This is a genomic window from Paenibacillus sp. FSL R7-0128, assembly GCF_038002245.1.
GTDB lineage: Bacteria > Bacillota > Bacilli > Paenibacillales > Paenibacillaceae > Paenibacillus_AQ > Paenibacillus_AQ silagei.
Map to the genome: position 1 here is coordinate 2,306,861 of NZ_JBBOCD010000001.1, position 57,671 is coordinate 2,364,531.

The 57,671-nt window shown below is 51.6% G+C and carries 54 protein-coding genes (2 of these 54 running past the window's edge); 35 read left to right on the forward strand and 19 right to left on the reverse strand.

The window, feature by feature from the left end; genetic code table 11:
- Together NST26_RS09375 and NST26_RS09380 are read left to right on the forward strand one after the other, a co-directional pair.
- A protein-coding gene (locus NST26_RS09375) for an ATP-binding protein (RefSeq protein WP_340979062.1) crosses the window boundary here: on the forward strand, positions 1–1,981 show its 3' portion. It extends 1,127 nt beyond the left edge of the window; 1,981 of the gene's 3,108 nt are visible here — the last part of the coding sequence; its start codon lies off the left edge, out of view; it ends in the stop codon at positions 1,979–1,981.
- Positions 1,982–2,017: 36 nt separating this feature from the next.
- Positions 2,018–3,127: a response regulator gene (locus NST26_RS09380; RefSeq protein WP_340979063.1), complete on the forward strand. Its 1,110-nt coding sequence runs from the start codon at positions 2,018–2,020 to the stop codon at positions 3,125–3,127.
- Between the two features lie 84 nt (positions 3,128–3,211).
- Here NST26_RS09380 and NST26_RS09385 read toward each other — a convergent pair whose 3' ends face one another.
- Together NST26_RS09385 and NST26_RS09390 are read right to left on the reverse strand one after the other, a co-directional pair.
- Positions 3,212–4,048: a carbohydrate ABC transporter permease gene (locus NST26_RS09385; protein WP_036721510.1), complete on the reverse strand. Its 837-nt coding sequence runs from the start codon at positions 4,046–4,048 to the stop codon at positions 3,212–3,214.
- Positions 4,048–4,938: a carbohydrate ABC transporter permease gene (locus tag NST26_RS09390; protein WP_036721513.1), complete on the reverse strand. Its 891-nt coding sequence runs from the start codon at positions 4,936–4,938 to the stop codon at positions 4,048–4,050. The genes NST26_RS09385 and NST26_RS09390 overlap by 1 nt, the downstream gene beginning before the upstream one ends.
- Positions 4,939–5,145: 207 nt before the next feature.
- On the opposite strand from NST26_RS09390, the gene NST26_RS09395 reads away from it, so the two are divergent.
- The 4 genes from NST26_RS09395 to NST26_RS09410 all read left to right on the forward strand — a co-directional run bounded on the left by NST26_RS09395 (position 5,146) and on the right by NST26_RS09410 (position 12,637).
- On the forward strand, positions 5,146–7,008 hold the full coding sequence (locus tag NST26_RS09395) for a cache domain-containing sensor histidine kinase (protein ID WP_340979064.1): 1,863 nt from the start codon (positions 5,146–5,148) through the stop codon (positions 7,006–7,008).
- Complete coding sequence (locus NST26_RS09400) at positions 7,001–8,647, forward strand: response regulator transcription factor (protein WP_340979065.1); 1,647 nt, start codon at positions 7,001–7,003, stop codon at positions 8,645–8,647. The genes NST26_RS09395 and NST26_RS09400 overlap by 8 nt, the downstream gene beginning before the upstream one ends.
- 122 nt (positions 8,648–8,769) lie before the next feature.
- The gene (locus tag NST26_RS09405; protein WP_036721520.1) at positions 8,770–10,095 is read left to right on the forward strand and encodes an ABC transporter substrate-binding protein; all 1,326 of its coding nucleotides are present in this window, start codon (positions 8,770–8,772) and stop codon (positions 10,093–10,095) included.
- A gap of 445 nt (positions 10,096–10,540) precedes the next feature.
- Complete coding sequence (locus NST26_RS09410) at positions 10,541–12,637, forward strand: glycoside hydrolase family 36 protein (RefSeq protein ID WP_340979066.1); 2,097 nt, start codon at positions 10,541–10,543, stop codon at positions 12,635–12,637.
- A 110-nt stretch (positions 12,638–12,747) separates the two neighbouring features.
- Here NST26_RS09410 and NST26_RS09415 read toward each other — a convergent pair whose 3' ends face one another.
- The 3 genes from NST26_RS09415 to NST26_RS09425 all read right to left on the reverse strand — a co-directional run bounded on the left by NST26_RS09415 (position 12,748) and on the right by NST26_RS09425 (position 14,272).
- Positions 12,748–13,056, reverse strand: coding sequence for a hypothetical protein (locus tag NST26_RS09415; RefSeq protein WP_339255093.1), 309 nt, complete (start codon positions 13,054–13,056; stop codon positions 12,748–12,750).
- Positions 13,057–13,073: 17 nt separating this feature from the next.
- Positions 13,074–13,709 (reverse strand): hypothetical protein, encoded by a 636-nt coding sequence (locus NST26_RS09420; RefSeq protein WP_339255094.1) that lies wholly within the window; start codon positions 13,707–13,709, stop codon positions 13,074–13,076.
- Between the two features lie 143 nt (positions 13,710–13,852).
- A complete protein-coding gene (locus tag NST26_RS09425; RefSeq protein ID WP_209872629.1) occupies positions 13,853–14,272 on the reverse strand; it encodes a MarR family winged helix-turn-helix transcriptional regulator in 420 nt (139 codons plus the stop codon).
- 385 nt (positions 14,273–14,657) lie between these two features.
- Here NST26_RS09425 and NST26_RS09430 point away from each other — a divergent pair, with 385 nt between their 5' ends.
- From NST26_RS09430 to NST26_RS09470, 9 genes are all read left to right on the forward strand, one after another.
- A complete protein-coding gene (locus tag NST26_RS09430; RefSeq protein WP_036721536.1) occupies positions 14,658–14,915 on the forward strand; it encodes an AbrB/MazE/SpoVT family DNA-binding domain-containing protein in 258 nt (85 codons plus the stop codon).
- 172 nt (positions 14,916–15,087) lie between these two features.
- A complete protein-coding gene (locus NST26_RS09435) occupies positions 15,088–15,816 on the forward strand; it encodes an HAD family hydrolase (protein ID WP_051477738.1) in 729 nt (242 codons plus the stop codon).
- Positions 15,817–16,086: 270 nt separating this feature from the next.
- Entirely contained in the window at positions 16,087–16,827 is a 741-nt protein-coding gene (locus NST26_RS09440) for a response regulator transcription factor (protein ID WP_209872623.1), read from the forward strand.
- A gap of 34 nt (positions 16,828–16,861) precedes the next feature.
- Positions 16,862–18,211 (forward strand): FAD-dependent oxidoreductase, encoded by a 1,350-nt coding sequence (locus tag NST26_RS09445; RefSeq protein ID WP_340954602.1) that lies wholly within the window; start codon positions 16,862–16,864, stop codon positions 18,209–18,211.
- A 188-nt stretch (positions 18,212–18,399) separates the two neighbouring features.
- Positions 18,400–19,683: a citrate transporter gene (locus NST26_RS09450; RefSeq protein ID WP_235191726.1), complete on the forward strand. Its 1,284-nt coding sequence runs from the start codon at positions 18,400–18,402 to the stop codon at positions 19,681–19,683.
- A 42-nt stretch (positions 19,684–19,725) separates the two neighbouring features.
- Entirely contained in the window at positions 19,726–21,870 is a 2,145-nt protein-coding gene (locus NST26_RS09455; RefSeq protein WP_340954600.1) for a hydantoinase/oxoprolinase family protein, read from the forward strand.
- A 12-nt stretch (positions 21,871–21,882) separates the two neighbouring features.
- Complete coding sequence (locus NST26_RS09460; protein WP_209872614.1) at positions 21,883–22,554, forward strand: hypothetical protein; 672 nt, start codon at positions 21,883–21,885, stop codon at positions 22,552–22,554.
- Between the two features lie 102 nt (positions 22,555–22,656).
- On the forward strand, positions 22,657–24,468 hold the full coding sequence (locus NST26_RS09465; RefSeq protein WP_340954596.1) for a sensor histidine kinase: 1,812 nt from the start codon (positions 22,657–22,659) through the stop codon (positions 24,466–24,468).
- Positions 24,468–25,781: an ABC transporter substrate-binding protein gene (locus NST26_RS09470; protein ID WP_340954593.1), complete on the forward strand. Its 1,314-nt coding sequence runs from the start codon at positions 24,468–24,470 to the stop codon at positions 25,779–25,781. Before NST26_RS09465 ends, NST26_RS09470 begins: the two co-directional genes overlap by 1 nt.
- A 469-nt stretch (positions 25,782–26,250) precedes the next feature.
- Here NST26_RS09470 and NST26_RS09475 read toward each other — a convergent pair whose 3' ends face one another.
- Positions 26,251–26,916, reverse strand: coding sequence for a hypothetical protein (locus NST26_RS09475; RefSeq protein ID WP_340954590.1), 666 nt, complete (start codon positions 26,914–26,916; stop codon positions 26,251–26,253).
- 233 nt (positions 26,917–27,149) lie between these two features.
- On the opposite strand from NST26_RS09475, the gene NST26_RS09480 reads away from it, so the two are divergent.
- The 7 genes from NST26_RS09480 to NST26_RS09510 all read left to right on the forward strand — a co-directional run bounded on the left by NST26_RS09480 (position 27,150) and on the right by NST26_RS09510 (position 34,938).
- Complete coding sequence (locus tag NST26_RS09480) at positions 27,150–29,138, forward strand: Na+/H+ antiporter (protein WP_340954588.1); 1,989 nt, start codon at positions 27,150–27,152, stop codon at positions 29,136–29,138.
- Positions 29,139–29,167: 29 nt separating this feature from the next.
- Positions 29,168–29,728, forward strand: coding sequence for a CueP family metal-binding protein (locus NST26_RS09485; RefSeq protein ID WP_340954587.1), 561 nt, complete (start codon positions 29,168–29,170; stop codon positions 29,726–29,728).
- A 174-nt stretch (positions 29,729–29,902) separates the two neighbouring features.
- Positions 29,903–30,328 (forward strand): hypothetical protein, encoded by a 426-nt coding sequence (locus NST26_RS09490; protein ID WP_340954585.1) that lies wholly within the window; start codon positions 29,903–29,905, stop codon positions 30,326–30,328.
- A gap of 39 nt (positions 30,329–30,367) precedes the next feature.
- Positions 30,368–30,802 (forward strand): hypothetical protein, encoded by a 435-nt coding sequence (locus tag NST26_RS09495; protein WP_209872593.1) that lies wholly within the window; start codon positions 30,368–30,370, stop codon positions 30,800–30,802.
- Between the two features lie 119 nt (positions 30,803–30,921).
- Entirely contained in the window at positions 30,922–32,883 is a 1,962-nt protein-coding gene (locus tag NST26_RS09500; protein ID WP_340954583.1) for a serine hydrolase domain-containing protein, read from the forward strand.
- Between the two features lie 22 nt (positions 32,884–32,905).
- Positions 32,906–33,583, forward strand: coding sequence for a response regulator transcription factor (locus NST26_RS09505; RefSeq protein WP_036721658.1), 678 nt, complete (start codon positions 32,906–32,908; stop codon positions 33,581–33,583).
- Positions 33,580–34,938, forward strand: a complete 1,359-nt coding sequence (locus NST26_RS09510; protein ID WP_340954580.1) for a sensor histidine kinase — start codon at positions 33,580–33,582, stop codon at positions 34,936–34,938. Before NST26_RS09505 ends, NST26_RS09510 begins: the two co-directional genes overlap by 4 nt.
- Here NST26_RS09510 and NST26_RS09515 read toward each other — a convergent pair.
- The gene (locus NST26_RS09515; RefSeq protein ID WP_340954577.1) at positions 34,913–35,530 is read right to left on the reverse strand and encodes a TetR/AcrR family transcriptional regulator; all 618 of its coding nucleotides are present in this window, start codon (positions 35,528–35,530) and stop codon (positions 34,913–34,915) included. The genes NST26_RS09510 and NST26_RS09515 overlap by 26 nt on opposite strands.
- A 46-nt stretch (positions 35,531–35,576) precedes the next feature.
- Complete coding sequence (locus tag NST26_RS09520) at positions 35,577–36,767, reverse strand: pectin acetylesterase-family hydrolase (protein ID WP_340954572.1); 1,191 nt, start codon at positions 36,765–36,767, stop codon at positions 35,577–35,579.
- A gap of 233 nt (positions 36,768–37,000) precedes the next feature.
- On the opposite strand from NST26_RS09520, the gene NST26_RS09525 reads away from it, so the two are divergent.
- The 5 genes from NST26_RS09525 to yidC all read left to right on the forward strand — a co-directional run bounded on the left by NST26_RS09525 (position 37,001) and on the right by yidC (position 40,684).
- Positions 37,001–37,552, forward strand: coding sequence for a papain-like cysteine protease family protein (locus NST26_RS09525; protein WP_235191728.1), 552 nt, complete (start codon positions 37,001–37,003; stop codon positions 37,550–37,552).
- A 40-nt stretch (positions 37,553–37,592) separates the two neighbouring features.
- Positions 37,593–38,357: a hypothetical protein gene (locus NST26_RS09530; RefSeq protein WP_340979067.1), complete on the forward strand. Its 765-nt coding sequence runs from the start codon at positions 37,593–37,595 to the stop codon at positions 38,355–38,357.
- Positions 38,358–38,400: 43 nt separating this feature from the next.
- Positions 38,401–38,901, forward strand: a complete 501-nt coding sequence (locus NST26_RS09535; protein WP_340954568.1) for a hypothetical protein — start codon at positions 38,401–38,403, stop codon at positions 38,899–38,901.
- 236 nt (positions 38,902–39,137) lie between these two features.
- Entirely contained in the window at positions 39,138–39,485 is a 348-nt protein-coding gene (locus NST26_RS09540; protein WP_340954566.1) for a hypothetical protein, read from the forward strand.
- Positions 39,486–39,841: 356 nt separating this feature from the next.
- Positions 39,842–40,684 (forward strand): membrane protein insertase YidC, encoded by an 843-nt coding sequence (yidC, locus tag NST26_RS09545; protein WP_340954563.1) that lies wholly within the window; start codon positions 39,842–39,844, stop codon positions 40,682–40,684.
- 90 nt (positions 40,685–40,774) lie between these two features.
- Here the strand turns inward: yidC and NST26_RS09550 are convergent, their stop codons facing one another.
- Positions 40,775–41,086: a hypothetical protein gene (locus NST26_RS09550; protein WP_340954561.1), complete on the reverse strand. Its 312-nt coding sequence runs from the start codon at positions 41,084–41,086 to the stop codon at positions 40,775–40,777.
- Between the two features lie 318 nt (positions 41,087–41,404).
- Between NST26_RS09550 and NST26_RS09555 the strand changes: the two genes are divergently transcribed.
- From NST26_RS09555 to NST26_RS09565, 3 genes are all read left to right on the forward strand, one after another.
- Entirely contained in the window at positions 41,405–42,133 is a 729-nt protein-coding gene (locus NST26_RS09555; protein ID WP_340954559.1) for a MerR family transcriptional regulator, read from the forward strand.
- 16 nt (positions 42,134–42,149) lie between these two features.
- Complete coding sequence (locus NST26_RS09560; protein WP_340954557.1) at positions 42,150–42,755, forward strand: CPBP family intramembrane glutamic endopeptidase; 606 nt, start codon at positions 42,150–42,152, stop codon at positions 42,753–42,755.
- A 168-nt stretch (positions 42,756–42,923) separates the two neighbouring features.
- The gene (locus NST26_RS09565; RefSeq protein ID WP_340954556.1) at positions 42,924–43,880 is read left to right on the forward strand and encodes a phosphotransferase; all 957 of its coding nucleotides are present in this window, start codon (positions 42,924–42,926) and stop codon (positions 43,878–43,880) included.
- Between the two features lie 5 nt (positions 43,881–43,885).
- Here the strand turns inward: NST26_RS09565 and NST26_RS09570 are convergent, their stop codons facing one another.
- A complete protein-coding gene (locus NST26_RS09570) occupies positions 43,886–44,332 on the reverse strand; it encodes a DUF6843 domain-containing protein (protein WP_340954554.1) in 447 nt (148 codons plus the stop codon).
- A 100-nt stretch (positions 44,333–44,432) separates the two neighbouring features.
- On the opposite strand from NST26_RS09570, the gene NST26_RS09575 reads away from it, so the two are divergent.
- Positions 44,433–45,080 carry a hypothetical protein gene (locus tag NST26_RS09575; RefSeq protein ID WP_036721588.1) on the forward strand — a complete coding sequence of 216 codons (648 nt, stop codon included), beginning with the start codon at positions 44,433–44,435 and terminating at the stop codon, positions 45,078–45,080.
- 141 nt (positions 45,081–45,221) lie between these two features.
- Positions 45,222–46,046, forward strand: coding sequence for a class I SAM-dependent methyltransferase (locus tag NST26_RS09580; RefSeq protein WP_340954552.1), 825 nt, complete (start codon positions 45,222–45,224; stop codon positions 46,044–46,046).
- Positions 46,047–46,500: 454 nt separating this feature from the next.
- Here the strand turns inward: NST26_RS09580 and NST26_RS09585 are convergent, their stop codons facing one another.
- From NST26_RS09585 to NST26_RS09610, 6 genes are read right to left on the reverse strand one after another with little or no spacing between them, the layout of a single operon-like run.
- A complete protein-coding gene (locus tag NST26_RS09585) occupies positions 46,501–47,631 on the reverse strand; it encodes a YheC/YheD family endospore coat-associated protein (protein ID WP_339255115.1) in 1,131 nt (376 codons plus the stop codon).
- Positions 47,613–48,131 carry an N-acetyltransferase gene (locus tag NST26_RS09590; RefSeq protein ID WP_036721594.1) on the reverse strand — a complete coding sequence of 173 codons (519 nt, stop codon included), beginning with the start codon at positions 48,129–48,131 and terminating at the stop codon, positions 47,613–47,615. The genes NST26_RS09585 and NST26_RS09590 overlap by 19 nt, the downstream gene beginning before the upstream one ends.
- A gap of 28 nt (positions 48,132–48,159) precedes the next feature.
- Positions 48,160–49,272, reverse strand: a complete 1,113-nt coding sequence (locus NST26_RS09595) for a YheC/YheD family endospore coat-associated protein (protein ID WP_076082954.1) — start codon at positions 49,270–49,272, stop codon at positions 48,160–48,162.
- On the reverse strand, positions 49,269–50,642 hold the full coding sequence (locus tag NST26_RS09600) for a YheC/YheD family endospore coat-associated protein (RefSeq protein WP_036721599.1): 1,374 nt from the start codon (positions 50,640–50,642) through the stop codon (positions 49,269–49,271). The genes NST26_RS09595 and NST26_RS09600 overlap by 4 nt, the downstream gene beginning before the upstream one ends.
- Positions 50,643–51,821 (reverse strand): YheC/YheD family endospore coat-associated protein, encoded by a 1,179-nt coding sequence (locus tag NST26_RS09605; protein WP_340954550.1) that lies wholly within the window; start codon positions 51,819–51,821, stop codon positions 50,643–50,645.
- Between the two features lie 10 nt (positions 51,822–51,831).
- Positions 51,832–53,199 (reverse strand): YheC/YheD family endospore coat-associated protein, encoded by a 1,368-nt coding sequence (locus NST26_RS09610; RefSeq protein ID WP_036721601.1) that lies wholly within the window; start codon positions 53,197–53,199, stop codon positions 51,832–51,834.
- A 353-nt stretch (positions 53,200–53,552) separates the two neighbouring features.
- Here NST26_RS09610 and NST26_RS09615 point away from each other — a divergent pair, with 353 nt between their 5' ends.
- Positions 53,553–53,894: a YlbF family regulator gene (locus tag NST26_RS09615; RefSeq protein ID WP_036691219.1), complete on the forward strand. Its 342-nt coding sequence runs from the start codon at positions 53,553–53,555 to the stop codon at positions 53,892–53,894.
- Positions 53,895–54,746: 852 nt separating this feature from the next.
- Here NST26_RS09615 and NST26_RS09620 read toward each other — a convergent pair.
- The gene (locus tag NST26_RS09620; protein ID WP_340954548.1) at positions 54,747–54,905 is read right to left on the reverse strand and encodes a hypothetical protein; all 159 of its coding nucleotides are present in this window, start codon (positions 54,903–54,905) and stop codon (positions 54,747–54,749) included.
- A gap of 121 nt (positions 54,906–55,026) precedes the next feature.
- On the opposite strand from NST26_RS09620, the gene NST26_RS09625 reads away from it, so the two are divergent.
- Positions 55,027–55,311 carry a hypothetical protein gene (locus tag NST26_RS09625; RefSeq protein ID WP_340954546.1) on the forward strand — a complete coding sequence of 95 codons (285 nt, stop codon included), beginning with the start codon at positions 55,027–55,029 and terminating at the stop codon, positions 55,309–55,311.
- 307 nt (positions 55,312–55,618) lie between these two features.
- Complete coding sequence (locus NST26_RS09630; RefSeq protein ID WP_340979068.1) at positions 55,619–56,953, forward strand: DRTGG domain-containing protein; 1,335 nt, start codon at positions 55,619–55,621, stop codon at positions 56,951–56,953.
- Between the two features lie 122 nt (positions 56,954–57,075).
- Here the strand turns inward: NST26_RS09630 and NST26_RS09635 are convergent, their stop codons facing one another.
- Both NST26_RS09635 and NST26_RS09640 read right to left on the reverse strand, forming a co-directional pair.
- A complete protein-coding gene (locus tag NST26_RS09635; protein ID WP_076082940.1) occupies positions 57,076–57,378 on the reverse strand; it encodes a YtpI family protein in 303 nt (100 codons plus the stop codon).
- A gap of 106 nt (positions 57,379–57,484) precedes the next feature.
- Positions 57,485–57,671, reverse strand: partial view of a hypothetical protein gene (locus NST26_RS09640; protein WP_036721608.1) — the 3' end only. 317 nt of this gene lie beyond the right edge of the window; 187 of the gene's 504 nt are visible here — the last part of the coding sequence; the start codon falls outside the window, past its right edge; the stop codon is at positions 57,485–57,487.

Below are 57,671 nucleotides of genomic sequence, written 5' to 3' on the forward strand. Positions count from 1 at the left end.
TGCGCTGATGATCTATCTGATGAATGACGGCCTTTATTCCGAGAATATTGTGCAGAGCAATTTTACAGGAAGATGCGGAGTTATTGCATTTATTGTGCTCATTAATATCCTGCTGGCCGTAAGGTTCTCGAATGCGTATGCCAAAACAGAGATTCTATCCCGTAAGCTATGGACAGCGAACCAGCTGAAGGATGAATTCCTGATGAACACCTCTCATGAGATCAAGACACCGCTCCATGGAATAATGAATATGACCTCTTTTTTACTGGAGAATCAGGAAGAGAATTTGCATGCAGGCCAGAAGCAGAATCTGTGGCTGATTAAGGATACATCCACGAAGCTGTCGATGCTGATCCAGGATCTGATCGATGTCAGCCGGTTGAGGCACGGAGAGCTGCGATTGCACCAGACCGCTGTTGATCTAAGAGTGGCTGTCCAAATTGTATATGATATTCTCCGGTTCGAGCTGGCGGGCAAAGAGGTGCAGCTGCTCAACCAGGTGGATGCCGATACATGGGTACTCGCGGATGAGAGCAGACTGCGGCAGGTGATGTATAACCTGGTTCATAACGCGATTAAGCATACCCTTCAGGGATCGATTCAGATTACAGCAAGAGTAGCCGGGAGTGAGGTCTTCATTGAAGTGGAGGACACCGGAACAGGGATATCCGAAGAGAACCATGCGGCGATCTTTGAATATTTTGAGCAGGTGGACAGGCTGCTGCCGCAGGACGGATATACCGGAATGGGGGTAGGGCTGTATATCAGCAGGAAGCTGGTGGAGCGTATGGGCGGTGTGATTCGGGTGGATTGGTCCGAGAAGGGCAAGGGAACCCGCATGGTATTTACGCTGCCCCTAGTAGACCCTATTCCCGAATATCAGCAGGCTGCCGTATCCGAACCTTACGCGCTGCATGCCGATGTTGATTATACGGTGCTTGATGTACTGGACCGGGAAGGGCAGACCATTCTGATTGTAGACGATGAGGCCTCCAACATCCATACCCTGCTGAATATTCTCCGTCGTCATGATTATAATGTGCTGGTAGCCTTCTCCGCCAAGGAAGCATTGACCAAACTTCAGGAATATCAGCAAGTGGATCTTGTCATTCTGGATATCATGATGCCGGGTACATCGGGGATAGAATTATGCCAATCACTGCGCAGCCGTCATTCTATACTTGATCTGCCGATTCTGTTCGCCACAGTCAAGGATGCACCTTCCGATATTGCGCTGGGCTTCCGGGCCGGGGCGAATGATTTTGTGACCAAGCCCTTTGAGAGCGAGACGCTGATGGCCCGGATTCATAACCTGCTGGCCATGAAATTGTCGATCCAGGAAGCGATCCGGCATGAGCATGCGTTCCATCAAGCCCAGATCAAACCGCATTTCCTGTATAATGCGATGAGCAGTATCATCTCATTCTGTTATACCGATGGCGTCAAGGCAGCTTATCTGTTAACCATGCTCAGCCAATATATGCGCTTTATTCTGGATATGGACCGCTCCACACTTGTCATTCCGTTGTACCGGGAGCTGGAGCTGATTCAAGCCTATGTTGAAATTGAACAAGCCCGCTTCGGGGAGAGGTTCGACTATAGCAGCCAGGTGGATGATTCCCTGAAGGCAGTGAATATCCCGTCCCTCTGCATCCAGCCATTTATTGAGAATGCCATCCGTCATGGACTGTTCGAGAAGGAGGGGCAAGGCAAGGTTGCCTTAAGAATTCAGGCTGGTGACGGCTACATGAGGATTATAGTCGAAGATGACGGTGTAGGCATTCCCGCTGATCTGTTATATACATTGAACAGTCAGGGAGAGCTGCAAGGAAGCATTGGTATTCAGAATATCCGCAAGCGTCTGGATATGATTCCGGGAGCCAGCTTAAGCATTCATTCTGAAGCAGACAGCGGTACGAAGGTAACGATCTATCTGCCGCTCAGCGGCGGCGGCTCCGGGCAAGGGGCTTCTGAGGAGTAGGAGTAAATATGATTCTGCGTGAAGGAGGGGTCTTCCATGTTTCGGGCGATGATTGTTGAGGATGAACGGCCAATCCTGGATTTAATGAAGGTGCTGGTTGGCCAAAATAGCAATTACAGCATTGTAGGAGCTTTTACGAATCCGGTAGAGGCCTTGGCGAATCTGCAGGAGCTGCAGCCGGATATCGTGTTCATTGATGTGGAGATGCCGAGGATGAACGGGCTGCAGCTTGCAGTGCACATCCATGAACAGCTGGGTCAGGCAGAGATAGTGTTCACTACGGCTTATAAGGATTATGCGCTTGAAGCATTCGAAGTAAGTGCACTTGATTATATTCTCAAGCCTGTCACGCCGCAAGCGATTCAGCGGGTCACCGGGCGGCTGTTCAAGCACCGGACAACCCACATTCCCGCAGAGACCGTCAAGTCTAGCTTCTCCATCCGCTGCTTCGGTGAATTTGAAGTCCTTAATCCGGAGGGACTCCCGGTCCACTTCCGAACCCGCCGGACCGAGGAATTGTTCGCTTATCTTCTCTGCCACCCTGGACGGTATATCAGCAAGTGGAAGCTCATTGATTTGTTGTGGCAGGATGCGAAGGGAGAGCGGGGATTATCCAATCTGCATAATACCCTGTACCTGTTAAAAAAGGTCCTGAAAGAGAACAAAATTCCGATGAGCATACAGAAGCTTAATGACGGTTACAGGCTGGATACGGCAAATAAACAATATGATCTCCTGCAGTATCATCAACTGCAGCAGGTTCACAGTGAGGGCAGACTGACCACAGAGCAAGCCGAAGAGCTCTGTTCGCTGTATCAGGGGCCGCTGCTGGAGGGCAAGAATTACTTATGGAAGATCCCGTTAGAGGAAGCCTTCTTCAAGCAATATACAGCAATGGTCCGGGAATTGGCGGCGGCTGAGCTTACGGCTGGAAATGGAGCAGCAGCGGAATTACGTCTTGAGCAATACTTGTCGCTGTATCCTTTGGAGGAGGAAATGAACCGCCTCCTGATTAGCATGTATAGAGGACGCGGCGCATTAGAGAATATCAATAGACGGTATGAGCAGTTTGAAGCGGCTTGTAAAAATGAGCTGGGGCTTGAGCTGCCGCCGGAAATCAAGAATGAATGGCTGCAGGCTCATTAGTATATCCCGTGACAAAAAGAAAAGGCGTCCCATGAAGCCGTTACACGGCTTATGGGGACGCCTCTTTGCATAGTGAGAACAGGATCAGCCCTTAACCGCCCCCGCGACAACGCCCTTCACAATGTATTTCTGCAGGAAGATGAAGACCACGATTGATGGAAGCACCGCCATTACCATAGCGGTCATGGCATACTGCCAGTCCGAGGTATACTGGCCCACGAAGGTGTAAGCGGCCAGCGTTAACGTCTTCGTCTCCGGTGAACCGTTGACCATCAGCAGCGGGAGCAGGAAGTCATTCCAGATCCACATGACATCGATGATGACGATGGTCGTGGTGACCGATTTCAGCAGCGGGAAGATCACGCTGAAGAACAGGCGGAAGCCGGAAGCGCCGTCAATCGTCGCACTCTCGTCAATCTCTGTCGGGATACCCTTCACGAAGCCGTGATAGATGAACACCGCCAGCGGAGCGCCGAAGCCCCAATATAGGAGACCCAGTCCCCAGGTGCTCTCCGACAGATTGAGGTTCTTGGCGGTCTGGAGGACCGTCAGCATGATCGACTGGAACGGGATCAGCATCGGCATAATGCACAGGAAATACAGGACACCGCTCCATCTGGTCTTGGTCCGGGCCAGCTTATAGGCGGCGATGGAGGAGATGAATACGATACCGAGCAGGCCGACACCCGTAATGATGAAGTTGTTCAGGAACAGCCGCGGATAGTTGATGAACTCCCAGACATAGGCATAGTTGCTGAAGGTCAGCTTCTGCGGGAGGGCGATGACATCGGTCATGACCTCGCCGAAGCTTTTTAACGAGTTAATGATTGTCAGGAACAGTGGATACAGGAACAGCAGAGACAAGAGGACCAGGACAATTTCCAGTATGATCTTGCCCGCCTTGTTGTGGTTTGTTTTCATTAGGCCTCTACCTCTCTCCGTTTGAAGACTGTCAGCTGGATGATCGTCACGACAAGCACAGCCAGGAACAGGATAAGCGCTTTCGCCGTGCCGTAGCCGTACAGATTGTTCTGGAACGTATCCCTGTAGATATCATAAGCAATACTGTAGGTAGTTCCGCCGGGACCGCCGCCGGTCAGCGACAGGATGACATCGAATACCTTGATTGAATTGGTGAGCGCCATGAACACAGAGATCGTGATCGATGGGGCAAGCAGCGGCAGCGTAATGCTGAAGAATCGTCTCAGCGGTCCGGCACCGTCTACTGTAGCGGCTTCCTTGAGATCCTCAGGCACAGATTGCAGACCGGCAATGTAGATAACCAGATAGAACCCGATGGACTGCCAGATGGATACGCCCAGGATGGAGATGAAGGCCAGTCCCGGTGTCCCGAGCCAGCTTAGATCGAAGATTGCCCAGCCGGTGCTCTCACCCAGCGAGTTGAAGCCCTGCATGAAGATGAATTTCCAGATGAAGCCGACAATCACAAGGCTGAGGATATAAGGGATGAAGAAGGCCGCTCTCAGCCAGGAGGTGCTTCTCAGCTTCATGTCCAGCAGCACGGCCAGCAGAATCGCCAGCACGTTGACTATGATAATGTAGAGCACCGCGTATTTAATCGTGAACCAGGCAGCATCCGAGAAGTTGGTATCGCCGGAGAAGATCTGCTTGAAATTATCCAGCCCGACGAACTTGGGGTGCTTGGAGATCCCGTTCCACTTGGTCATCGAATAGCGGATGGTCATGGCGAACGGAATATAGAAGGCTACAGCGATACAGATCAGAACCGGGAGAGTGAAGATTCCGAATTCGAATTTCTCGCGCCATCTTTTGCCGAGTGTTTTTAACATGGATGCACCTCTTCTTGAGTTATAGGGTGGGAGTAGTAGGCCTGGCTTGCCACACTTAACCATTCCGGTTAGTCTATATTGTGTATTATAGAGTAGACCCGTATCGTCAAAAATGGATTTAAGAGTACAGTTAAGGGTAAAAAGGTGAACGGACTGCGGAGGCCGGAAAAGCCCCCAAAACCGGCAGCGGGGAGAGCGGAGAGCATCATGAGAAAAGTGTGGGTTAAGCTGATCGAGCCTTTACTGGCGCGGGTGTCCCGCCGCCTGGCTAACAAGCTGATTCTGTTGTTTACGATTATCATCATCCTGGTGGTCAGTTCACTCACCTACATATCCTATAGCATGCTGCAGCGGGAATCGGTCGATAACAGCATTGCCAGTACTAGCAACAACCTGCTCCTGGTCGGACGGAATCTGGAGAGTTATCTGAGCGGGATTGAGCAATTGTCTCTGCCGCAAATCTCCTACGATGAGTTCAATTATGCGCTTTTGCATGAATCGGAAGACTACAGCTCCCGGATGTACGTGGAGGATTATCTGCGGAATCTGTATTTTTCGCGCAATGATCTGGAGGCTGCCTATCTCTATGTAATCAAGGAGCAGAAGTATTATTATGTCACTAAGGAGAACTATAACATCACCGTCCGGGTATCTGAGCACCCGCCTATTGATGACCTGCCGTGGTATAAGCGGGCGCTTAAGAGTCCGTATAACCGTTCCTATCAGTCGTTCGTGGAGGAGCAGCCGGCCAGCGTGAACAGCGCCGATTACCCCGTCAACCATAATAAGGTGTTCATGGGCTACCACCGGCTGATCCGCTCCATTGTCTCACGCGAGCCGCAGGCGGTATTATCGCTATATTTGAACTCCTCCGTGACCGATGAGATTATGCGGGATATCCCGTTCAGCACCGGAGAGCATCTGATGTATATCAGCCCGGACGGCGAGCCCTTCAAGGTGGATGATAAGGAATTCTACCGGGAGAGCAGGGAGGCGGGACTGGCGAAGCTGCTGACACCGGAGCAGAAGGGGCGCGTAACCTGGTCTGCTAAGGGGCAGAAGTACCTGGTAATCTACGATATCAGCCAAAAGGAAGGCTGGAAGCTCGTCAAGCCGATTCCCTACACCCAAATCTATGAAGCAGCTACAACGACGCGTACGTTAAGTGTGGCGATTGGCCTGCTGTTCCTGATCGTCTCTGTGGTGCTGGTCAGCTTCACCTCGAACCGGATTACCCATCCGCTGAAGAATTTGTCGCTCCAAATGCAGCGGTTCAGTACCGGGAGCTTCGATGCGCAGGCTGCGGTTGCAGGCAAGGATGAGATCGCCTACCTGTCGCGCCATTTCAACAAGATGGTCGAGAAGACGAATGAGCTGATCAATGAACGCTATAAAATGAAAATTGTTGAAAAGAACGCCGTCCTTAAAGCCCTGGAGGCTGAAATTAATCCCCATTTCCTGTACAATGCGCTCCAGGCGATCTCTACCAAGGCACTCAAGAACAACAACGACGATATTGTCGAGATGGTGGACAACCTGGCCCTGACCCTGCGATACTGCATTAGCGGCAAGGATGTCGTGCAGGCAAGGGAGGAGCTGCGGCATATTGAACGGTATCTGGCGCTGCAGAAGGCGCGGTTCGGGAACCGGATGCAGGTGGTATACGCCTGGGATGAGAGCCTGATGGAGCTGCGAATTCCCAAGCTGTCGATCCAGACCCTGGTGGAGAACTGCATCAAGCATGCGCTGGAAAAGGTATCGAGTACGGTTACCATCACCATTGAGGCGCGTATCACCGGCACACACAGCGTCATCTCTGTGCTGGACGACGGGCCGGGCATCAGCGGAGAACGGCTGGAGCAGGTGCTCAGCTCCCTTCAGATGCAGTGGGAGGACCGCGTAGCGGACACGGCCGAAGAGGACGGTATGGAGAGTATCGGGCTGAAGAATCTGAATACCCGGCTGAAGCTTTTGTATGGAGAGGAGTCGGGTCTGGTCATTCATAGCACGGAGCAGGGAACACGAATGGATATGCGGCTGCCGCGGGGAGGAGTAGGACAACATGTATAGAGTGCTGATTATTGATGATGAGGAGCCGCTGCGCGAAGCGATTCATATCCTGGGGGATTGGGAGTGTCTCGGTGTCAGCGAGGTGCGGGAGGCGACAGACGGTAAGGCGGGGCTTGAGCTGCTGCGCCGTGAGCGGTTCGATCTGGTGCTGGTCGATATGAAAATGCCGGAGCTGAGCGGAGCCGAGCTGCTGCAGATTGCCGAGCAGGAATTCCCGGACCTGCTGCTGATTGTGATCAGCGGCTATAATGATTTCGAGTATACGCGCCAGGCCATCCGCTCGAAGGTGGTGGATTACCTGCTGAAGCCGGTGAACCGCACAGATCTTAACCATGCACTGCGCAAGGCGGTGGGGGTGCTGGAGGCCAAGCAGAAGCGGGAGAGCGAGTTCATAAGCCGCAATATTACACTCAATATGTCGCTGCCGAAGCTGAAGGAGAAGATGTATCTGTCCATCATTGACCGGAGCTTCAAGACCCAGTCCAATGAGGCTTTTCTCCCGCTGATCGGGGCGGACGGGGCGGCCAGCCACTTCGCTGTCGGCCTTCTGCGGATGCTGAATCTGGAGAAGGTGCGTAAGGAAAGATTCCATGGGGACCGGGATCTGCTGCATTTCGCCGTAACGAATGTAATGAACGAGAACACGGACGGGCAGTTCGAGTCATTCAGCTTCGCCAGCCCCAAGGGGGAACGCGAATTCATTGCCATCTTCACCATGAAGGGCGGTTATGAAGCGGATGCGGCCTTCCTGTCGTTGCACCATATGAAGAAAGCAGCCTCTACCCTGAAGGAGCTGTTCGGGATCATCTGTGCAGGCGGAATCGGGGAGCCTTGCAGTGATTCGCTCAGCATTGCCGCTTCTTATGAGCAGGCCAAAGCATCACTAGATACGATTGACCTGCTCAGCCTGAGGGGCAGCCTGATTGTGCAGGGCATCGTGATGAATCCCGTAGCGAAGGATATTCCCTCCCTGACCGGGCGGATGCCGCAGATTCGCAGCGCGCTGGAGGGCGGGAATGTGAACCATGCCCGCAGCATCCTCAGCGAATTCATCCGCAAATGCCAGGAGACGGAAGGTTTTACTCTTGGTGAAGCGGACCGGACCCTGCAGGGCTTTCTCTTGCTGCTGGGCGAGATTGCTGCCCAGCTGGGTGCCATGCCGCCGCAGATCCGCAGCGGGAAGGACAGCAGCCTGGCACCTCTGGGCATCCTCAGCGACTTCTCCTCCTTTGAGCAGTTTGCGGGCGTGCTTAATGATATCTTCGACCGTTATGCGGGCGAGATCAGCCGGACAGTGGCCGGAGACCGCAGCAGCGTGCTGGAGAACATCAAGGCGTATATTGATAACCATTATTTCGAGGATATTAAAATATCGATGTTCACGGAACAATATTTCCTGAGCAGAGAGTATCTGATGAAGCTGTTCAAGGGACAATACGGCTACGGCATTCACGAGTATGTGCAAAAGGTAAGGATGGACAAGGCTAAAGCATTGCTACGCGACCCTGCCCTCAAAATTCAGGATATCTCTGAAATGCTGGGATACAAGGACAAGAACTATTTCAGCAAGGCTTTCCGCAATTACTATGATTGCTCCCCTTCAGAGTTCCGGCTGCAGCTGCCAGGGGTAGAAAAGTGAAACGGTTACATGGACACTTTTTTACCCTCATCAGTTCACTTATGTACATTCTTATCCTTTTTCTTTTTATTTAGAATGATGAGCAAGACCACAAGATGCATAAGGAAAAAGGGGGCAACATCATGTTAAAACGATTCATGGCATTATCTGCGAGTCTGCTGCTGGTGGGCGGACTGCTGGCCGGCTGCGGCGGAAATAGCACCAATAATACCGCTAACAACACAGGTGGAACGGCCGGGGCAGGCAATACACCTACGGATTCCGCCAAGCCCGTCACGATTAATATGTTCACCGCCTCTCCCGAATACACGGATGCCTTCAATGCTTATATTGCGGAATACAAGAAGGTTAAGCCGAATGTTACGATCAATCTGGAAATCATGCAGGCAGACTACAATACGGTGCTGAAATCCAAAATTGCCGCCGGCAGCACACCGGATGTGTTCCAGACCACGGCGGGCGGGGATATCGATACTTTTGCCGAATACAGTGCCGATCTTACCAATGAACCGCTGGCCGCAGCGATGACGGATGCAGTCCGCTCCAACATGAGCTCTACAGATGGCAAAGTCCTCGGACTGCCGGTGAAGGGTAACCTGTTCGTCCTGATGTACAACAAAAAGCTGCTGGCCGATGCCGGCATCACTGAAGTGCCTAAGACAACTGCTGAAATGGACGATGCAATCACCAAGCTTGAAGCCAAGGGCATCACCCCCTTCGCCAACGCCTACAAAGAGTGGTGGGTATGGAAGCATATCTTCCAGCACTTCGTAGATGCCGCAGCGACCGATGCCGGAACCGACGCCAAGACGCTCGTAGCGGACTTCATCGCCGGGAAGACGACCTTCAAGGATCATCCGGTGCTGAGCGACAACTTCTTCAGCTTCATTGACACAACCGTTAAGCATGGCACAGACAAGCCGCTTGAACGCGACAGCAATGCTGAGGTCAGTGATTTCGCGTTGGGCAAAACAGCCTTCATGACCGGTAAAGGCGCGTGGGATGAAGAAGCGATTAAGAAAATCACCCCTGACTTTGACCTCGGCATCGCCGGGTATCCTGTCAGTGACAAACCGGAGCAGTCCCAGATTATCACCGGTGCCGATCAGGCACTGCGGATCAACAAGGATTCTGCAGTAGCGGCAGAGACGATTGAATTCTTCAACTGGCTGTATACTTCCGACTACGGGAAGAGCTGGTTCTCTAACGTAGCCAAGGTTATTCCTCCAATCAAGGATGCTCCGATGCCTGACCTGCAGATGCCTAAGGAAATGGAAGAAATTCTGAAGACGGAGAAATCCGGCGATCTGTCGGTGAACTACTCTCTGGATACGTTCCACCAGAAATTCGGTGAGCTGATGCAGGCTTATATCGGCGGCAGCAAGACGAAGGATCAGGCGATGGATGAAATTCAGAAGGCCTGGATTCAATTCGGGTCTGCGGAATAAAATTTTGATTTGACCTTAACGGCCTCCGAAGTAAGCTTTATTACAGAGGGGGCCTTCTTTCTGTGTAACGCGGATTTCAGGGTGGGGGGTGTAAGTGGCTGGACGTAACTGCGTGAGCTTTGGATTTCCGGCCGCTGTTATGTTTGGATTTCCCGATTTAAACTGCTGGCCGCAGTAGAAATCCAAACATAAAGGCGGTCGCTGCCGCTCCTCCAATTCCAAACCTCCCTCCGTTACTTCACCACTTACACGAGCACCGCAGGGAAATTAGGAGTTACGAATAGAAGAGAAGGCCTCATAATCAGGAGGGGCAGGAAGACCAAAGAGATCAAAGAGACAGAGAGAGCAAAGAGACCAAAGGCAACAGAGATACCAAAGATACCAAAGGCAACAGAGATACCAAAGATACCAAAGGCAAGAATCTTTGTCAGGAGGCTAAATAGACATGGACAGCAGGCTCATAGACATAGCCGAGAACGGGCTGTATCTTACGATTGAGATTACTGGGGAGCAGGATGTGCGGCAGCTGCATTTTGGCGCAGCGCCGCTGGAAGCAGGGAGCATAGAAGAGAAGCATAAGGCAAGCTTCCGGCTGCTGGAGCTGCAGCTGTCGGGTGAAGACCGGGCGGAATATCACGGGCGGACGCACCGTGCATCTTATCCGGGATTGCGCATGGTGTATGACGGGCATAGGGACACGGTGAATCCGCTGGGACGGAAGCTGGAGCTTACACTGGCTGACCCGCTGACGGGTGTAAAGGCAGTACAGCATTATCAGTTCTATACCGGTGTGCGGATTGTCCGTTCCTGGACAGTGGTTCGAAATGAAGGCAGTGCGGAAGCGGCTGTGGAGTATATCTCTTCATTCGCACTCACTGGAGTGGACAAAGAGGGCAGCAGAGACCGCAATGACAAAATAGAAGTGAGTATTGCTCACAGCGGGTGGCAGAGTGAGCTGCAGTGGAAAAGCTACAGCCTGCCCGAGCTGGGCATGTCCCATCTCGCCGATCGTGGATCGAAGCGGGTTGCCGCCAGCAATACCGGCTCCTGGTCGGCGGCTGAGCTGTTGCCAATGGCCGTGCTGCGCAACAAGGAGAGCAGAAGCAGCCTGTTCTGGCAGATTGAACATAACGGCTCCTGGCACTGGGAGCTGACAGATCAGGCAGATCAGCTTACGCTGCTGGTCAGCGGGCCTACGGAGCATGACAATCACTGGTGGCGGAGGCTCGCCCCCGGCGAAGCGTTCACCTCTGTGCCAGTGGCCGCAGGTGCAGTAGAGGGCGGGTTCGGAGAGGCGGCAGAGCAGCTTACCGCATACCGGCGGCTGATCCGCAGACCGAATGAGGATAATGAGCTGCTGCGGGTGATTTTCAACGACTACATGAACTGTCTGTGGGGAAGCCCGACAACGGTGAAGCTGCTGCCGCTGATTGATGCCGCTGCCGAGGTCGGCTGTGAATACTTCTGTATCGACGCGGGCTGGTATGCTCCCGGCGAGTGGTGGGACGGGGTCGGCGAGTGGGAGCCTTCGGCTGAGCGCTTCCCGGAAGGCATCAAGTATGTGCTGGATGTGATCCGCAGCAAGGGGATGATTCCCGGCCTCTGGCTGGAGCTGGAGGTGATGGGCATCAACAGTCCGAAGCTTGCGGAGACCGACGACAGCTGGTTCTTCATGCGCCATGGCAAGCGGGTCAAGGACCGCAGCCGCTATCAGCTCGATTACCGTAATCCGGCGGTCATTAAGCATGCCGACAGCGTGATTGCCCGGCTGGTTGAGGAATACGGCGTCGGATATATCAAGATGGACTATAATATCAATGCAGGCATTGGTACGGAGACGGGGGCGGACAGCTTCGGGGACGGTCTATTGCAGCATAACCGCGCTTATCTGGCCTGGCTGGACAGCATCTTCGCCCGTTATCCGCAGCTCGTCATCGAGAACTGCTCCAGCGGCGGGATGCGGATGGATTACGCCATGCTCAGCCGCCACAGCATCCAGTCCACCAGTGATCAGGAGGATTATGTGAAGTATGCTGCCATTGCCGCAGGCTCTCCGGCTGCACTGACTCCCGAGCAATCGGCGGTCTGGTCGTATCCGCTGCGCGAAGGCGACGATGAAGAGGTCATTTTCAATATGGTTAACTCGCTGCTGCTTCGCGTTCATCAGAGCGGCCATCTGGCCGAGCTAACGCCAAGACGCCGGGCGCTGGTGAAGGAGGCGCTGGATTATTACAAGTCTATCCGCGCCTGCATTCCGCAAGCCTTCGCCTTCTGGCCGCTCGGTATGCCTGACGGTGGAGGGGAATGGGTCAGCTTCGGACTCCGTCATGGAGACATCCGCTATATTGCTGTATGGCGGATTGCCGGAGAAGCGGCTGCGGTCACGCTGCCCATACCTGAGCTAAGGGGCCGCGGGGCGGAGGCCCGGTGTGCGTATCCTGAGGCGCACGGGGCGCAGTGGAGCTGGGACGCCCCGGAAGGCAGCTTGAGCGTTACGCTGCCCGCCGGCAAGACTGCGAGGCTCTTCGAGCTTCGTTCGTAGGGCCAGCTTCATACACCTAGAAGAGGCTGAACAGCTGATACGGGGTGATTTGCATACAAAAAGGGGTATTTCTGCACCGGTGAATGGCTGCTGAAATACCCCTTTTTCTGCTACCTGATGAAGCTTAGGCTTAACAGCAGCAAACGGCGGGTGTAATAAAAGGACAAGAGCAGGAGGAACGCGAGAACTAGGCTGAAGGGCAAGCTGAGAAAGACCGGGACGGAATAGGATGGGGTCAGCCCCATCCCTATGGCACTGACTCCGAAGGTCCGCAGCAAGCCGGCTATCGGAGCGATGATGGCACAGATGAGGCTCCCTGCCACCCAGACGCCCAGTACGGGCAATGCAAATAGGATGACGAATCCTTTTGCCAGATAGTTCAGCAGTATAGGCATTGCACCAGAAGAAGAAGATTTCATGTCGTGTACCTCCATCGTTATGTATTCATCTGAATAATCTTGCCTATCCGGGAATGTGGATGAATCGTCAGCGTCTCCCGGTAACGGATCTCCCGGATGGAGCAACCCGGCCCGAGCGTAACATTCTGTCCGCACACAAGGTCTGCCTGCGTCCGGTATAGGGTGAGGTCAGCCCCTTCAATGATCCCGCAGCGCAGCTTGCGGAAAGGACTCAGCGGAATTGGGAGCAGCCTGGAGGAGGGCGACACGATAATATCACCTGCCGAGGTCATGTGCCTGATCTTGCACAAGGCCCCCAGCTTGATGCGGATGGTGCCGATGCAGGACAAGCGGTCTATACGTACGCAGCCCTCGGCTTTGAATTCTTCTGCGGCAACCTCACCGGTAACAGACAGGTATCCATTGGCCGTGATGCTCACGCCCCTGAGTTCAGGAACGCGCAGACTGCCGAAGCTGCTCAGCTCCTGCGTATTGCAAGATAACCCTATGGAGCATTCTCCTCTAAGCCTCAGGCATGCTGTGGTCAAGCTCCCGCTGACATGCAGGTGGCCCAGCACCTCCACATGGGAGGCATCCATATCCCCCCGGCAGATCCGTGAGCCGTTGATTTTAAGAGGTTTATTGGCCGCAGGTGTCGGGTTCAGTGCAGGCATAGGTTCAATCACCACCGTTTTATACTATTTTAGTAACTATAATATATATTAAATGAAATATTTAATCAATATATGTTCTTTAACAAAAAAACTGCACTCCCCGATGGGAAATGCAGTCTGTGCTTAAAGGATAGCCGTTGATGCTACTGTAACATTCCGCCCATCAGCTCATCAATTCTCTGCAGGGCTGCCGATATTTTGTCAAGGTCAGTCAATGCAAAGGTGTCGAAGAGAGAAAGGATGTGCTGCTTCCCTGATCCGGTGAGAACAATATTGACGACTCTGCGGTCTTCCTTCGTGCGAATTCTCTCGATGTATCCCAGATCCTCCAGCTTATCGCACATGAACGAAGCGGCTCCAGGCGTAATGACCAGCCGCTCTGAGATATCCGTAATATTAAGAGAGCCGGTGAGCTGCAGCAGGAACATCAGCATGATCTGGTTCTGCGAGAGTGACCCTTTTTTCGTAATCCGGTCTATGAACGCCTGTGACTTTTGCTGCACGCTGGCCATATGCTCCATGACGGTATAGACGGCTTGCTCTTTCTCAGCTTCTTTGCTCATGGAAACACTCCAATATAGTATATTACGTAAAATATATAGATTGTATATCTTTCTTGTCAAGTAAAGGAAGAGCATAGTTCCTAAGGAGCAGCCGTAAGCTAAGGGGAAAACCGCTTCAGCCATACCCCTACAGAATTACGGGTAAAAATTGAATGAAAAGAATAAAATGGATATAAAACGGTTTCGATTATAAATTTGTCGAAAAAACTCTAAACTTTGTCGAATTTTTTGTCGATAAATATCAAAAGATGTAGAAATAAAATTGACAGGAAAGAAATAGCACTTTACAATGCAATTATAGAGTAATCATTTCTACTTATTAGAAGCTTTGATAGCTTTTAACACCGAATGATGATCCAAGTGTTATTTCAAGGGAGGATGCATAATGATGAAAGCAACTGGCATAGTAAGAAAAGTAGATGAACTGGGACGTATTGTGATTCCGATTGAGCTGCGCAGAACAATGGGAATTGACATAAAGGATCCGCTCGAAATTTTTGTGGACGGCGAAAAGATCATTCTCAGAAAATATGAACCTACTTGCATCTTCTCCGGAAGTTCCGAGAACCTGATCAACTTCAAGGGTAAAATGGTCAGCAAAGATGTTCTCGATGAACTGATCTCAAGCTTCGACAACGTATAAGTTAAGGTTCTGAGGCAGTATGCAGTATGAACAGAAGGGATCGCAGTGTAAGCACTCCATGTGTTTGCACTGCGGTCCCTTTCTGTAATTAGGGGTTCGTAGACAACATCTGCTGCTTCCTATATCATTAGGGCGTGTGACCGAAGAACAATTGGAAGGGATGATTCACCTCATGAGCAACGAAGAACAGACACAGGCGGGGAACAGACCGCTGCCGAAATTAAACCAGCCGGAAGCCATCGTATTTGATATGGATGGTACGCTGTTTCAGACAGAAAGCCTGTTATTGCCCGCCTATCATAAAATGTTCGATATTCTGCGGGAAGAAGGCCTGCATTCCGGCCCGACTCCGCCGGAGGAGCGCATCCTGGGCAGTCTAGGCATGCTGCTTGCGGATATCTGGAAGAACGTAATGCCGGAAGCGGATGAGGCGGTACACCGCCGGGCGGATGAACTGCTCCTGCAGCTGGAGATTGAGGGGCTGGAGGCCGGAGGGACGGTACTGTACCCTAAGGTAGTCGAGACGCTGCGTGCGCTGCACGCACGCGGAGTGAAGCTGTTCGTCGCCAGCAACGGGCTGGAGGATTATATCCATAGCATCGTAGTCGTACACGAGCTGAAGGACCTGTTCGAGGGGCTGTACAGCGCAGGCGGCTCGGGCACGGCAACGAAGACCGAGCTGCTCGGCCTTCTGCTGGACAATCACAAGATCGGCAGTGCCTGGATGGTCGGGGACCGTTCCTCCGATGTACAGGCGGGAAAGGGCAACGGACAGACCGTGATCGGCTGCGCCTATGCCGGCTTCGGGCGGCAGGATGAGCTGAAGGGCTCGGATGTCATTATCTCATCATTCGATGAATTGATTGCGCTGTATGATAACAGCACAGCGCAAAGCCTGTAATCAGCCAGGCCAGAAGAGGGCTGTGTATATACAAGCAAGCAGAACCGGATGTCATTTCCGCCTTACTATAGGCGTGAAGGGCATCCGGTTTCATATCTGGCGGAGCGAACGCGGATTCATCTCGAAATTTCATACCTTTTCTCGAATGAGGGCCGTTTCATTGCAGGTGCTCAAATTTTATACTGGTACTGTAAGCGTTTCACCAGGAATGAGCCTCAGAAGCTTGGCGAAGCGCAGCGGCGGCCAGATACTGTGTTTGGAGGGATAGGGTTGCACAAGCTGTTTCTGGTTGAGGATGAAGCCCTGATCCGTACGGGCCTCAAGCATTTGATTGAGGAGGTCATCGGCGGCTTTCAGGTGGTGGGTGAGGCAGAGAACGGAAGACTTGCACTGGAGGCACTCAAGAGTGTGAAGCCTGATGTCCTGATCTCGGATATACGGATGAATGAAATGAACGGGCTGGAGATGATCCGGCGGGTCCGTGACCAGTACCCTGAATTGTATATCCTGATTCTGAGCGGGTATGCCGATTTCGAATATGCAAAGCAGGCCATCAAATACGGCATCAGCGATTATCTCCTGAAGCCGGTTGACCGCACGGAGCTGGCCCAGGCCTTAGGGGAGTTCAAGCGCAAGCATGGAGCCCGGAATGCTCTGCCGGGCCAGCCGGAAGAGGGGGAGACCGACCAGAAGGGCAGGCAACTGATCCGCAAAGTGAAAGAACTGGTTGCCCAGCGGCTGGATCAGGAAATTTCGCTGCAATATATGGCGGAGCAGGTGCATCTGAATCATCAGTACCTGTCGGTGCTGTTCAAGACGGAGACCGGACAGAACTTCACGGATTATGTCTCCCGGTGCCGGATGAACCGGGCCAAGCAGCTGCTGAAGGAGACGAATCTCAGAATCTATGAGGTTGCCAAATTATCCGGCTACCTAAGCTCGAAGCATTTCATGGCGGTATTCAAGGACTATACCGGCTGCACCCCAACCCAATACAGGGAGCAGCAGTAATGTAACCGTTCACTTAGAAGAAGGAGGAACAAGGATGCGGAAATATGAAGTGGTTGTGGCGGGAGGCGGGGTTTCCGGCTCCATCGCGGCTATCGCGGCAGCAAGAGCAGGCGCCCGGACGCTGATCATCGAGGCGGGGGGGTTCCTGGGCGGGACCCTGACTGCTGCAGGCGTAGGACCGATGATGACTTTTCACGCGGGGGATAAGCAGGCTATCCAGGGAATCACCGATGAGCTGATTCAGCGGCTCCGGGCGCTCGGCAAATCGCCGGGGCATATCCCGGACGCGACGAACTACACCTATTCAGTGACACCGTTCGATGCGGAAGCGATGAAATACGAGCTGGATCTGATGCTGCAGGAGAGCGGAGGCGAGGTGCTGTATCATACGATGCTGGCTGGTGCTGAAGTATCCGGCAGACGCATTACATCGCTTACCTTGTGCAACAAAGGCGGGCTTAGCAGGATCTCGGCGGATGTGTTCATCGATGCTACGGGGGATGGCGATCTGGCGGCCTGGTCCGGCGTCCCGTTCACCAAAGGGCGCGAATCCGACGAGCAGTCGCAGCCGATGACACTGAAGATGAAGATGAGGGGAGTGGACACGGAGAAAATCAAGGCGTACATCCGCGGGCACCGTGAGGACTTTCCGCGCATGAATCTGGATATTACGGTGATGGACTCGGCGGCCAGACTCTCTGTCGTCGGCTTCGACAAGCAATTCCGTGAAGCGAAGGCGCGCGGTGAGATCAGTATTCCGAGAGAGGATGTGCTATTCTTCGAGACGAGCAATCCCGGTGAGATTATTATGAACACGACGCGGATTCTCGGCAAGGACAGCACAGACCCGTGGAGCCTCAGCGAGGCCGAGATTGAGGGCCGCAAGCAGTGCCGGGAGCTGGAGGTTTTTCTGAAAAAATATATTCCCGGGTTCGAAGATTCAGTGGTTGTCTCTACAGGCCCGTCCATCGGCGTACGCGGCTCCCGCCAGATCAAGGGCGTGTACACACTGACCGCACAGGATATCCTGTCGGTGAAGCCCTTCGAGGATGTGATCGCCCATTCCGGCTACCCGATTGATATCCACAGCCCGGACGGCGAGGGAACCGCAACAGATCATCTGGAGTGGGGCGCGATGTACAGCATCCCTTACCGCTGCCTGATCACCAGCGAGATCGACAATCTGATTGTTGTGGGGAGATGCCTCTCGGCTACCTTTGAAGCCCAGGCGGCTGTGCGGACTACACCGACGGTAGGCGCAATCGGGCAGGCGGGCGGTACGGCGGCGGCGCTGGCGGTCCGGGAAGGAGTTCCAGTGCAGCAGGTGGACTATAAGAGACTACAGGAGATGCTTGTCGCGCACGGCGCTTATCTGGAAGTGTAACGCGCGGCGCCATAACTGTAATATGTGCAACTAAAGTGGCCAGTTATTAAGCTGTGTGTAGTTTAATTGTAGAAATACATCTAACTGTTGTTGGCTGTTGTTAGCATCTACCCTTGGCTGCAATTAAATAATAATTCTTATAACAACGTATATTCAACAAAAATTTAGGAGGAATTGGTTTGGAAACCGTGCAAATTATCGGGATTTTACTTGTATTCATTGTGTTTGTGGGTCTGATGATGACCCGCAAGCTGACCACACTGCTCGCGCTGCCGATGATGGCGATTCTGCTGGCGGCGATTGCCGGCATCCCGCTCCTGTCTGATAACCCGGACACCTTCACCATCACGAAGGGTGTGCTTGCAGGCGGAGCCATGAAGCTGTCTACCGCCATCGCCGGACTGATCTTCGGCGCCTGGTTCGGCCAGATTCTCAGCAAGGTCGGTATCACGAAGACCATTATCCGCAAGGCAGCGGAGCTGGCGGGAGATAAGCCGCTGGCGATTGCCATTATCTTTTTCCTCGCCGCCTCTGTGATCTTCTCGGCCGCGAACGGATTGGGTATGGTTATTCTGGTCGGGACCATCGCTATCCCTATTATGCTGACAGCCGGACTTAAGCCCTTTGTAAGCGGTCTGGTAGTACTACTGGCCAATGCGGTCGGTGTGGTGTTCAACGTCTCTACCTGGGCGATCTATACCGATGTGCTTAAGGTACCGACGAACACGATTGCTTCTTATTCGCTCGTCTGTGCCGTCCCGCTGATTGTGATTGCCCTGATTATGATCGTCTATTACACCCGCAAAGACGGTAAGGTCCGCCGCGCCTGGGCCATGCCGCTTAAGCCGGAATTCCAGGCTCAGGATAACAAGAACGTAAGAGCGATTGCGCTCATCAGTCCGCTTGTTCCGGTGCTGCTCGTGTTTTTCCTGAAGGTGGATATTGTCTCGGCGGTCTTCATGGGGGCTCTGGTCACCCTGCTGCTGGCCACCCCTAAGCGTCCGTTCCATGTGTTGTCGAGTGCGCTGGTTGAAGGCATTCAGGATGTGGCCGGTGCGCTGGGTCTGATGATCGGAATCGGGATGCTGCTTAGTGCGGTAACTGCGCCACAGGTGGCCTCGTTAATCCAGCCGCTGATCGAAGTCATTATTCCGACGAGTCCGCTAATGTACATTCTCGTCTTCACGCTGCTCTCTCCGCTGGCAATCTACCGTGGTCCGCTCAATGTATGGGGACTCGGCAGCGGAATTGCGGCACTGATCGTGGCTGGTGGTATGGCCCCTGTGGCAGCGATGCTCGCCCTGCGTATTGTGAGCAATCTGCAGGCTGTCAGTGATCCGACCAACTCGCACAATGTCTGGATCGCCGATTACACGAAGACAGATATTATTGAAACGCTGCGCAAGACGCTGCCATGGATGTTCGTTGCGGTGATGATCTCGATGATTATCGCGGGGATGATTGCCTTTTAGAGACTCTTAGAGACCTAAGCTTCATGGAGAGGAGAACCTGCTATGAGCAATAAACAAATCAGAATCGGCATCGATGTCGGAGGAACCTTCACAGATGCCGTTGCGATAGATAATGAAACCTTTGAGGTGCTGTCCAAGGTCAAAATGCCCACCACGCACCACGATAAACGCGGAGTCGCCAGCGGGATTGTCCAGATCATCCAGCGGATCATGAGCGAGAACGGGATTCTTCCCAACGATATCAAGTTCATCGCCCACGGGACGACGCAGGCTACCAATGCGCTGCTGGAAGGCGATGTTGCCCGTGTAGGCATCGTGGGGATGGGTACGGGGCTGGATGCCCGCAGTGCCCGCTCAGAGACCAATGTGGCGGATATTGAATTGGCTGCGGGCAAGTATCTTACTACGTATCACAAGTTCATTGACTCCCGGGAACTTACAGCGGAAGCCATTGAAGATGCGATTGACCAGCTGCTGGCTCAGGGTGCAGAGGTCATTGTAGCCTCGGAAGCTTACAGTGTCGATGATCCGGCCAATGAGCTGAGAGTGATGGAAGCGGCACGCAGCCGGGGAGTGTACGCCACCGGCGGACATGAGATCTCCCAGCTCTACGGGCTGAAGACGCGGACCCGCACAGCAGTGGTCAATGCGAGCCTGATCCCGAAGATGATGGAGACGGCCAATATGACCGAGCAGGCGGTCCAAGAAGCGGGAATTACCTCACAGCTCATGATCATGCGCTGTGACGGCGGGGTCATGAGCATCGACGAGGTGCGCAAGCGCCCGATCCTGACGATGCTGTCGGGGCTGGCGGCTGGCGTGGCCGGTGCCCTGATGTATGAGAAGATATCGGACGGCATTTTCTTCGAGGTCGGCGGCACCAGCGTAGATATTTCCGTGATCAAGAACGGTAAGGTCATGATTGAGAACGCCCAGGTCGGCGGACACAAGACCTATCTGCGCTCGCTGGATGTGCGGACGCTGGCCGTTGCCGGAGGCAGCATGATCCAGATCGGCGGGGGCAAGATCACGGATGTCGGCCCGCGCAGTGCGCATATTGCGGGACTGGAATACGAGTGCTTCACCGGCAAGGAGAACCTGGAGCAGCCTGCGATCGGTCTCGTCAGACCGCGCGAAGGAGACCCGGATTATGTTACGGTTCGTAGTAGGGGGGGGCATGAATATGCGCTGACCCTGGCGGGAGCGGCGAATCTGCTGAACCATGTGCCGGAGACGGATTATGCGCGCGGGAATATGGAGAGCACGCGGATCGCCTGGCAGGCGCTGGGTTCTCATCTCGGGATGTCTGCGGAGGAGGCGGCCCGGGCCGCCATGGACATTGCCATCCGCAAGGTGATGGCGGTGGTGAACCAGATGATCAGCGATTATGAGCTGGACACCGGATTCATTACGCTGGTAGGCGGCGGAGGCAGCGGTGCAGTTCTGGTCCCGGCCATGGCTGCGAAGGAAGGCTTCAAGCACCAGATTGCGAACAATGCGCCGTATATCTCCACGATTGGCGTCGGGATGGCGATGGTCCGCGAGCAGATCGAGAAGACGGTCGTGGGTGCCACCGAGCATGACATCAAGCTGATCCGGGCAGAGATTATGGAGAGAATCGTCCAGTCCGGGGCGAACGAATCCACGGTCGATGTCACAATCGAGATCGACTCCCAGCGCAATATTCTGCGGGCAATCGCCACCGGCTCCACGGAGCTGCGCTCGAAGGATCTGGCCAGCCGCGCGGTGCCGGTGAATGAGCTGATGCAGACGGCGGCGGATGCGCTGGGCCAGCCTGCGGAGCAGACGGAGCTGAAGGCAGCCTCCGGCAGATGGTATCTGTTCGAAGCCAGCGAGATCAAGAAGTCGATGTTCGGCCTGGTGAAGAAGAAGCTCAGCCATGTGAGCGTGCTCGACCGTGAGGGGGTGGTGCGCTTCAAGAAGACGAATGCGTATCACCTGGCTTTTCTGAAGAAGAATATGGCTGACCGGTTCGCCTCGTTCCTGGAGGAGAATACGATCTATTCGGATGCAAATGCCACGATCCCGAAGACCTTTGTTTTCTATAAGGAAAAAATGCTCGATTTGACCGGGATGCAGACCAAGGAGCAGCTGTTCTCCATTCTTGAGGTGGAGACAGGGTTGCTCGAGGACAACAGCGAGCTGCTCGCGGTCGTCTACCAGTAGGAGGTGCAGGGGATGATGAAGACAGATGCACGTACACTGCCGGATGATCATGTACTGGGGTATGCCGAACTGAAGAACGACCTGCTGTTCCACCGGATTCCGAGCGGTAAACGGCGTTATTATGTAGAGCGTCCGCTGGCCATCGGGAAGGAGCAGGCTCTGGCGTTCAAAGCCCGCTATGGCACGGATGTCGGAGCCATCTGCAGGGACAGGGGCATCCAGGTGAACCTCAATGAACGGAAAGGCACCATCGGGCAGATCCGCTTCCGCGCCCAGATTGAGCTGTCGGCCAAGGAACGTGTCATTACACTGTACCGGTCCTCCATGGAGGAGCTGCGGCAATGTGCCGGTGTGCTGCTTCCCGGCCGTTCCTTCAGCCTCAGGGAGGTTACCGACATTCATCTTGCCCATGAGCTGTTCCATGATCTGGAGTTCACGGAGCTGGGATACACCAATAAGCGGCTGGATGACATCAGCAGCCTCTCCCTGGGGCCGCTGCGCATCCGGGCGGGCGTAACGAAGACCTCGGAGATCGCTGCGCATGCGTTCAGCCGTTATCTGCTGGACCTGCCCTGCTTGCCGAATCTGCTGGATTACGCGTATATGATTCACAGCGGGACACTGACAGCCGCCGAATTCTGGAGGCAGACGGAGGTCTGGTCAAGCGAGCTTGAGAATAGCTGAGCCGGAATCTCTGAGCCTGGGCAGGGCATGGCGGATAGCTCTGACTTCCATCCCGGATTATGCTATGTTGATGTAGAACCAGAGTTCGGGGAGGCTGTCCGCATGTTACGCATGTTATCCGGTAAAAGATTCAACCGATCCGCTTATGTGCCGCTGCGCACGAAGTTTATCATTTTATTCTGCTTGCTGATCACCATTCCGTTCCTGGTCATCGGCACCATCAGCTATAAGAAATATATTGCCGGAGTAGAACGCAGCACGGTAGAACTGTCCAATCAGGTCGTCAGCCAGATTAATATTAATCTGGAGCATTATATTAAGGAGCTGGACCGTCTGACGCTTGCGCCGCTGTATGATGAGGATATGATGCAGATTCTCCGCAAGCACAGGGGGCCGGGTTCGGGCGGCACCTATCTGAGCACGGATGAGACGCTGAAGATGAACCTGTTTATCTCTTCGCTGGCTTTTGACCGGGGTGAAATTGAGAGCATCCTGGTGTTCACCAATGACGGCGGAATCTTCAGTAATCTGGACCAGAGTGTGAGGAAGCGGTGGGACCGCAGCATGGCAGAGTGGATGGAGACCGTAGAGCAGGCGGACGGTGGCCTTGCCATTCTTCCGCCGCACAGCGCAGCTTACTACACAAAGGCGAAGCAGGGGATCATCTCCGTGGCCAGAGTCATCCGTGAACCTTACACCCATGCCATGCTGGGGATTGTCAAGGTAGATCTGATGCCCCGGGGCTTCGGATCAATTGTCTCGACGGTGCGCTCAAGCGGGAGCGGCCTGCTGCAGATTACAGGCAAGGATCAGGTGGTTCTGTACTCCGGGGCCGGCAAGCTTCCCGATTCACGCGAATCTTATATTATTGCCTCTGCGGAATCACCGTACACAGGACTTAAGGTCACCTCGCTGATGCCCCGGGCGCAGCTTCGGGAGGATGCCCGTGAGCTGACAAACTCTACACTGATTGTCTCCATAGTGGCCCTTATGGCGGCTTACGTAGCAGCCATACTGCTGTCGAGCCGCCTGATTAAGCCCATTGCTCATCTTCAGTCGAAGATGAGGCAGGTGAAGCGGGGGCTGTTCCTCGAACGCGCGACGGTCACCACCAGCGATGAAATCGGGCAGCTGACCGAAGGATTCAACACGATGATCGGCGAGATTGACCGTCTGGTCAAGGAGGTCTATGAGACCCGGCTGAAGGAGCGGGAGGCAGAGCTGCTGGCGCTGCAGAGCCAGATTCATCCGCATTTTCTGTACAACACGCTGGAGATGGTGAACATGCTGGCACTTCAGGGCAATACCCGGGAGCTCTCCGGTGTGGTAACCAGTCTCGGCAAGCTGCTGCGTTATACCGTAGGCCACCGGGAACAGATGGTGTATGTGCTGGATGAGGTGAAATTCGTGGAAGCCTATCTGCGTATTCAAGGCATGCGTCTAGGGGACAAGCTGGAGGCCGTGATCCATATTGATTCTTCCTTTGATTCCTGTGTGGTGCCGAAGCTGATTCTGCAGCCGCTGATCGAAAATGTCATTGAGCATGCCATGGGACCGGACAAGCTGTGCCTTACCTTGACCGCCTCTGTAGAAGAAGAGGATCTGATTCTGTCGGTTAGGGATAATGGCCTCGGCATCACCCGCGCACGGATGCTGGAGCTTGAAGAACAGCTATATAGCCGTCAGCCCCGGGCCGCAGCCGATGCGGAGCAAGGAGGCTTTGGCCGGATACTCAAGGGGTTCGCGCTGCGAAATGTGCATCAGCGGCTGCGGCTTCTCTACGGGGAGCCTTACGGCCTGACACTGGATAATTCGGCAGAGCAGGGCGTAACGGTCTCGCTGCGCCTGCCGATGAACTGGGAGGCGATGAATGATGCCGGACCCGCAGGGGACAGGCAAGGAGGAGAGGAATAATGCGGATTAGGCTGTTAGCGCTTATCGCTGCCGTATTGCTGGCTGGGGGCTGTTCTTCGGATGCCGGAAACGGGGCGCCCGGCGGGTTAGGCGGGGAGGGAGAAGTGGAGAGCGGGACGGCTGCTGTGCAGGCACCCGTGAAGCTAAAGTTCAGTATCTGGGGCAATGATGCGCAGAAGGCGATGGTGGAGGAGCTTATAGCTGAATTTGAACAGCTTCATTCCGGGATCGAGGTCGAGATTATGATGATTCCCTTTGCGGATTATCAGCAGAAGCTGTCAATCATGCTGGCCTCCCGCACCGCGCCGGATGCCGGCTGGCTGGCGGAGCGGATGATCCCGCAGCTGCTTGAATCAGGCCAACTGGCTGATATTGCCGCAGCGGTTCAGGATGACTCTGACTACCGGTATGCGGATATTTATCCGTCTACCCTTGATATTTTTAAGCGGGGAGACCATTTATATGGCATCCCGTTCTCCACGCCCCCGGTGCTGATCTATTACAATAAGGATTTGTTCCAGGCCCGTGGACTGAAGACGCCAACGGAGCTGTATGAAGAAGGACAGTGGAACTACGATGAATTCCTCAAGGCGGCGCGAAGCCTTACCGACCCGCAGCGCGGCATCTACGGCGTGAAGCTGGTCCGCGATTGGAACAACTGGTCGGACGCACTGCTGCCGCTGTTCTGGTCGCATGGAGCGGAGCTGTTCGACAGCGGCGGAGCATCATTTGCACTCAATTCTCCCGCAGGGAAGGAAGCGCTCCAGCTCTACAGTGACATGATGTTCAAGAGCAAGGTGCACCCGCTGCCCGGGGATGAGATTGCCTTCGACAGCGGCCGGATTGGAATGTATACGGACCGTTACAGCTATACTTCCAAGGCCCGCGCGGTTACCGATTTTGCCTGGGACATCGCTCCGATGCCGTCAGGCATTAAGGGGACAGGGACCTCCCTCGGTTATGCGGGAGTATCTGTTTTCGAGACCAGTCATCCGGCAGAGGCTGCAGAATTCCTCAAGTTCATCACCAGTGCAGAGTCTATGAGCATCACCGCGCAATATTTTGTCCCGTCACGCAAGTCTGTTCTGGAATCCGATGTCTTCCTGCGGGCAGCATCCAAGCCTTCACCGGAGAGCATCCAGCAGGCGGTGCTCGATCAGATCGCCACGGCGCGGATCGCGCCAGGACATAAGAACTGGCAGCAGATTGATACGAAGATCCAGCTGTTGATGGACGGTCTCTACACGCAAACGTCCACCGTTGACGAGTTGCTCGGGCAAATGGAACAGGAAGTTACCCCGCTTATGAAATAAGCGGGGTGTTCCTCTGTAATTGTGTTCACCTGCTGAGTCATTTTGCTGAACTGTACATTGAGTCGTCCCCTGAGCCATCCGCTGTGCCATTCGCTGACCATCCGCTGACCATCCGCTGAACTGTACATTGAGCCATCCCCTGCTGATTTGGAAGTGGAGGCGGCAGCGCAATTACAATTCCTGCACATAATGCAACATTGCCTCACATTAAGGGGCCATAATCAGAAAATGTTGCACAAAAAGCAGGAATACTCCGCATTTAAGTAACTTCACGTTAAGATTCCTGCATTTCCTGCAACAATTCTCCCGCTCACCCCAGTATCTAGATAGCCAAGTTGCAATATCTGCAACATTATTAAGGCTGCTAGACTGTCAACCCGCTACAATCCCCGCCAAATTGCATACTGAGGATTTACTCATAAGGCTTACCTATGTTCAGAGCGGTTCACCCAAGGCTAGTCATCAGTACTTACTGATACAAATCAGGTAATCCCTGCACGGGCTCATAGTAGCAAATGTATCTGTTTAGTATGATAGGGCGCAGCAGTCCTTTATGGACCAGCTCCTGCAGTTGTTTGCGAGCCGTCCGAAAGCTTACGTTGTATTGAAGCATCACATCTTTGGGCCGTAACCCCTTTTTTTGACTCAAGGAGAGTCTGACAATCTCTCTTTCCCTCGGTGAAAGTGAGGGTCCTGACTGAACACGGAGTAAAGAAGGGGAAATGACCATTTGCAGCAGCATACGGCAGATTTCCGGACGATTCTGTACATCATCGAAGGAGAAATGTACAATCCTCCAGCCCAGTCCGTTCAGATAATTCTCCCGATTCAGTGAGTAGCTGAACCTTTCGCGGTCCATATCCTTCACATGGCTCTGATAACCATCACATTCCAGGCCGAATTTTCCGTACGACGGAAGAAATGCAAAATCCAGAAATTGCGATTTACGGTTCCAGTCGTAGACCTCATACTCCGGATGCAGATCATCCAGATTGCCAAACAGCGGCCACCAGACGTTACGCAGCAGCAGCTTCTCTGCATACTGATGCCCCCGTGACAGCCGGCCTCTGCGCTCTCCTGTTCTGATCGACAAATGATGGTCCAAGAGCAGCTGATGCGCTTTTTCAAAATCCATTTGCATTCCCTCCATCTCTCCTTTACGCAAAAAAAGAACGCCCCTCTGCCAGCGATGGCTTGGGACGTTCTTCGTCTGAGCTAATTATACGCCTGCACACGGGGGAGCGGCAATAGATGCTTTATAGTCCGCCACCAAGAGGATATTTCCTTCCAGATCGTTTATACTGAGTTTAAATACATAACGTAATTTAGTATCTGCACATACAAGTGCAGAGATGGAGGTTTGTCCGATTGGAATTATTTGAGTATATTTTGTTGATGCTGGCTGCCGTGTCGCTGTCTAATCTGGTGAACCGGTTTATCCCCTCGCTCTCCGTGCCGATCATTCAGATCGCGCTGGGTATGGCCTTGACCTGGTTGCCCCTGCATTTCGAGCTGGAGCTGAACCCGGAGCTGTTCCTGCTATTATTCATTGCTCCCTTGCTGTTCAATGACGGCAGGCTTGCCGATAAAGTGGCCTTATGGAAGCTGAAAAAGCCGATATTGCTGCTGGCGCTGGGGCTGGTTTTTCTAACGGTAGGGGTGCTGGGATATTTCCTGCACTGGCTGCTGCCGGTATTGCCCCTGGCGGCTGCGTTTGCGCTGGCTGCGGCACTGGCCCCTACGGATGCGATCGCTGTAGGCGCTTTGGAACAAAAAGTAAAAATCCCCCATCAGACGATGCAAATTCTCGAAGGAGAATCTTTGATTAACGACGCGTCGGGTCTGGTGTCCTTTCAATTTGCAGTCGCAGCTATGGTTACAGGCGCCTTCTCTTTCAAAACGGCCAGTCTGAGCTTTATTGGCATCTCCCTAGGCGGTGTGGTGCTGGGTCTTGTGCTCACGCTCATTAAATACGGGATCGTGCGGTGGTTGCGCAGGCTCGGGATGGAGAATGTCACGCTACATATGCTGATTGAGATTCTGACACCCTTTGCAATTTTCATGGCCGCTGAGGAGCTGGGAGTCAATGGCATTCTGGCAGTGGTCAGTGCAGGGATCGCCCATTCCTTCGGGTACAAGCAGATGAATCCTGAAGTAGCCAAGCTGAGTATCGTGTCCAAAAGCACCTGGTCCGTCATTATCTTCGTCCTGAACGGCCTGGTCTTCCTGCTGCTGGGTACCCAGCTGCCGGAGATTATTCAGACCGTCTGGAACAACCCGGATATAGGGAATGTCCAGGTTATCCTGTATACCCTGCTATTAACCGCTGCCGTTCTCGGTCTGAGGCTGATCTGGATGCTAGTCATGGATATTCCCGAAGGGGAGGAGCCGCGCGGACCCTGGAAGCTGGAATTCAAAAAGGCGCTCATTCTTACACTGTCGGGGGTTCGAGGTACGATTACCCTGGCGAGTACGATGTCACTGCCGTTTTTCCTGGATGACGGCTCCTACTTTCCGGCGAGAGACCTGATTATTTTCCTGGCGGCGGGTGTCATTCTATGGACTCTGCTGGCGTCTAACTTTCTGCTGCCGCTGTTGCTTGGCTCAGATCATGAAGCAGAGCACAATGCCGAGGAGGCCGAGGCCAAAATCGAAATTCTGCGCAGTGTGGTTGCGGGCTTAAATGAGCAGGCTACAGATCAGTCCCGCCTCGCCTTGAATCATCTAACCGGGATCTATAACGCAAGAATCCGTCTGCTGAAGAAGAATGAAGACGCTGAGGAAATGGAACGTAAGCTTGGGGTGACAGCACTCAAGTGGCAGCGGGAATACACTATGCTTGCGCTCAAGCAGCACGAAGTGAACCCGTATACGGCATACCGCTATCTGAACCGCCTGAACCGGCAGCTGTTCATATACACCCGTGATCCGCAGTACAAGAATGATCTGATTCCGTTCAAAAGCTGGGAAGAAATCACAGGTGTCATTCAGCAGGTCCGCTTAAGCGCGCAGGAGCGGCGTGAGGAATCAAACCGGCTGCAGGCCGGGATTTTCGCTTATGTTCTTGAGCGGCTGAGAGAGCTGCAGACTACGGGAGGGATGGAGCCTGAAGTAATTAGCGCCCTGATTCTGCGCTATGAGCGGGGAAGAATGCGGTTAACCCGTCCAGAGTCCATTTCCTCCACGAAACGGGAGTTCGAAGAATCGCTGCAGGAATTGTCGAGAGCAGGCATTCAGCTCGAACGTGACCACATTCAGCTGATGTTCGAGGCTGGACGGATCTCCAGAGCTAGCATGAAGGAAATGAAACGTGATATTCTGTTCATGGAGCATGATCTGCGGGAAGAAATGGGCTGAATGCCATCTACAAGGAGCTGAATTTTAACATGAACAATAAAGTAGTAGCGGGTACTTGCGCGGTTATTGCAGCGCTGGGAATTTACCTGTACGCGGGAAGTGGGGGGACGAAGACAACGGAGGTTGCTACAACTCCGGGAAGCAGTCAGGCTGCCAGTCAGGACATCAAGCAAATGGTGGCTGACTTCAGCTCACGTACCTTGACGGCGGAATCCGCTTCGATTACCTCGACCCAGCTGATTGTGGACAGCGGCGGTTCTAACGAAGCAGTCTATGGGCTGCCGGAGGATGAGTTCTTCCTGTCGGTTGCCCCTTATGTGCAGAATACACATCCCTGTGCCACCCACAGCCTGACCGGCTGCCAGGGAGAGATGGCCGGCCAATCCTTCGGGGTAACAATCGAAGATGCGGACGGTAAGGAGATCATGAACCAGACCGTCAAGTCCCAGCCGAACGGCTTCATCGACCTATGGCTGCCGCGTGATCAGAACTATAAGATGACCATTACTCATGAAGGTAAGCAGGCCCAGTCTGAGATTTCCACTTTTGAGAGTGATGATACTTGCCTGACTACTATGCAATTAAGTTAAAAGTATAGCAATCCTGATTCTGTCTGTACCATCTCGTTTGTAAGAAGAATAATATGAGTTGGGGCCGTATCTGTATACGGCTCCTTTTTTGATGTTCTTTGATATACATAAATCAAGCGGAGAATCCGATATTCGGTGTAAAAGGAAAATATATATAATCTCGGGGGAGATAAGTTGAGTGAGCGGATGATGATTAGGATTAAAGGACTAGCGCAGGTTGCAGTGGTGGGTATAATTCATTTGCTGATTATTAGCTTTTTGAATTTAAAAAAGGGTGCGTGGGAGGAAGTAGGGGGTCTGCAAATTGCATTGACATATTGCGCTCCGGTTTTTTTGTTGTATGCAACTTGTGTAAGGTCTTTGAAAACGAAGAAGATCAGGTATAATCTGGTTTGGCTATTGACCAGTCTGCTTCCCAGTGCGGCCATCCTTTTTAAAATAAAAGAAATTACAGGTGCGGAGCCGAGCGAACCTGTATTTATAGAATTCCATTTTGAACAGGGTTATTGGGAATTGATGTTTTTCTTCCCCATTATCTATTCAGTTATCCAGTTACTCCTGTGGGTTTCCATGTGGTTTATGATATTATCCAAAGAATAATCATTTTACCTCATACAATGTTAGCAAGGAGGAAAGAGAATGGGGAAATTCATAAAGCCAATATACCAAGCCGTTCTTTATATGTTAGCAGCAATTGCAGTACATCTGATTTTAATCTATTTTCTTGAGATAAGAATTGAGGGATGGGCAACAGGAATAATAATATTACTTTGCAAAACCTACTTCCTGCCCTTATGCATGTGTTTTATTAATTCTTTATTGTTTATTAGGGCTAATAAGAGAGAGGAGCAAATCACCTGGTTTTTATTTACGGTCATTCCAAGCAGTTTACTCTTATTTCTTTTCGTGGAATTGCAAGGTATTGAACCCAGAGGCTATGCTGTAGTTTCCTTTGAGCTTTTCCGAAAATATCAGTTTGAAATGCTTTATTTGTTTCCGCTGGGTATATTAATAATCCAATTTCTTATGACTTTATATTATTTAATCAGTGTAAGGGTATGGAAAAGAAATTAATCGTTACATAACGATTAGAAGTTCTGTTAACGTTCCATTCACACTACTCTGATAATCTCTAGAAGTGTTAGGGAGATTGACCCTAACCTTAAATATAGAAGATGATGCGGAGGGTAATCATGTTAACACCTAAGAAAAAATGGCGGGACGCTGCTCTGGCAATATTGGCTGTGATGGGATTAAGTGCGAGCCTTATATTTCCCGGGAAACATGCCAGTGCGGAGACAGGGCAAGCCGCTTCACCGGGTTCCCGGATTGAAGCGCCTGCCAATCTTGAGGATACGGCAAGTCTGACAGCCTTCGTGGATGGAATGATGGAAGAGTATATGAACCGGCTGCAAATTCCGGGAGCGGTGATCTCCATCGTCAAGGATGGCAAAATCATTCTGGGCAAGGGGTATGGCAGTTCCAATCTGGAGCAGGCGGCTCCGGTTGACCCTGCAACCAGCATGTTCCGAATCGCTTCAACGACCAAGCTGTTCACTTGGACAGCAGTGATGCAGCTGGTGGAACAGGGCAAGATTGATCTGGACACGGACATTAATACCTACCTGAAATCCGTGAAGATTCCTGCTACTTATCCTGAACCCATCACCATGCGTCATTTGATGACCCATACAGCAGGCTTTGAAGAGGGCGGAGTCGGTTATCAGATCGTCACTGATCCTGCCCGATTGCCCGGTTCCATCTCGGAGACACTCAATAAACATATGCTGGCACGGATCAGACCGCCAGGTGAGATGAGTGCTTATTCTAATTATGGAGCAACGCTTGCAGGTATGATCGTGGAGGATGTCAGCGGTATTCCTTATAATGATTATATTCAGAAGTATATCTTCGATCCGCTGGACATGAAGCATTCAACGGTCGTGGAGCCTTTGCCGGAGTCATTCATCCCTAACCAGGTGGTAGGGTATAATAGCGGGAACGGCAGCTTTATTCCGGGCACACCTACCTTCGAGGGCGGATTTCGTCCTGCCGGCTCGGGTACTGTATCTGCAATAGACATGGCACATTTCATGATCGCGCATCTGCAGAACGGGAAATATGGCACCGGGCAGATTCTGAAGCCTGAGACGGCTGTATTGATGCATTCAACGGCATTCCAGCTTGATAAGCGCCTGCCGGGAGTAGCTCTCGGATTCGCAGAGAAGCGGGTGAACGGGGTGAGAATAATCTCTCATGGCGGCTCCGATCCCATGTTTAATACGGAATTGTATCTCGCACCTGCCAAGCAACTGGGGATTTTCTTATCCTACAATGGCGGTCAAGGCAGCGAAGCTGCGACCCATCTGGTCCAGGCCTTGTTCAACAAGTACTATCCCGCTCCTGAAGTGAAGCAGCCGGAGTTCTCCGCTTCCGCGGAATCCGTACAGAAATATGCCGGCTCCTATCAATTTACACGCCGCAACATAAGTGATATTGACAAGTTCTTTAACTTTTTTGCCCAACTGAATGTTACGATTGTGGATAACAAGATATCCTTGGGAAGCGGTAGTGAACAACAGCTGTACAGAGCAGTCGCTCCTAACCTGTTCCAGCTGGAGGAAGGGACCGACCAGATCGGCTTCCTGACGGATGAGTCCGGCGCAGTGACACATATGCTCCTGGACATGGCTCCGGAGATGCCGCTGGAGCGTACGCCGCTTTTGGATCAGAGTAAGTTTTGGCTTATCCTGCTTGGTGTCTTGGGATTCATTTTCCTCACGGCATTGCCCGGACCTATCTTCTTCAGACGCAGGTTCAAGGCGATGACGCTCCCGGAAAAGCGGGCCATCCGATTATCTGCGGGAACTGCCGTTTGGGCGCTGTTGTCTTTTATGACTCTGTTTATGATTATTATGTCCATGGACATTATGCAGAAGCTCAGCAGTATCAGCCCTTTACTGTCTGTCAGCTTGGTTATGCCAATCATTATGGCGGGCTTGACCTTAGCAATGCTGGTCTCAGCTATACTGGTATGGAAAAATAAATATTGGACCGCCCTCAGGCGGGTGCATTACACATTAGTGATGCTGTCGGCTGCCCAACTGACGTTCTTCTTCTACTATTGGAATCTGCTCGGCTGGCAGTTTGGATAACGCTTAAGAGAGAAGGATGATCGTGGCTACTATACTGATCGCGGATGATGATGACAATATCCGGAAGCTGATGTCTCTATATCTGCGCAAAGAAGGGTTCGACCTCGAAGAAGCCGGGGATGGCACCAAGGCGATGTCCATCATTGAGAACTCGCATGTCGATCTTGTGATTCTGGATATTATGATGCCGGGACTGAACGGCTGGGAGCTGTGCCGGGAAATCCGGCGTACGGATGCCAACCTGCCCCTTCTCATGGTGACAGCCAAAGCGGAATCGGCCCACAAAGTGAAAGGATTTCAGCTCGGAACGGACGATTATCTGACCAAGCCCTTTGATCCGGTTGAGCTGGTCATGCGGGTAAAAGCACTGCTCAAACGCTCACTGGTTGTCACTTCCCAGTCCGTACAGCTTGGCAATGTGGTGCTTAACCGCCGGACTTTTCAGGTTACACGCGGTGGAATGCCGGTCACGTTACCTTTGAAGGAATTTGATCTTCTGTTTTTGCTGGTCAGCCACCCCAGGCAGATATTCACCAGAGAACAGCTGATCCAGCAAATCTGGGGTTTGAATTATGAAGGGGATGGCCGGACTGTGGATGTGCATGTCAGCCGGCTGAGAGAGAAATTCAGCGGCAATGGCGAGGGTTTTCATATCGAAACTGCCCGCGGTCTGGGCTACCGCCTGATCCCTGAGTCATGATCAAGACACTGTATGTTCGGGTCATTCTCACATTTCTCGGCATTATTGTCTTTAGTCTGATCTGTTCCTTTTTCATCGGCTTGTATGTATTTCAGAAGCAAATAAGCTATGAGGGACAGAACGAGATGATTACAGTGGGCAGGGAGATCATTCACCGCTATGATGACGCCAGGCCTGAAGATACGGATGAGTTCCTGAATAGTATGGTTAAGGTATCGGCGCATCCTATCCATTTGTACGACCGGTCGGGGGAACATACTTTCTATGGGCTCGCGGATAGTCCGGCTGTTACCATCACTCCCGGGGCTGTCCGGCAAGTGTTGCAGGGGAAGGTCTATCGTTCTTCCACGGAAGATAATGATACGTTCATTGGAATGCCCTTTATGCTCAAGGGGGAGTGGCGTGCGATGTTCCTGCAGTACTCAGCCGAGAACGAACATATCGTCAACCGTCTGGTACTCTTTGTGCTATTGCTCGTGCTGTTGCTGGGAAGTGTAAGCATTCTTATTGCTGCCAGATACCTGGTGGAGCCGATTAAGGCTTTGACGAATGCCACCCGAAGACTGGCCAAAGGTGATTTCGAGGTGGATCTCAGAATGAACCGTGTAGACGAGATTGGAGAGCTGACACAGAGCTATGTGGAGATGGCGGGAGAACTGAAGCAGCTGGAGCAGATGAGGCAGGATTTCGTCTCTAATGTCTCCCATGAAATCCAGACACCGCTTACCTCCATTTCGGGTTTTGCCAAGGCGTTGCAGAACAATGATTTGATTGCGGAAGAGGAGCGTAAGGACTATCTGGATATCATCATTGCGGAAAGTGGACGTCTGTCACGGCTGAGTGATAATCTGCTGAAGCTGGCTTCACTGGATTCCGAGCATCACCCCTTCTCGGCAGTCTCCTTCCGGCTTGATGAGCAGATTAGAACCATCGTGGTGACCTGTGAGCCGCAATGGTCAGCCCGTAGCATCGTTATCGATCTGGAGCTGCCGGAAGCGGTCTATATCATTGGCGATGAAGATCAGCTGAAGCAGGTGTGGATGAATCTGCTGGGCAACAGCATCAAGTTCACGCCTGAAGGCGGAAAGATCCGCATCCGTATAGATCACAATGCAGCAGAAGTTGCGGTCACGATCAGCGATAATGGCATCGGGATCTCCCCGGAAGAGTGGGGTGCCGTATTCCAAAGATTCTATACGATAGACAAGTCGCGGAATGGAAGTAATAACGGGAACGGCCTGGGACTGGCAATTGTCTCAAAAATCGTCTACCTGCATCAGGGCAGTATTGAGCTGGACGGTGCGGCAAAAGAGGGAACAACGATTATCGTCAGGTTGCCCGCACGCCAGCCATAATGAAATCCTTGAATTGCCGGTCCGCTGCCCGGTCTTCCTCCGTAACGGAACCGCCCCGCTGATGAGACAGAATAACGGCTTTTTGTAAATACATGAAATACAGGTGGGTGGACTTCTGCAGAAGATCCAGCCACTTTTTTTGATACTCTGGAGCCACCGCTGCTGTCTCAAGGTTGATGTACCGGGAATACCAGACCTCCATAGCTCTCTTGAAATCAGGCAGCTCCGCCGGATCCTTGGACAGGGTGCTAAAATACACTCCAAAAATAGCATCATAATAGATCAGTGCCTCGTGATGATCTTTTAATGCCAGATATTGATCCAGAATCTTCTCCAGGGAGGGAACAGGCCGGGCAAAATCGAAATCAAACAGCAGATTGCCAAACATCCGCTCCAGATTATCCACATAGAGCTTAGCGGCTAAATCTTCCTTGTCCTTATAATGAAGGTACAACGTGCGGCGGGAGACACCGGCTTGTCCGGCGATCTGTGCCATATCCGTACGTTCGATCCCCTGAGTACAGAATAGGCCCAGTGCGGCCTCCTTAATGAGCTCTTTGGTCATTTGCATTTGCTTTTCACGTAAATTCAATGATCTTCTCTCCTATCTTCCTGCGAAAATACCGCTGCTGCAAAAGCTACTCCTGAGCAGGTGCTGTTGTCCCCAAGAACTCGCTGCCTACCGAATAGCGCTTCTGCTGATTGACCGCATCCCCCAGCCACTTCACAAGCTTCACACCATCCTGCTCCGTCTGATAGAAGGTCTCCCGGGTGGAAAAAGTGTGCGGAGTTGTCCCGTTCTCAGCGTTCAGCCCGTAATCCGTCAGATAGTAATAATAATTAGGAACCGTTGCCGCTAGAGCAGCTACTGATTGCCGCATTTCCTCTGACCACTCTTTAATGAGTTTCTGGTCCCGTGGCCCGTTGTAATCGTTAATCTTGTTCTGAAAGTGGATCAGAATCTCATCATATACCGAGTATGCTTGTAAAAGCACCGTACCTGCAGGCAGCAGCCGGCCATCCGCCCGAAAAGCAGCCCCGATGATATCTGCCTCCGGCGCATACCCGAAGTTTGCAGTGAAATCCGAGTCCCATTCCTGCTCCATCACCTGCGGCCACTTGTCTGACTTCAGGAAGGAGCTGTCTGAATATTGAAAGATCTCCGAGTCTTTGTAATGAGAGGCGATTTCGGGCGCCCAGAAGGCGGACCCGAATCCGCCAGCACTTTCGCCTGCAATCAGCAGCTTATCGGGTTTAGCCACGTTCGCATAGATCCAGTCGAGGCTGCTGCGCACATTAGTACGCCCGTTATACCGCATGGTGAAGGTGCTCCCGTCCTCACGCGAATACGTAGCGGCGCGGTTACCAATGTGGAAGTCACCTGTGGAATAAGGGAGGTAGACCACATTCCAGCCGTGAAAAGGATTATCCGGTTTGTCCGTATCCATCATCCCGCCCAGCAAAGTCAGCATATAGAACGGAATGTCAGCGAAATAGTTGCCTGTATCCCCGCCTTTAATAAAGTTCATAATTTTAATAGGATGTGCAGCGCTCCGGGCATCCCAGCTGACCCCGCCGCCGGAAAAGAAGATGATCCAGTTGTTGCTCTCACCGGTCTTAGTCCAGATGAAATACTCCGATCCATCACTGGAAAGGGTATTCCCGCCCAGCTTCACCTTATTCCACTCGTAGGGCTTCGCTTCTGCGATTACGGGGATAGTGGTCACCGGCCGCTGGATTACGAAGGCGTAGACCGCAATAATGGCTATGACAACAACGCTCAACAATCCAATACCCGTAAATATCGTGATTTTCTTCATTCTGCTCATCTCATCGCCCCCTTACTAGAAGTATACGTCTAGTTAACTAATTGCACAAGGTGTATACTTAAATCTGATGAGACAAGCTGAAAATAAGCTTTTGGCGGACTGTTAAATCTATGATTATCAATATAAAAGCTTTAATTTAGATATTCCAAATATAGTATTTTATGATAGTATTATCTACAGTTCTGTCGGCCGATAGATCAATACTCCAAGAGGGATTTGAAAAAGTGAAAAAAATGAAATTGAAATCGCTGTCAATTCTGTTTAGTTCGATAATCTCCGCTTCTCTATTTGCAGGCAGCGTATACGCCGCTTCTGGAGCCCGTATTCATGACGTAACCTCCCAAGTACAACAGGGCAGCTATCTGTGCTGGGCGGCTGTATCCAGCATGGCTGGACAATATCTGGGGAAATCCAGCGCCACCCAGCAAAATATAGTGAAGGCTGCAAAGGGCATATACATGGACACGGCCGGGACGGTCTACGATGCCCAGGCAGGACTTGCCGCCTATGGCGTAAGCTCATCTGCATCACTAAGTGTGCCGTCGTACAATAGTTTAGTCAGCAATATAGATACTTACTCCAATGTTCTTGCGTTCACGAGCAAGGCTGGCTCGAGTATTGGCCATGCCTTTGTAGTTAAAGGGTATTACTACAACACCACTAACAATATTCAGAACTTATATTATATTGATCCGGCAGATGGTTCGAGCAACGTTCAAGGCTATTCTACGTTCAAGAGCAATTCCACTTATAAGTGGGTTAATACAGTAAACAATATTAATTGAAATTAATGATCTAATACAAACAACAATTGGAGGGCTTTTTTTGAAAATTCGTGCGTTGCTATTAACCGCTGTCCTGGCTCTATCACTGGCTGGAAATGCGGCATATGCCGATTCTGGTCTTGAGAAGGCTGGGGCAGAGATCAAAGGGGCCATTGAGCAGGAATATAAAGAGTATTATGCGGATAGCCTTGAAGCCCAGAAGAATAACTTTCATGGTACGGGCAAAACAAGCTTTCATGAGGCCACTCTGGGGGAAGGAATCCCCTATTACCAGTTGAATGTCCATGACAACTCCATTTCACATGAAATGGCAGGTTATAAATTTCCTCTTTATCTGGAAGAGGCCCAGGTTGGAGTGATCGAAGCTACACTGGAGTCAGGGGCATGGACCATCTATAACATCAGTAATCATAATGATTTTGACAACACCGTGAAGCGGCTGGAAGCAGAGTATGCCGGAAAGGGCACTGTAGAGCTTATTGACGACAAACGCTACGAGCTGGATTATCTCTATATAAACAATGAGGTTAACGAGACCTATATTGATTTAACGAATGAGCAGAATATCAGTCCTTCAGAGGTTAGGGATGCGGTTAGCGAATCGGCAGATGCCTTGAATTCTATGAACCGCAATTCCAATGAAGGGGCAATCCTGGTGGGTGGTGGCCATCATGCTGCTTCTTCTGACGGAGGGCATAACTCTTTAATTACAGCTATCGTCCTGTTCGGACTATCTCTTGTCTTTGCTGTCCCGCTTGTAATCTCCGCTGTCCAGAGAAGAAGAGCCTCAGACGTATTGCAATGAGATTGGGACGAAACGAATGAACCGGCTCATAGGATTATTCCTAATGCTTAGCCTGGCACTGCTGGTCATAATGGGATGCAGCAACAAGGGGGGCGCCGCCGAAGGTGAGACTGACGAGCAAATTGCCGCCAGATATGTTGAGACTCTTGGTTACAGGATCGTTGACCCTGCAGGAGAAGTTGCCCAATACACATTGGATCAGACCATGCTTGAGAATCTGGATTACATGCAGCTCTGGTCGGTGCAGAAGCAAGAACCTGATGCCTATTTCGGCAAAAAAATCATAACTTACCGATTCCTCGTAGAGAATCATCCCCTGGAACAGCAATATCCCCCGGACGAATACAGGATTGCCGTAAATGTCATGCTTGCAGATCATGAGGTCATAGGCGGAACCTCGGGTCCGCTAAGCATAATCAAGAATCTCATCGTGGCCGGCGGAGAGTACTCCATCGAAGGGAAGACGCTGAAGGAGATCAAAGGGCTGGATTATTCGCAGTGGCTGGAGCATTGGAAGGAGAGCTATGGGACTGAAGTGAAGTGAAGATAGTAAAAAGGATGTTAAGAGTGTGCATACACTCTTAACATCCTTTTTAAGTTAATGTATTAACGAGTTCCACCTCAGCAATCTCTTGAACTGTATAGAAATCATTTGATTGAAAAGCTTTACTCAAGGCCGGAGTGAATTTAATATGGCGGTTTTTATGACTTCCTTGTTTAAATTACGATATAATTATCCCTAAGATTACCAATGGAATGATAAGAACCTGGAGGGATTGTATGACACTATCCAAATGCCTCAAGCTTCCAATGATATTGTTATTTGTCTTGATCTTATGTACAGCCTGCCAAAGTCATAAGGAGCCAGGAACGAGCGGCTATATTTCGTTAAATGAATTAGAGAGCTTAGCGGACAAGGGAGCCGCACTGAATTGGAGCGATTTTGACAAGTATCCGTATGAGGATATCGGTTCAGGAGTGTATATAAGGAGGTACCCCATCGAAGGGGAACAACAGCTGTTAGTTAGAGGGAAAAGCCTGGAAAAACCACCTGAGCAAATTTCTATTGTGGATCAAAAGGGTGAGGAGCAGGATGTGCTGCTATGTGTCAATCTAACGTGCAGATAAGTGAAACGACAACGTCGATCTAACGTATGAACTGTATTCAACTTTATCCCATATTGCTCATACGGAGGTGAACCTGGCTGGAGCATTTTTATGACTTGGTTCAATTGGCGTTCTCAATCGCACTTATCTATTCCTTAGTATCATTTCCATTTGCCCATTTTTCTGTACGGGAGATTCACTGGGATCATGACATTGCTGCAGCGGGTTCAACTTGGTATGTGGCTGTCAGACTCTCGCAACCGAGCAGCATTCAGCGTTGGATCATACGTACTGCCAGACGAAGAGAAGCACCGGATGAAGAGGACAATGGTCCTTCCCCACATTGATATTCTTACTTTCAATTAGGGAGGACAACGATGAAAAAGATCATTCGGCTCCAACCATGGGCCAAGCCCATTCTCGTCCTGTTGATGGCAGTTATTCCGGTCATTATGCTTAGCGGGTGTTCGACAGCAGCCCAAGCAAACTCGATTACTGCTGATTCAACAGGGATATTCAATCACTTTTTTATTTATCCGTTATCATTCCTGATCAAATTCTTCGCCGATGCATTTCACGGAAACTACGGATTATCTATCGTGCTGATGACGTTCATCATAAGACTTGCGATCATGCCGCTCATGATGAATCAAACCAAGAAACAAATGGACATGAAAGAGAAGATGACCGTCCTCCAGCCGGAGTTAACTGCACTTCAGGAGAAGTACAAGAACGACCTTAGTGTGGATGCAAAAAAGCAACAACAAGCCGAGATGATGCAGCTCTACCAGAAGCATCAATTTAACCCCTTAAGCATGGGCTGTTTACCGATGCTTCTCCAATGGCCGATCACTCTTGCATTTTACTATGCCATTCGCCGTACCCCGGAGATTGCCGCTCACGATTTTTTGTGGTTTAGCTTGGGGCAGACCGATATGATTTTGCCGTTTATTGCTGCTGCGGTGTATTTCGTTCAGTTCCGCTTGTCGCAATCCGCTTCCGCACAGAATCAGCACAATCCAAATAACCAAATGGCTTTCATCGGATTGTTGTCACCGGTTATGATGGGTGTATTTTCTTTTGGGATGCCTGCTGCGCTAACCTTATATTGGGTGGTGGGCGGTATCTTCATTATCGTGCAGACGATCCTACTGAATAAAATGTACACGAAGCCAAATGCAGCAGGTAAAAACCTGCCTACAGGTGTAGAAGAATATTAAAATTCGATAAACCAACAGCAGTCTAGGACTTTGTAGTTCAAGACTGCTTTTTTCGTATTTCGACAGAGAAATTGGAATCCGAGGATCAGATTACATTCCCTCAATCGCTTGAACAGCCAGCCTCAAAGCCTTAATTCTCCGCTCCAAAAGCGTTCTTTGTGGACTGCCCGCCTTTGACTTGGCATAACTGTTCTCCACTGAAGGGGTTAAACCAGTGAGAACCTTGCCGGTCTCTGCTAAATCTTCATGTGTATATGAATGAGGCTTTTGATTCCAGACATTTTCCAGAACCGCTAAACCGATGGATACAGCATGGAGCCGTTTGGTTACCAGGGTAGTATTGGCGCCACTTTGAGTCATTTGGGACAAAGCGCTCTCAAGTTTTTTGACTGTGGATTGCATAGAGGTTATGGATTCTAATTAATCTGCATTAGATACATTTTCCATGTACACTATCCTTTCGTTGCTTCTGAATTTATAATTCATGCGAGTTTTTATTTCATAAGCTCATCGGGATAACTCAGACTATTAACCGACTCGCCGTCGCCTACAGGGTGACCGTGGATCATTTGATCGACATCTATTTTTTGTTGTATGTTTTTCCCATTAACCTGCTTGAAAGAACATTCCCGAAAGATGTGCTTGCGAAGGACGTAACGTCACAGTCTACTATAGACATCATAAGAGGTCTTATTAGAGAAAAGCAAAGGAGGGTATTCGTTGGAGCTTACAATAGGGAAATTCGCCAGCGCTGTCAATACAACGATAAGGACGCTTAGACATTATGAGCAACTTGAGCTGCTTGTTCCGGGTAAGCGAAATGAATTCAATCAGAAAATATATACCAGGGATGAATTGAAGAGATTCTACAATATCCAGCTGCTCAAAAGCTTGAACCTGCCTTTAGACGAAATTAAACAAAGGCTTGAAGAGCCGGAGTATTCTTTTAGCGACATGTTAGAGGTTCAAGAAGCAATGCTTCTCGATAAGAGAGATAGAATAAACGAGTCTCTCGATATGATAACCAGAATCAAGAATCTAATCCACGAGGCCGGTGACTTAACTACTGAAGATCTTATGTTACTTATGAATTCTATCCGGTTAGAAGAAGATCAAAGAGTGATATTAAATCAATATTTCTCAGCAAACACGGTAGATACTATAATGCCAAAAGGTAAAGCTCAACAATCCGAATTAGATAGGTTGAATAGGAGACTGTTATCTTTCTTCCGAGCAGCAATCCAAAATGAACTAACCCCCGAAAGTCACGAAGTACAGAGAGAATTAAAAGGACTGTTAGAAAGGGTACCTGTAGCTATAGATGAGCTGTCTGATTCAAATCAGTACCTGGAACAACAGCTGGACATCTATAAAAGCTTATTGCCTGTTGATGTGGTGGAGTTTGCAGGACAAGCGATCCAAGTGTTTTATAAAAAGGGTAATGAATAAAGGGGTGACTTTAGGTATGAGTTCGTTAAGTTCGAGACAGCATTATAAGCTATTGCTGCAAATCTTGCTGGGATTAACACCGTTTTTAATATTGGGTCTGATCCTTATTGGGATTTTTAGGTGGGGAGAGATCATGCCCTTTATGGTTTCGCTGTTTGTCCCGGATGAGATCTCTTATCTTTCAGTCACCTTACTGGGCTTGATCGTCGGTACGACTATAGTATTAATTAGCATAGGTCTCATCATAAAAACAAACACAGAGCTTCCTCCATCGCAAGGTGCGGAAATGATCAATAAATTATTGAAGACTCCAAGCGGTATTGCCGTTAGTTCACTGGGGGGAAGCTTTTTTGAAGAGTTTTTCTTCAGGGGTGTATTAATAGGGTTGTTTATTGGTTATAGGCCGATCATCGACGGAGTCGTCATTCTTATAAGCTCCTTTCTATTCTGGATCATACACGTACCGCAATATAAAGGCATTTATGTAGCCTACGCTATCGTATTTATTAATGGGCTGGTCTGTGCTTTATTGTTTTATTATACGGGTTCCTTGATTCCTGCCATCCTTGTACATGCGATTTACAATCTTGGAATAGGGATTTATTTTATAAAAAGAAGCTAGAGGATAGTTAGAGTAATTGCATCGGATTTTAATTTATTTTTTAGCTAATGAACTTTAATTATAAGGCCAAGGTGGTAGGTTTATTTGAGACATGATATGCTCCTCGCTGCGCAAGGTTTAGCTGATGTACTAGGGCTAGGAAAGGTCCTTCATTTGGAGCAAGGGTCCATGACAGAAGACGAAAGCGGGTGGTCTGGTGCGGAAGTGCGCCGCGTAGGAGTTACTTATGAAGAGGGTCAAAGGGGAAGTATGATCTTTAAAGAAGCGGCCTTGAAAGAACGCCTGGCGATGGAACGGTTAACTGACCAGGGACACCGGAACACGCCAGCAGCCTTTTCACCGGATATCGAGACAGATGAGCCTAAGTGGATGGCGATGGAGGACTTGGGGAGAATCAAGACACCTCCGCCTGGCCCAAATTGGACATCGAGGGTTGCAGAAGCACTGGCAAAAATCCATGCCCGTAATCTGCGTAGAGGTTCTGAGATGCCGTGGCTTCCCCACGCTGACCGTAAGTATTGGGAGGATTATTTCGTTACCCAATTGACTGTGGACCATTTTGAAGCGTGTGCTGAGCAAAACCCGGATTTTTGCCAGGAATTTGGCGCTTATCTGCCATTACTGCGTGAGAAAGCCAACATTTTTGCCCGTGATATGGCTTCTTTGTACAGTGAGAAGAACAGTCTGACTCTTACGCATGGGGATTTACAATCGGTGGATGGTTCACATGTCCATTATTATAAGGGAGAGCCGTATATTATTGATTTCGGCTTCTGCCATTACGCCCCTTTTTATATAGATCTGGTCGGTTATTTCAACCATGAGGATGCCAAAATGTATTACAACGAACTTATCGCAAACGGTGTCTCCCTCAGCTATGCTGATTTTTATGAAAGATTGAGGGCTGCCTTTCGTTACAGTGGGTTGATCTATCTATACCCCAGTATCAATCAATGGTCTTCCGGGCCTACGGAATTAACGGGCAAGCGTCTGCTTCAGATGTTGAAAATTATACTTACCGGCGATTTCCCTGAGCGTAAGATAGATTACTCTAGCCAGCTTTTCTCAAAGCTGCTTAAGGAGCATAATAGCGGTACACTTCATCTATGCAGTCAAGCGGATTAAACTCCTTATTTCATTAGTTCAACAGGATAGTCAGGATCAGGAGTATTTTTAAGCTCAGCTTCTGTTCCTACAAAAAAACTCTGCACCGTAGGCCCCTCGATTTTACCGGAACTACTAACCGACTCGCCGTCGCCTATAGTGTGACCGTGGATCATTTGATCCACATCTAATTTTTGCTGCTTATTTTGTTCATCATAGTAATAAAATTCTTCGAAAGATATCCCATATTCAACATCTGGAGTGGATGTTTTTAATACTCCAGATTCAGGAATGGTAAAAATGTTTCTCCCATTAGCCTGTTCGATAGCGGTAAACCCCTCTTGATTATAAATAATCTGGACCCAACCCACATAGTTGTTTGGAATAAGATATGTATTTAGATTGCTTTTATTCGAGCTGCAGGATGCAAGTATCAAAATTAACGGTATTAGTAGCAAAAGTGTCTTTTTCAATTTTTTTACCTACGGAATTTAACATTAATATATAAGATTCATAGGGAGAACCCGATAATTATAAGTGAAGGAAAAAAATTCAATTTAACCGGAGAATACAATGATAATGAGTTTGTTTTTTGTTGCGTTAAGCGCAGCCATGGGTGTAGGCGTTTGGTTTTTAGTTATAGGGATAGTCTTTTCTATTGGAGGTGGGGACCTATACATAGTAACACACTATGATTCTTTATTTTTTTACGCTACCCTTTTGTTGTTATGCATTATAGCCTATCTTTTTTTTGCAAAACACTTAATGGAAAAAGAACTACCCCTTTTGCTTGCTATTTGTTTTGGGACCACCGTTATTTTCTTTTTCATTGCACCTTGGCTTGCCGAAGCAAAATCATCAGTACAGCGAGAACTTTCTAACATTAGCTATTCGAATCATGAAAAGTTTATGGAAAAAGTAGAGGTTATGATAGACCAAGAAAAACTGCCGTATTCAGTTAATGTTGATAAGAGCAGGGAAAGATTCAAGGATATAAGAAGTACTAACATTATTGTATTGAATAAAGCTTCCTACAAAGATATTTCAATAAACGATATGGAAAAATTACTCGCTATGACGTATGGAGAAAGGGTTAGGCTTGGGATTTTAAATGAAAATTATGAAAACCTGATGATAGATTTGGTAATAGATACAGATAAGAGTGTTAGTTACTGTGAACCGTATGAAATATGCGAGGATTTAGGGTTAGAGATTAAATAATCCATTACATAAAAGAAACACATTTATAATTTAGAGGGCAGGTGAATTAATGCGGAACCTCATATGCTCATTGCCGGAAGGAGAGTATGATCTTGAAAGAACGCTTTTTGATCCTATTCTCGAAAGGTGCCGTGCAGATTAATGAACAGGGATGAGTTATTTTCGCATGTCCAAAAATTTTCTGAAGACCAGTACTCCAATGAACACCGCTTGAATGCAAGAATACAACTGTATCAGTATTGTGAACATAAGAAGGATTGGCATGAATGGGTATTTGAGCATTTGGGACTTACCAAGGGTCTGAAGATTGCAGAAATCGGTTGTGGGACCGGTGTGTTGTGGGAAAAAAACATGAGTAAATTACAATCCAAATCGGAAATTGTCTTGACTGATGCTTCAAGAGGAATGGTAGAGACGGCAAAAGGGAGTATTAATGATCCCCTAAATCGGTTTCACTATGAAGTCGTTGATGCTGAGAAGATGCCTTGGCCGGATCATTCATTTGAAGTTTTGATTGCGAACCACCTGCTGTACCATTTTCAGGACCACAGGAAGATTTTCTCTGAAATCAACCGCGTATTGGTTCCTAATGGAACGGCGTACGCCTCAACTGTAAGCGCGAACAATTATAGAGAACTATTGCAGCTCATATTAGAGTTTGACGGCAGACTGTCTTTCTTTAACGAAGCCGTTAAAAACTTCAACCTGGAGAATGGCCAGGATATCCTCGGCAAATATTTTAAGGTAACAGCCCAATACGTATTGCAAAATGATATTGTCATACAATCGGCTGCGCCGCTCATTTTATATGTGGCCTCCTATTTTAGCGAAGACCAATTACATATCCTGACCGACAGGTTCAATGAACTCTGCGATTATTTAGAAGGAACTCTTGAACGTTCGGGAGCACTGCGTATCACCAATCAAAATGTTTTATTTCAATATCAAAGAGTTTCAACAGGATAGTCAGGATCAGGAGTGTTTTTAAGCTCAGCTTCTGTTCCTACAAAAAAGCTCTGCACCGTAGGCCCCTCGATTGTACCGGAACTACTTTTAATACTCCAGATTCAGGAATGGTAAAAATGTTTCTCCCATTAGCCTATTCGATAGCGGTAAACCCCTCTTGATTATAAATAATTTGCACCCAGCCCACATAGTTGTTTGGAATATAACGGACCAGAGAGATCTTATCCCCGCGAAAACGCCACTTTTTGCAGTTTAACGGACTCAGTGGCGACCTTAGTGTCTCTCTATGAGACGTTTCGGAGCCGAAGTGCTAAGGATAAGGCCTTTGAAGTCCGTTACTCGCCCAAATGACGAATTTCTTCCCGAATAAGAGCGCCTCAGTCCGTTACGCCAAGCCAAGCACCTCTCCGCATATCCGGAGGGGCGCTTGTCGTTTATAGATTAATAATAACCCCTACTCCTCAACCACCTTAGAAGAACTAGGCGTGTTCTTATTCTTATACACCCACATCGCGTACTCCAGCGGGCGGACCAGGGCTTTGCGGTAGGTGCTGTTGTCGCCGGAGCGGGCGAAGACCTCGCGGGCGGGCTTGGGGTTGACTTCCAGTACGTAGATTTTGCCCTCGCGGTCAATGGCCAGATCCAGGGCCAGCTCGCAGAGGGCGCCGAAGCTGTCTTCGAGATAGGCGGCAGCCTCGATCCCCAGCTTCTCGGCAGCGCGCATGGCCTTGTCGGCACGCTCTTCGCTGCCGAGCCACTGCTTCAGCAGCGTCTCTGCCTTCATGGCATGCCCGCCGCCATGCAGGTTCGAGGTGACGCTGCGGGCGGCGCCGACCCGGCCGGCCATGCCGGTGAACTCCCAGTCGCCCTGGCCGTTCTTCTGCACCAGCATCCGGTAGTCGTGGAACCGGCCGCTGGGCAGCCGCAGCGGGATGCCCTGCTGCACGAGGAATTTACCGCTGATGCACCACTGGCGGACGATGGTCTCCAGCCGGTTCAGCGACACCTTGCGCGGGGCGATGATCTGGCGGCTCTGGCGGCGTCCCTGGATATCGAAGAGGGACTTGCCTTCACGCTGGCGTTCGATCCGCAGGATGCCGCGCCCCCCGGTGCCGTTAATCGGCTTGATGTAGACGACGGGGCTGGATTTCAGCATCCGGTGCAGATCGGCAGAGGACTGGTAGAGCAGCGTCTCCGGCATATGGGGCCGGAAGCGGCTCCGCTGGGAGAAGGTCTGATGCACCGTCCATTTATTGCGCAGCGGGCGGTTCAGGAAGGTCAGATGGTCGTACCGCGCACGGAAGCGCAGCAGCTGCTGGAAGCGCTGGCTGCGCTGAATCCGGCAGCGGTCATAGATCATATTCGGGAAGGAGCGCCATTTGCGCGACCATACTCCGCTTTTGACATCATAGACCATGGCATTGATCAGGTCCTTGCTGACATGTACATCTGCCGGGGTGAACACAAAGACATCCAATCCAATCCGGCTGCCTTCAATAATCATCCTCCGGTATACACTCTTCTCTTCGAGCTGCTTGGCGTCGTTCAGATAGAGGGTGAGGATGCCTAGGACGGGCTCTGGCATAGGAGCTCACCTCCTTGCGGGAGAATGGCGGGATCAACTGCGCTCCCCGGGGAACGCAAGAGCAGGGTGGGCTTGCCTGTAGGGCCGGTGACCAGATCAACAGCGGAAAGGCCGATGTTGAAGCACATCTTGAGGCTGGCTGCATTGTCGCAGGCGACATGGCATTCCAGATGCCCAAGGCGCTCCAGCTGTGCAGCAAGCAGGGCTGTGCCCGTATGCCTGTTCCGGTACAGGGGGTGTACGGCGACTACACAGGCCTCCTTGCCGTAGCCGGAGACGAAGCTGACGCCTGCGAGCTGGCGGCCGTTCTGACCACGCACCGTGGCAACGAGCAGGGAGACCCCCGGCAGGGCGAGCTGATCCGGTGTCAGCCGGGCCAGCCTCCTGCATCCGCGAAGTGTAATCCGCTGCTCCCCATACTCCCTCAGGAACTCAAGCAATCCGTTTCGCCTGGATTCCCACTGTACGGGATTGCTGTCGTAGAGTGAGGATATCTGCATGGTGTCACTTCCTTTGACGGGTAATGGATTATTTGGATTGGCGGGACAGATGATTGCCGTATTGGAAAATGCGTTCGAGTGACAGCTTGCGGATTGCCGGCTCGTCGAACTTCATCGGGCGGGAATTGGCTTCAAAAAACCATACTCCGCCTTCTTCATCGACCCCAAGGTCCATCGACATCTCGCCCAGCATGCTGGATGAAGCCCGCTCAATCTGCCGGGCCACCAGCAGCGCCGTGGTAGAGACATTCTTCAGGATAACCTCTGCCTGCTCGGGCCCGAAGGTTCCCTCCAGCATGCTGGAGGGGTCTTCAATGCTGCCGCCGCGCGGAACATGGGTGGTGATGCTGCGGGCCCCGGCCAGCCGGGCGCCGATGCCGGTTACCGCCCAGGCGCCCCGGCCGTTTTTCTGCAGCAGCACCCGCAGATCGAAGGGGCGGCCGCGGTGTCCGGCAAGCACGATCGCTTGCTGGACAATATAGCGGGCGGACCCTTTTTCCCGGCCGATTCGTGCCCATAGCCGTTCGACAGACGCTGCTTTGTAGGTGGTGTTTTTTTTGCCGCTCTGAATCTGCAGCCGGTAGGGAAGGAGAGTGTCAGGCCGGTATCCCAGCCGCATGATGCCTTTGCCCGCCTTGCCTTTCTCCGGCTTGAGATAGAGGCTCTCGTGATTCTTCAGCATCGCGGTAAGGGTCGCTGCGCTGCGCAGGCGGCGGGTTTTGGGCACATGCCTCGAGGTGGCCTTGGATTCCTTGAGCCACTCGAAGAGGTTCCATTTATTGAAGAAGCTCGGATTGTACAGCGAGATCTCGGGATGCTCCAGGCACTCGGCAATTTTGCGCGCGACCGGTGCCTTCTCCTCCTCCTCGCGGTTGGGAATCCGGTTATAGATGACCTGCGGCAGCGGAACAGGAATGGCGTACCAGAGCTTTCCGCTGGCGGAGGGCACGTAGCCGGTCACGGTCTGTTCATTCAGCTTCAGGTCACGGACCGTAATGACATAGACCATATAGCCCATTTCTCTGCCGGTACGGATAATGTCGCGAAAGTTATTGCGGTTACCGCGGAACTGCTTAAGCCGGTCACTGGTGGTCAGAATGGCGATTACGGGCTTGCTGGGATCGGGTATCCGGCTGTTCACAAGTCATCCCTCCTGCGGAATTTGCTGAGATACAGACAATGCTCCAGGATGTGCTCAATGGAAGCTTTGCCCTCAGCGCGCAGGGAGGGGTGGCGGAAGATAGAGCGTCCCGGTTTGGCATTGGCCTCGAACATCCAGATATCCTCATCCTGGTCAATGCCGAGGTCGAACCCGATCTCGCCGAGCAGATGGCGGTGCTGGATCTCCAGAGATTCGGCTAGCTTGACGGCAGTGGTCTTGGCGCGCTGGAGGACCTCATCTGATCTGGCCCCGAACACACGGCCGAGGGCCTGCTGAGGGGTCAATAGCGCTCCGCCGTTCTTCAGATGGGTGGTGACACTGCCCCGTCCGGCTTTTTTGGCCCCGATTCCGACGACGACCCATTGATTGCTGCCGTTCTTGTGCATGTGGAAGCGGAAATCAATCGGGCAGTTGTCAATCTCAATAAGGCGGATACCCTGCTGGACCACATAGTTCTGCATGCTCTGCCCATGGCGTCCCCGCAGCATACGCATCAGGCTGTCGAAGCTGGTGAAGCGCAGCAGCACATTCTTGCCGCTCCGGCGGTACCGGGCGAAATACCCTTTCTTCGGCAGGTAGGTCAGGCGGTAGATGCCGTGTCCCAGGCTGCCAGCCGAGGGTTTATAATAGACGAAGTGGTGACGGTCGAGCATATCCCGCATTTGTTCGGAGCTGGGGTTACTGTGCGTTTCAGGCACGAAGCGGTTCGCTGCCCCGTCATTTTCCAGCAGCCGGTAGACATCCGATTTGTTGAAAAAGCTCCAGTTGAAATACGGAATCTTCTTGCGTCCGAAGCGCTCGCGCAACTGGTTGATGTAAGGAGAGGTCTCAGCTCTGCGGCTGGGCAGGCGGTTATAGACGACATCCGGCAGGGGCACCAGCTTGCGCTCGAATCGGCCGCTTGCCGTCAGAAAATATCCGTTGACCTGTTCCTGCTGCCAGTCGATATCGCGCGGCATGAAGGCGAAGATGTAGCATTTGTTGCTGCCTTCGCGCAGCAGCTGCTTGATGAAGCCGGTGCGGGAGCCGAAGGGCTGCGCAGCAGAAGCGGGTCCGTCTGAGAGCACACCGACCAGCGGCCCGAGCTGCACCTCGTCATTCTGCAGATTGCGCAGGTAGATGCCGCCGGACTTCGGGACCTTGATGGCGCTTTTGACGCCCGAGGCCAGGAAGAGGTGCTTGCCGGCACGCTTGATCGGCTTGATCGTGGCCGGGATGGCATCTTTTCCGAGGCGCAGGCGGATATTTTTCTTGCCGGATAATTTCAGGCTTCTCATCAGTTCACCCGAGACATATACTACTCGATCAGGCTGCTTGGTGAAATGGACATTGCAAAAAGTGAGACCCATTTATGAATCCTCCTTTGGAACCATAGATATCATTCTCCCGTGTGAACGGAGCTGCCCGGGAGGCAGCTTGTGATGGCTGCTTGAGCTAAGCAGCAGATGGCGCGCATAGCGCAGCGGGTTCTCGGCGGCGAGTCTAGCAGCCCGGCGGTCACCCGTCAGCCGGAACACCGTGCGCCCTGGCTTGGAATTGGCTTCCAGCAGATAGATTCTTCCTCCGGCATCGATACCAAAATCCAGGCCCAGCTCTCCGAGTCTTCCGCAGGATTCTTCCAGCAGCGGAGGCAGGAGCGCAGACGCCAGGGTCAGCTCCTCCAGCAGGTCTCTTCCTGCCGCGCCGTATTCATCCAGCAGGAAGGGGAGAGCAGGAACGGCCGTGCCTCCGCCGTGCAGATTGGAGGTCAGTGATCCCCGGGTGCCGAGCCGGACGGCCATGCCGGTCAGGGTCCAGGCACCAGTGCCGTTCTTCTGCATCAGCACACGTACATCGAACGGCTGTCCTCCGCTGCCGGTGAGATGCAGGTAAGGCTGTATGATATAGCGGTGCTGGCCGATGAAGCGGCCGATCCAGTCCAGACCTTCGTCCAGCGTACCGAAAACATTTTGAAAAGGTTTGTTATCCCGGTCTCTGCCCCGCACCTTCACTCCGCCGCCTTCGCTTCTGCCGAGCAGTACAGCGTGCAGGGTGCGCTTGCCGTGGGAGCCGGTCCGGGGCTTCAGAAAGACGCCGTATTCCCTTCCGGCGAGCATATTGCCAAGCGCTTCGCTGCTGCTGTATAGCTCAGTTTCCGGCAGCAGGGGGGCGGCAGCGGGGCTGCGCCGCAGAATCTCGTAGACTCCCCATTTATCAGGAAGCCCGCGTGACCAGGGCAGACAGCGGGTCAATACAGACAGGGCAGCGGAAGCTGCCCTTTTCTCCTCCGGTGTCCGGTAGAAGCAGCGGTTATAAAGAATGTCGGGCGGCGGAGCCTGCGCAGGCTCCCATTGTCCGTTCTGCCATTGATATCCGCGGACATATGAGCCGTCCGCAGCCACATCCTCCGGATGAAAAACAAGGACCTTCAGCTCATACAGCGGGGCCGCACGGCAGAGATGACTGCAGAACTCCGGCTCTGCGATGGGAGGAATCCCGTGGCGACGGCCTGTCATAATGCCAAGGAACCCCATTGCTGTTGTGGTCATGATGTCCTCCTTATAATCCGGCCAGATAACGGCAGTATAGAATCATTTGTTTGACTGAGGGTCTGATTTTCTGATCATTCAGGGGTGTGTTGTCGTTCTTGGACGGCTTGGAGTTGACCTCCAGCAGCCAGATCCGGCCGGATTGGTCAAGTGCAAGGTCGATGCCGAGCTCCCCGAAATGGGCGGGAATGTAGGTCTCAACCCCTCTTGCAATGGCCAGCGCCGCTCGGGGCAGCTGAATCTGAGTGCTCTCTTTGACACCGGCCGGAAGACTGCTTTTGCCGACGGCTTCCTTGACCGTACTGAGCGTGCCGCCGCGGGCAAGATTGGAGACGAAATGATTGCTTCCGGCGGTCCGGGCCACGATGGAGGTGACGCCCCATTTGCCGGTGCCGTTCTTCTGTACCAGTGCCCGGAAATCGACCGGACGCCGTCCCAGCTCCATCAGGGAGAGACCCTGCTGGATCTGGAAGCGGGTGGTTTTCATCTTGGGGGCAATGGCCTGAAATAGCTTCGCCAGACTGGAATAGCTCTGCTTGCGTGTGCCCATCGGAGTGGTGGACAGCAGCTGGTAGCCGCCGCCTGCCTCTTTGGAAATGCGCAGAATGCCCTTGCCCAGGCTGCCGCGTACCGGCTTGAGGAACACACTGGGGTAGCTGCTGCACATTTTTTTAAGTATGGCGAGGCCGTTCAGGGCATGCGATTCGGGCAAGTACCGCTGCAGGGCGGGGTCCAGAGCCAGCGCCTCGAATACCTCTGTCTTGTCTAGGAACTTTTCGTTGAAGAAGTGGGTTCCGTAGCGGGATTTTACATCTGCCAAAAAATGCTGTACGCTAGGTTTATTCTCTACCTTTCGCGTGGTCAGCCGATTGTTGATCACATCGGCAACAGGAAGACTCAGCTTCCGCCAGCCCTCATCGTAGACCCAGCCCTGGATGGTAGTGGTGCGTGATTCCAGCGCTTCCGGGGTGAAGAAATAGACATAGGCGCCTTGTGCATGACAGGCATGAGTCAGCTCCCGGCAGAACATGGTGATCTGGCCGAAGACCCGCTCCGGCTGTTCGGGATGGTCCCGGCTCACCAGGACGCCAATCATCGGCCCCAGACGCAGAATGCGGCTGCCGGTGCTGTAGGAAGCGTTAAGCGTCAAGCGCTGTCTTAAGCCAAGCCGCCGGCCGAGTGCCTCACTTACACGCAGGCTGTCGGATTTGGGGACAGGAATTACAGTAACCTCCTGCCGGAAAGAGCCGAAGTTCAGCTGAATGGTTCCGTGCGCCGGTATTTTGAGCCTCTTCATGGATTTGTCGCCTAGCATTACAGCATTTTCCTGCAGGATGCCCGAGTGGACCGTTTGAACCGGGATCTTTAGCTTAGACATCGTGAATCTCCTTCCGGTAGGCAAGCATGGTGCCGGCAATATGAATCTTGAGGGTTACATATCATTCATCATATGGAGACATCTGACCCTTGGTGATTGACCTATTCCCGAAAAAGCCGTGCCGGGCGGATTAATATCGCCGGCAGCCAGGGGGCTGGCAGGCGCACCCTGGACCGGAGGGCGGGAGCACAGAAGGAAGTAGGCGTGCCCGGGAGGAACTTGCGCGGCTGTCAAATTTGGGCGCGTACAGCCCCCGGGCTGGCTGCTGGACAGGCATAGATCCGCTGCCTGCTGGATGAGCGGGGGCTTTTGAAGCGAAGCAGAGACGAACATTATTTGGAGGAGGAAATAGAATGAACGTGATTGACAAGGCGCATGAATTGGCGCGTGCTATTAAAGACAGCAGTGAGGTATCTGATATTACCAGTGCAATGAAGGTGATCGAAGCAGATCCGGAGAGCAAGCAGATGCTCGACAACTTCCGCCAGAGCCAGATTGAGCTGCAGCAGCGGATGATGAGCGGGGACATGCCTCCACAGGAGGACATGGAGAAGATGGAGAAGCTCTTTGAGGTGCTTAACCTGAACCTCGGCATCCGCCGTCTGTTCGACGCAGAACGCCGCCTTAGTGTGGTCATCGAAGACGTGAACAAAATCATCACAGACAGCCTGTCCCAAATGTACGGCGCACAATAAGCACCGGCAGCGCATCAGGGATTCTCTGATACAGAAAAAGGGTGATTTCAGGGCCATTCGGCTCTGGAATCACCCTTTTAGTCTAGTGCAGCATCCGCTTAAAACTGTAAGAATGAACCTCAGGGTGTTAAAGGCTGAACATGAACATCGAGCTACTATTAGACTGATCCTGCACCCGTTACCGACTTCTTCTTCTTACATTCAGGTAGTTGATTGTATTTCCTGCAATAGAAAATGCATTACTGATCGTAAAATGAGATTCTATTGTATTTCATACAGTGGAATGTTGTGTTTTGGGTGAAAAATGGCCTTTTTTCAACATTCAATTGTACCGAATACAATAGATTCTATTTCGAAGCCTTTTTTACAGCATTCCATTGTACAAAATGCAGTTGCTATCGTGCCAACGCCTACTGCATCCTAATGACTGCTGCGGGATTGAGCGCTGCCTCATTAAGGTCCGATAATGGTCATATTCACAATATTTAATCTGATGCAGTACTAGTAGTACAGCAGGTTTAAACGTGTGAGAACGCCTATAACCGCTTGCCGAGAGTTGGCTGTGTCCTAGTTAAGGTGTAGTGGGGATGCGTAATTGCAATCTGTACAACTAAATCGTCTGATTTACTCTCAAATATCCATTTAGCTGTATTTCGTGCAATTAAAATGCCTCTATACCTGGATTTTTGCCCATCCGGGCAAATTTAGTTGTACAGACTACACTTAGAAGAGGAAAGTCTTCCTTTTCACAATTTTTAATTGCACAAAATACACCTATCTCTGAACGTTCGCTTCGAACGCAACTTCGCACATTTAGCACGTTTATGAAATGATTTCATTTCTTGCAATCCGCTAATCCTGCTTGCCCTCTACCAGACACAGCAGAATAGTAGCAGCCATCCCGAGACGGCGGTCCAGCTTGCCGTGGGTGTCCTTTGAGAAATCGGCAGTGATTTTGGTGACAAACGGGTTGAAGTTGTACCGGAAGGCAGGCAGGCTAGAACCTGCCAATAATTAAAAACCTCCCTGCTGAAAAATTACGCAGCTTGTCTCATATTTCAGGACGCAGGTTCATAGAATAGAGATATAGATTCATTCTAACAATCCTGTAGAGCGAAGGAGCGGTCCTGCAATGAGAAAAAGAAGTAAATTCAAACATTCTGTGTATCTGCTGGTTGCCCTGGCCATGCTGTTATACGCGCTGCCGAAGCTGTCTTTTCAGAATGGTTCCGGCTGGGTGCTGGGCTTCGGTCTTGTCTGGTGTGTCTTCGCATTCCTGGTTATTGCCTCACATCTGCATTTTATTATCGGAGTGGATGAAGAGAAGCAGAAGCGCCTGGATGCCGTCCGCAAGGCCAAGCTTGCAAAGTGGCAGGGCCAGTGGAACGAAGAAGGCCGGGTGTCGCAGAGATCATAGTTCCTGGATTAAGCTAACGGTGCAAAAGTACCCCCTGTTTGCCTGTGCGGCGGACCGGGGGTTACCTGTGCATGCCACTTTTGCCGGGAGTAACGTACGTGGTGTTATATATATATTCCCGGCTGTACTCATTGATGTCATTCCTGGGAAGGCCCGTTCTTTCCGCATACCTCCCATACATTTATAATGGCTTGTCATAGAGCTGTCATAACTTTTGAAAGATACAGTGTAACCTGTTGTACTCCGGTGTGCCCAGCATGTATAATGGGTACAGAATAGTACAGATCGGGGTATGGGGGTGTAACAGTTGGAAGGTCAAGGAGATAATATCACAAAGCATGAACAACTGCTGCAGCACATTGAGAGTCTGAAGGTGGGAACCAAAATCTCCGTCCGCAAGCTGGCGAAGGAGATGGGGGTCAGCGAAGGTACGGCTTACCGTGCAGTGAAGGAAGCGGAGAACCTGGGGATCGTCATTACCAAGGAACGGATTGGCACAGTCCGGGTGGAGAAGAAGCCGCGCAATATTTCCGAACAGCTGACCTTCGGGGATGTCGTAGATATTGTTGAGGGGCATGTGCTTGGCGGAGCAGAGGGTCTGAACAAGCACCTTCATAAATATGTGATCGGTGCGATGAAGGTCGATGCCATGATCCGGTACATCGATGCCGACAGTCTGCTGATCGTAGGGAACCGCGATGATGTGCACTCGCTTGCGCTGGAGCAGGGGGCCGGGGTGCTTGTAACGGGGGGCTTCGGCACCAGCCGAGAGGTAAAGGCACTGGCTGATGAGCTGGATCTGCCGGTGATTTCGTCCAGACATGATACGTTTACGGTGGCTTCGATGATTAACCGTGCGATCTTTGACCGGCTGATCAAGAAGAAGATCATGCTGGTAGAGGATATTGTGGAGGGCAAGCTGCGCCTGAATACACTCAAAATCTCCAGCACTGTAGGCGAGCTGCGTGAACTGTCGCAGACCAGCGGCGAGCAGCGGTTTCCGGTCACGGATGAGTGGAACCGGGTTATCGGAATTGTAGGCCGGCGTGATGTGGAGGATCTCAGCGAAGGGCAGAGCATCGAGAAGGCGATGGTGCGCAGTCCGGTTACCGCTGCACTTCAGACCTCGCTGGCTTCGGCGGCGCAGATTATGATGTGGGAGGGGATTGATTTTCTGCCCATTGTGGACCGCAACCGCAAGCTGGTAGGGTCGGTCACCCGGCGTGAAGTGCTGCAGAGCCTGCGCGACGCCAGTAATCAGCCGCAGCTTGGAGAGACGTTCGATCATCTGATCTGGAACGGGTTCGCGGATGAGCGGGATGAGGAGGGAAGACTATTCTTCCACGGCTTCATTACCCCGCAGATGGCGACTGATCTGGGAACGATCTCGGAAGGAATTCTGTCCACCCTGATGACCCTGTCCGCCTTCAAAGCAGCCAAGGACATCACCGGGAATGACTATGTACTGGACAATATGTCAACCTATTTCATCCGTCCGGTACAGATTGAGCATTCGATCACCGTCATGCCGAAGCTGCTGGAGATCAGCCGCCGCACCTGCAAGCTGGAGATCGAGATCAGCTATATGGATACCATTGTAGCCAAGGCCGTTCTGATGCTGCAGTCAATTGACCATGGGTAGCTGGATTAGCGGGTAATGACGGGTGAATAACGATTTTCGCGAAAATATCTAAATAGACCAGGCTGTCCTGCAGGCGATCAGGAGGGGCAACTGGTCTATTTGTATGGGCGGCGGCTGAACCCTCAGCTTCCGCTGCGCATCCGGCTGTAGTAGCTGAAGCTGCGTAGTCCCGAGAAGATATTGAACAGGCCCAGCAGCAGAAAAGCAGCCTCAATGACCACGTTAAGCGTTGAGCCGCGGAAGATGAACATTGACATTAGTGAAAGCGTGACCAGCATTCCGCCCAGCAGCATATTCATGATTGAGCGCCTAGTGCCTTGTATGAGCGGGTCGGCGGTTCTGCGGGAAGAGATGCTGTACGCGGCGGCGCATACCATGAAGATAACGAGCAGGGCAAACAGCAGATACTTAATGAACATAATCATGAACGGACAGCTCCTTTGTGGAAGACCGGGCAGTCAGCGTAGCCTCAGCCGGGCACTCTGTATCCTGTGATTGTGATTTGTCCACTATTGTATCATGATTTGCGCCTCAACTGCGCTTATAAGGGCTGATTTCCACCCAGATTTGCAGCACGCCCTCCATCACCAGCATGGTGCGGATTTTGACGGTGTATTCCTTCTCGCGGGCCAGATAGATTTTGCTGTCCAGCAGCAGACGCGCCAGCTTGCCGTCGGAGTCGATATCGAACATGCTGCGTCCGCGCAGCGGCTCCAGA

Coding starts and splice junctions, on each gene's coding strand:
- NST26_RS09380 (WP_340979063.1), top strand. CDS start 2,018: ATGTTTCGGGCGATGATTGTTGAGGATGAACGGCCAATCCTGGATTTA.
- NST26_RS09385 (WP_036721510.1), bottom strand. CDS start 4,048: ATGAAAACAAACCACAACAAGGCGGGCAAGATCATACTGGAAATTGTC.
- NST26_RS09390 (WP_036721513.1), bottom strand. CDS start 4,938: ATGTTAAAAACACTCGGCAAAAGATGGCGCGAGAAATTCGAATTCGGA.
- NST26_RS09395 (WP_340979064.1), top strand. CDS start 5,146: ATGAGAAAAGTGTGGGTTAAGCTGATCGAGCCTTTACTGGCGCGGGTG.
- NST26_RS09400 (WP_340979065.1), top strand. CDS start 7,001: ATGTATAGAGTGCTGATTATTGATGATGAGGAGCCGCTGCGCGAAGCG.
- NST26_RS09405 (WP_036721520.1), top strand. CDS start 8,770: ATGTTAAAACGATTCATGGCATTATCTGCGAGTCTGCTGCTGGTGGGC.
- NST26_RS09410 (WP_340979066.1), top strand. CDS start 10,541: ATGGACAGCAGGCTCATAGACATAGCCGAGAACGGGCTGTATCTTACG.
- NST26_RS09415 (WP_339255093.1), bottom strand. CDS start 13,056: ATGAAATCTTCTTCTTCTGGTGCAATGCCTATACTGCTGAACTATCTG.
- NST26_RS09420 (WP_339255094.1), bottom strand. CDS start 13,709: ATGCCTGCACTGAACCCGACACCTGCGGCCAATAAACCTCTTAAAATC.
- NST26_RS09425 (WP_209872629.1), bottom strand. CDS start 14,272: ATGAGCAAAGAAGCTGAGAAAGAGCAAGCCGTCTATACCGTCATGGAG.
- NST26_RS09430 (WP_036721536.1), top strand. CDS start 14,658: ATGATGAAAGCAACTGGCATAGTAAGAAAAGTAGATGAACTGGGACGT.
- NST26_RS09435 (WP_051477738.1), top strand. CDS start 15,088: ATGAGCAACGAAGAACAGACACAGGCGGGGAACAGACCGCTGCCGAAA.
- NST26_RS09445 (WP_340954602.1), top strand. CDS start 16,862: ATGCGGAAATATGAAGTGGTTGTGGCGGGAGGCGGGGTTTCCGGCTCC.
- NST26_RS09455 (WP_340954600.1), top strand. CDS start 19,726: ATGAGCAATAAACAAATCAGAATCGGCATCGATGTCGGAGGAACCTTC.
- NST26_RS09460 (WP_209872614.1), top strand. CDS start 21,883: ATGATGAAGACAGATGCACGTACACTGCCGGATGATCATGTACTGGGG.
- NST26_RS09465 (WP_340954596.1), top strand. CDS start 22,657: ATGTTACGCATGTTATCCGGTAAAAGATTCAACCGATCCGCTTATGTG.
- NST26_RS09470 (WP_340954593.1), top strand. CDS start 24,468: ATGCGGATTAGGCTGTTAGCGCTTATCGCTGCCGTATTGCTGGCTGGG.
- NST26_RS09475 (WP_340954590.1), bottom strand. CDS start 26,916: ATGGATTTTGAAAAAGCGCATCAGCTGCTCTTGGACCATCATTTGTCG.
- NST26_RS09485 (WP_340954587.1), top strand. CDS start 29,168: ATGAACAATAAAGTAGTAGCGGGTACTTGCGCGGTTATTGCAGCGCTG.
- NST26_RS09495 (WP_209872593.1), top strand. CDS start 30,368: ATGGGGAAATTCATAAAGCCAATATACCAAGCCGTTCTTTATATGTTA.
- NST26_RS09500 (WP_340954583.1), top strand. CDS start 30,922: ATGTTAACACCTAAGAAAAAATGGCGGGACGCTGCTCTGGCAATATTG.
- NST26_RS09510 (WP_340954580.1), top strand. CDS start 33,580: ATGATCAAGACACTGTATGTTCGGGTCATTCTCACATTTCTCGGCATT.
- NST26_RS09520 (WP_340954572.1), bottom strand. CDS start 36,767: ATGAGCAGAATGAAGAAAATCACGATATTTACGGGTATTGGATTGTTG.
- NST26_RS09525 (WP_235191728.1), top strand. CDS start 37,001: ATGAAATTGAAATCGCTGTCAATTCTGTTTAGTTCGATAATCTCCGCT.
- NST26_RS09535 (WP_340954568.1), top strand. CDS start 38,401: ATGCTTAGCCTGGCACTGCTGGTCATAATGGGATGCAGCAACAAGGGG.
- NST26_RS09540 (WP_340954566.1), top strand. CDS start 39,138: ATGACACTATCCAAATGCCTCAAGCTTCCAATGATATTGTTATTTGTC.
- yidC (WP_340954563.1), top strand. CDS start 39,842: ATGAAAAAGATCATTCGGCTCCAACCATGGGCCAAGCCCATTCTCGTC.
- NST26_RS09550 (WP_340954561.1), bottom strand. CDS start 41,086: ATGCAATCCACAGTCAAAAAACTTGAGAGCGCTTTGTCCCAAATGACT.
- NST26_RS09560 (WP_340954557.1), top strand. CDS start 42,150: ATGAGTTCGTTAAGTTCGAGACAGCATTATAAGCTATTGCTGCAAATC.
- NST26_RS09565 (WP_340954556.1), top strand. CDS start 42,924: ATGACAGAAGACGAAAGCGGGTGGTCTGGTGCGGAAGTGCGCCGCGTA.
- NST26_RS09575 (WP_036721588.1), top strand. CDS start 44,433: ATGATAATGAGTTTGTTTTTTGTTGCGTTAAGCGCAGCCATGGGTGTA.
- NST26_RS09580 (WP_340954552.1), top strand. CDS start 45,222: ATGAACAGGGATGAGTTATTTTCGCATGTCCAAAAATTTTCTGAAGAC.
- NST26_RS09585 (WP_339255115.1), bottom strand. CDS start 47,631: ATGCCAGAGCCCGTCCTAGGCATCCTCACCCTCTATCTGAACGACGCC.
- NST26_RS09590 (WP_036721594.1), bottom strand. CDS start 48,131: ATGCAGATATCCTCACTCTACGACAGCAATCCCGTACAGTGGGAATCC.
- NST26_RS09600 (WP_036721599.1), bottom strand. CDS start 50,642: ATGGGTCTCACTTTTTGCAATGTCCATTTCACCAAGCAGCCTGATCGA.
- NST26_RS09605 (WP_340954550.1), bottom strand. CDS start 51,821: ATGACCACAACAGCAATGGGGTTCCTTGGCATTATGACAGGCCGTCGC.
- NST26_RS09610 (WP_036721601.1), bottom strand. CDS start 53,199: ATGTCTAAGCTAAAGATCCCGGTTCAAACGGTCCACTCGGGCATCCTG.
- NST26_RS09615 (WP_036691219.1), top strand. CDS start 53,553: ATGAACGTGATTGACAAGGCGCATGAATTGGCGCGTGCTATTAAAGAC.
- NST26_RS09625 (WP_340954546.1), top strand. CDS start 55,027: ATGAGAAAAAGAAGTAAATTCAAACATTCTGTGTATCTGCTGGTTGCC.
- NST26_RS09635 (WP_076082940.1), bottom strand. CDS start 57,378: ATGATTATGTTCATTAAGTATCTGCTGTTTGCCCTGCTCGTTATCTTC.